50 protein-coding genes are annotated in these 57,671 nt (G+C 60.5%); 5 read left to right on the top strand and 45 right to left on the bottom strand.

All coding sequences use genetic code 11. The annotated features are described in order from the left end of the window. Positions 1 to 26 precede the first annotated feature (26 nt). From ACIOYV_RS22970 to ACIOYV_RS22755, 44 genes are all read right to left on the bottom strand, one after another. The gene (locus tag ACIOYV_RS22970) at positions 27 to 395 is read right to left on the bottom strand and encodes an Hpt domain-containing protein (protein ID WP_401327272.1); all 369 of its coding nucleotides are present in this window, start codon (positions 393 to 395) and stop codon (positions 27 to 29) included. A 30-nt stretch (positions 396 to 425) separates the two neighbouring features. Then, complete coding sequence (locus tag ACIOYV_RS22965) at positions 426 to 2,132, bottom strand: SpoIIE family protein phosphatase (protein WP_401327387.1); 1,707 nt, start codon at positions 2,130 to 2,132, stop codon at positions 426 to 428. Between the two features lie 5 nt (positions 2,133 to 2,137). Continuing rightward, positions 2,138 to 2,443: an STAS domain-containing protein gene (locus tag ACIOYV_RS22960; protein ID WP_054049335.1), complete on the bottom strand. Its 306-nt coding sequence runs from the start codon at positions 2,441 to 2,443 to the stop codon at positions 2,138 to 2,140. Positions 2,444 to 2,607: 164 nt separating this feature from the next. Continuing rightward, positions 2,608 to 3,057, bottom strand: a complete 450-nt coding sequence (fliJ, locus tag ACIOYV_RS22955; protein ID WP_054049333.1) for a flagellar export protein FliJ — start codon at positions 3,055 to 3,057, stop codon at positions 2,608 to 2,610. A gap of 6 nt (positions 3,058 to 3,063) precedes the next feature. Continuing rightward, entirely contained in the window at positions 3,064 to 4,422 is a 1,359-nt protein-coding gene (gene fliI / locus ACIOYV_RS22950; RefSeq protein WP_054049331.1) for a flagellar protein export ATPase FliI, read from the bottom strand. After that, positions 4,412 to 5,230 (bottom strand): flagellar assembly protein FliH, encoded by an 819-nt coding sequence (fliH, locus tag ACIOYV_RS22945; protein ID WP_054615753.1) that lies wholly within the window; start codon positions 5,228 to 5,230, stop codon positions 4,412 to 4,414. Before fliH ends, fliI begins: the two co-directional genes overlap by 11 nt. Before the next feature lie 7 nt (positions 5,231 to 5,237). Further along, the gene (gene fliG / locus ACIOYV_RS22940) at positions 5,238 to 6,257 is read right to left on the bottom strand and encodes a flagellar motor switch protein FliG (RefSeq protein ID WP_054049327.1); all 1,020 of its coding nucleotides are present in this window, start codon (positions 6,255 to 6,257) and stop codon (positions 5,238 to 5,240) included. Further along, the gene (fliF, locus tag ACIOYV_RS22935; RefSeq protein ID WP_401327266.1) at positions 6,250 to 8,037 is read right to left on the bottom strand and encodes a flagellar basal-body MS-ring/collar protein FliF; all 1,788 of its coding nucleotides are present in this window, start codon (positions 8,035 to 8,037) and stop codon (positions 6,250 to 6,252) included. Before fliF ends, fliG begins: the two co-directional genes overlap by 8 nt. Positions 8,038 to 8,052: 15 nt before the next feature. Further along, positions 8,053 to 8,382 (bottom strand): flagellar hook-basal body complex protein FliE, encoded by a 330-nt coding sequence (gene fliE / locus ACIOYV_RS22930; protein WP_163909067.1) that lies wholly within the window; start codon positions 8,380 to 8,382, stop codon positions 8,053 to 8,055. A gap of 216 nt (positions 8,383 to 8,598) precedes the next feature. Continuing rightward, a complete protein-coding gene (locus tag ACIOYV_RS22925; protein ID WP_401327263.1) occupies positions 8,599 to 9,984 on the bottom strand; it encodes a sigma-54-dependent transcriptional regulator in 1,386 nt (461 codons plus the stop codon). A gap of 5 nt (positions 9,985 to 9,989) precedes the next feature. Further along, positions 9,990 to 11,183 (bottom strand): sensor histidine kinase, encoded by a 1,194-nt coding sequence (locus ACIOYV_RS22920; protein ID WP_401327385.1) that lies wholly within the window; start codon positions 11,181 to 11,183, stop codon positions 9,990 to 9,992. Positions 11,184 to 11,311: 128 nt separating this feature from the next. Beyond that, on the bottom strand, positions 11,312 to 12,787 hold the full coding sequence (locus ACIOYV_RS22915; protein ID WP_054049316.1) for a sigma-54 dependent transcriptional regulator: 1,476 nt from the start codon (positions 12,785 to 12,787) through the stop codon (positions 11,312 to 11,314). A gap of 173 nt (positions 12,788 to 12,960) precedes the next feature. After that, on the bottom strand, positions 12,961 to 13,257 hold the full coding sequence (locus ACIOYV_RS22910; RefSeq protein WP_401327260.1) for a flagellar protein FliT: 297 nt from the start codon (positions 13,255 to 13,257) through the stop codon (positions 12,961 to 12,963). 10 nt (positions 13,258 to 13,267) lie between these two features. Next, positions 13,268 to 13,663: a flagellar export chaperone FliS gene (gene fliS / locus ACIOYV_RS22905; RefSeq protein WP_054049312.1), complete on the bottom strand. Its 396-nt coding sequence runs from the start codon at positions 13,661 to 13,663 to the stop codon at positions 13,268 to 13,270. A 131-nt stretch (positions 13,664 to 13,794) separates the two neighbouring features. Further along, positions 13,795 to 15,216: a flagellar filament capping protein FliD gene (gene fliD, locus ACIOYV_RS22900; protein ID WP_163909065.1), complete on the bottom strand. Its 1,422-nt coding sequence runs from the start codon at positions 15,214 to 15,216 to the stop codon at positions 13,795 to 13,797. 82 nt (positions 15,217 to 15,298) lie between these two features. Next, positions 15,299 to 15,679, bottom strand: a complete 381-nt coding sequence (locus ACIOYV_RS22895; RefSeq protein WP_163909064.1) for a flagellar protein FlaG — start codon at positions 15,677 to 15,679, stop codon at positions 15,299 to 15,301. Positions 15,680 to 15,759: 80 nt separating this feature from the next. Next, a complete protein-coding gene (locus tag ACIOYV_RS22890; RefSeq protein WP_123409194.1) occupies positions 15,760 to 16,623 on the bottom strand; it encodes a flagellin domain-containing protein in 864 nt (287 codons plus the stop codon). Between the two features lie 244 nt (positions 16,624 to 16,867). Continuing rightward, complete coding sequence (locus ACIOYV_RS22885; protein ID WP_054615756.1) at positions 16,868 to 17,134, bottom strand: hypothetical protein; 267 nt, start codon at positions 17,132 to 17,134, stop codon at positions 16,868 to 16,870. Then, positions 17,131 to 18,423: a motility associated factor glycosyltransferase family protein gene (locus ACIOYV_RS22880; RefSeq protein WP_401327256.1), complete on the bottom strand. Its 1,293-nt coding sequence runs from the start codon at positions 18,421 to 18,423 to the stop codon at positions 17,131 to 17,133. The genes ACIOYV_RS22885 and ACIOYV_RS22880 overlap by 4 nt, the downstream gene beginning before the upstream one ends. 81 nt (positions 18,424 to 18,504) lie before the next feature. Beyond that, positions 18,505 to 19,431: a ketoacyl-ACP synthase III gene (locus ACIOYV_RS22875; RefSeq protein WP_265044118.1), complete on the bottom strand. Its 927-nt coding sequence runs from the start codon at positions 19,429 to 19,431 to the stop codon at positions 18,505 to 18,507. Positions 19,432 to 19,660: 229 nt separating this feature from the next. After that, the gene (pseI, locus tag ACIOYV_RS22870) at positions 19,661 to 20,713 is read right to left on the bottom strand and encodes a pseudaminic acid synthase (RefSeq protein WP_401327252.1); all 1,053 of its coding nucleotides are present in this window, start codon (positions 20,711 to 20,713) and stop codon (positions 19,661 to 19,663) included. After that, the gene (gene pseG / locus ACIOYV_RS22865) at positions 20,706 to 22,211 is read right to left on the bottom strand and encodes a UDP-2,4-diacetamido-2,4,6-trideoxy-beta-L-altropyranose hydrolase (protein ID WP_401327249.1); all 1,506 of its coding nucleotides are present in this window, start codon (positions 22,209 to 22,211) and stop codon (positions 20,706 to 20,708) included. The genes pseI and pseG overlap by 8 nt, the downstream gene beginning before the upstream one ends. Then, positions 22,208 to 22,909, bottom strand: coding sequence for a pseudaminic acid cytidylyltransferase (gene pseF / locus ACIOYV_RS22860; protein WP_401327247.1), 702 nt, complete (start codon positions 22,907 to 22,909; stop codon positions 22,208 to 22,210). The genes pseG and pseF overlap by 4 nt, the downstream gene beginning before the upstream one ends. Then, a complete protein-coding gene (locus tag ACIOYV_RS22855) occupies positions 22,906 to 23,526 on the bottom strand; it encodes a pseudaminic acid biosynthesis-associated methylase (RefSeq protein ID WP_265044112.1) in 621 nt (206 codons plus the stop codon). Before ACIOYV_RS22855 ends, pseF begins: the two co-directional genes overlap by 4 nt. Before the next feature lie 210 nt (positions 23,527 to 23,736). Then, a complete protein-coding gene (gene pseC / locus ACIOYV_RS22850; RefSeq protein WP_401327244.1) occupies positions 23,737 to 24,894 on the bottom strand; it encodes a UDP-4-amino-4,6-dideoxy-N-acetyl-beta-L-altrosamine transaminase in 1,158 nt (385 codons plus the stop codon). Then, positions 24,891 to 25,892 (bottom strand): UDP-N-acetylglucosamine 4,6-dehydratase (inverting), encoded by a 1,002-nt coding sequence (gene pseB / locus ACIOYV_RS22845; RefSeq protein WP_054049288.1) that lies wholly within the window; start codon positions 25,890 to 25,892, stop codon positions 24,891 to 24,893. Before pseB ends, pseC begins: the two co-directional genes overlap by 4 nt. Before the next feature lie 13 nt (positions 25,893 to 25,905). Continuing rightward, a complete protein-coding gene (locus ACIOYV_RS22840; protein WP_401327241.1) occupies positions 25,906 to 28,824 on the bottom strand; it encodes a TIGR00180 family glycosyltransferase in 2,919 nt (972 codons plus the stop codon). Between the two features lie 55 nt (positions 28,825 to 28,879). Continuing rightward, positions 28,880 to 29,617 carry a cephalosporin hydroxylase family protein gene (locus tag ACIOYV_RS22835; RefSeq protein WP_054049284.1) on the bottom strand — a complete coding sequence of 246 codons (738 nt, stop codon included), beginning with the start codon at positions 29,615 to 29,617 and terminating at the stop codon, positions 28,880 to 28,882. 17 nt (positions 29,618 to 29,634) lie between these two features. After that, on the bottom strand, positions 29,635 to 30,705 hold the full coding sequence (locus ACIOYV_RS22830) for a class I SAM-dependent methyltransferase (RefSeq protein WP_401327238.1): 1,071 nt from the start codon (positions 30,703 to 30,705) through the stop codon (positions 29,635 to 29,637). Next, entirely contained in the window at positions 30,695 to 31,552 is an 858-nt protein-coding gene (locus tag ACIOYV_RS22825) for an NAD-dependent epimerase/dehydratase family protein (protein WP_401327382.1), read from the bottom strand. The genes ACIOYV_RS22830 and ACIOYV_RS22825 overlap by 11 nt, the downstream gene beginning before the upstream one ends. After that, the gene (locus tag ACIOYV_RS22820) at positions 31,549 to 32,775 is read right to left on the bottom strand and encodes a methyltransferase domain-containing protein (protein WP_401327235.1); all 1,227 of its coding nucleotides are present in this window, start codon (positions 32,773 to 32,775) and stop codon (positions 31,549 to 31,551) included. The genes ACIOYV_RS22825 and ACIOYV_RS22820 overlap by 4 nt, the downstream gene beginning before the upstream one ends. Next, complete coding sequence (locus ACIOYV_RS22815) at positions 32,772 to 33,332, bottom strand: dTDP-4-dehydrorhamnose 3,5-epimerase family protein (RefSeq protein WP_401327232.1); 561 nt, start codon at positions 33,330 to 33,332, stop codon at positions 32,772 to 32,774. The genes ACIOYV_RS22820 and ACIOYV_RS22815 overlap by 4 nt, the downstream gene beginning before the upstream one ends. Next, entirely contained in the window at positions 33,329 to 34,411 is a 1,083-nt protein-coding gene (gene rfbG / locus ACIOYV_RS22810) for a CDP-glucose 4,6-dehydratase (protein WP_290027489.1), read from the bottom strand. Before rfbG ends, ACIOYV_RS22815 begins: the two co-directional genes overlap by 4 nt. Then, positions 34,393 to 35,166 carry a glucose-1-phosphate cytidylyltransferase gene (gene rfbF, locus ACIOYV_RS22805; protein WP_054049272.1) on the bottom strand — a complete coding sequence of 258 codons (774 nt, stop codon included), beginning with the start codon at positions 35,164 to 35,166 and terminating at the stop codon, positions 34,393 to 34,395. Before rfbF ends, rfbG begins: the two co-directional genes overlap by 19 nt. Before the next feature lie 316 nt (positions 35,167 to 35,482). Then, complete coding sequence (locus ACIOYV_RS22800) at positions 35,483 to 38,092, bottom strand: calcium-binding protein (protein ID WP_401327229.1); 2,610 nt, start codon at positions 38,090 to 38,092, stop codon at positions 35,483 to 35,485. Positions 38,093 to 38,227: 135 nt separating this feature from the next. Continuing rightward, positions 38,228 to 41,824, bottom strand: coding sequence for a glycosyltransferase (locus ACIOYV_RS22795; protein WP_401327227.1), 3,597 nt, complete (start codon positions 41,822 to 41,824; stop codon positions 38,228 to 38,230). Between the two features lie 116 nt (positions 41,825 to 41,940). Further along, positions 41,941 to 43,518, bottom strand: coding sequence for a flagellar hook-associated protein 3 (locus ACIOYV_RS22790; RefSeq protein WP_401327224.1), 1,578 nt, complete (start codon positions 43,516 to 43,518; stop codon positions 41,941 to 41,943). Between the two features lie 13 nt (positions 43,519 to 43,531). After that, positions 43,532 to 45,574, bottom strand: a complete 2,043-nt coding sequence (gene flgK / locus ACIOYV_RS22785; protein WP_401327221.1) for a flagellar hook-associated protein FlgK — start codon at positions 45,572 to 45,574, stop codon at positions 43,532 to 43,534. A gap of 23 nt (positions 45,575 to 45,597) precedes the next feature. Beyond that, positions 45,598 to 46,905 (bottom strand): flagellar assembly peptidoglycan hydrolase FlgJ, encoded by a 1,308-nt coding sequence (gene flgJ / locus ACIOYV_RS22780; RefSeq protein WP_401327218.1) that lies wholly within the window; start codon positions 46,903 to 46,905, stop codon positions 45,598 to 45,600. A gap of 11 nt (positions 46,906 to 46,916) precedes the next feature. Beyond that, the gene (locus tag ACIOYV_RS22775; protein ID WP_163909044.1) at positions 46,917 to 48,005 is read right to left on the bottom strand and encodes a flagellar basal body P-ring protein FlgI; all 1,089 of its coding nucleotides are present in this window, start codon (positions 48,003 to 48,005) and stop codon (positions 46,917 to 46,919) included. Between the two features lie 27 nt (positions 48,006 to 48,032). Beyond that, positions 48,033 to 48,728, bottom strand: a complete 696-nt coding sequence (flgH, locus tag ACIOYV_RS22770) for a flagellar basal body L-ring protein FlgH (protein ID WP_163909043.1) — start codon at positions 48,726 to 48,728, stop codon at positions 48,033 to 48,035. A 51-nt stretch (positions 48,729 to 48,779) separates the two neighbouring features. Continuing rightward, positions 48,780 to 49,565 (bottom strand): flagellar basal-body rod protein FlgG, encoded by a 786-nt coding sequence (flgG, locus tag ACIOYV_RS22765; protein ID WP_054049256.1) that lies wholly within the window; start codon positions 49,563 to 49,565, stop codon positions 48,780 to 48,782. Between the two features lie 46 nt (positions 49,566 to 49,611). Further along, on the bottom strand, positions 49,612 to 50,352 hold the full coding sequence (locus ACIOYV_RS22760) for a flagellar basal body rod protein FlgF (protein WP_054615772.1): 741 nt from the start codon (positions 50,350 to 50,352) through the stop codon (positions 49,612 to 49,614). A gap of 358 nt (positions 50,353 to 50,710) precedes the next feature. Then, positions 50,711 to 52,273, bottom strand: coding sequence for a sigma-54-dependent transcriptional regulator (locus tag ACIOYV_RS22755; protein ID WP_401327213.1), 1,563 nt, complete (start codon positions 52,271 to 52,273; stop codon positions 50,711 to 50,713). Between the two features lie 405 nt (positions 52,274 to 52,678). On the opposite strand from ACIOYV_RS22755, the gene phhA reads away from it, so the two are divergent. The 5 genes from phhA (at position 52,679) to ACIOYV_RS22730 (ending at position 57,113) form a co-directional block, all read left to right on the top strand. Beyond that, entirely contained in the window at positions 52,679 to 53,470 is a 792-nt protein-coding gene (gene phhA, locus ACIOYV_RS22750; protein ID WP_054049250.1) for a phenylalanine 4-monooxygenase, read from the top strand. A 111-nt stretch (positions 53,471 to 53,581) separates the two neighbouring features. Then, on the top strand, positions 53,582 to 53,938 hold the full coding sequence (locus tag ACIOYV_RS22745; protein WP_054049248.1) for a 4a-hydroxytetrahydrobiopterin dehydratase: 357 nt from the start codon (positions 53,582 to 53,584) through the stop codon (positions 53,936 to 53,938). Beyond that, positions 53,938 to 55,131 carry an amino acid aminotransferase gene (locus tag ACIOYV_RS22740; protein ID WP_054049246.1) on the top strand — a complete coding sequence of 398 codons (1,194 nt, stop codon included), beginning with the start codon at positions 53,938 to 53,940 and terminating at the stop codon, positions 55,129 to 55,131. Before ACIOYV_RS22745 ends, ACIOYV_RS22740 begins: the two co-directional genes overlap by 1 nt. 441 nt (positions 55,132 to 55,572) lie before the next feature. Then, positions 55,573 to 55,809, top strand: coding sequence for a hypothetical protein (locus ACIOYV_RS22735; RefSeq protein WP_401327208.1), 237 nt, complete (start codon positions 55,573 to 55,575; stop codon positions 55,807 to 55,809). A 104-nt stretch (positions 55,810 to 55,913) separates the two neighbouring features. After that, positions 55,914 to 57,113, top strand: a complete 1,200-nt coding sequence (locus tag ACIOYV_RS22730; protein WP_265044082.1) for an MFS transporter — start codon at positions 55,914 to 55,916, stop codon at positions 57,111 to 57,113. Here the strand turns inward: ACIOYV_RS22730 and arfB are convergent. Then, positions 57,110 to 57,523: an alternative ribosome rescue aminoacyl-tRNA hydrolase ArfB gene (gene arfB, locus ACIOYV_RS22725; protein ID WP_090181465.1), complete on the bottom strand. Its 414-nt coding sequence runs from the start codon at positions 57,521 to 57,523 to the stop codon at positions 57,110 to 57,112. The genes ACIOYV_RS22730 and arfB overlap by 4 nt on opposite strands. Between the last annotated feature and the right edge of the window lie 148 nt (positions 57,524 to 57,671).

The following is a 57,671-nucleotide window of genomic DNA, read 5'->3' as shown; positions in this document are numbered from 1 at the left end:
GTCGAGCCAGGCCAGCCAAATAAAGTCTAAAAACGCCGGACGGTCGCATTGTCGGCCAGTGAGCGTTGACGCTCGGCTTCGTAGAGCGGGCGAACAATGGCGAATTCGCCGTCGATTTCCCCAACCAGTTGTTCGATGCCGGCGAGGCTTTTTTGCCTGGCGCGTTGCTCCAGCTCATTGCACAGCTCAGCCAGGCGAATGGCGCCCATGTTGCTGCTGCTGCCTTTGAAGCTATGGGCAGCGTTCATCAGTTGCGCCGCATCTTCAGCTTGTCGCAGGACGCGCAAGCGCTCTTCGGAGTCGGCGATGAAGGTATCCAGCAAGGTCGGATACTCGTCCTCCATCACTTCCTGCAACGCGCTCAGTACGTCGCGATCCAGATGTGTTTCAGCCACTTGTTCACTCCTTGATCAAGAATTCGCGGATTATGACAGAGCCTCCCAGTAAAACTCCACGTGTGCACTACGACCATCGTCGGACCAGCTTGCCTTGCGGCTCAACTGGCGGATCAGACTGACACCACGCCCCGACAGACGGACACCATCCACAGGCCGCTCCATCACCCGCGCCACATCGAAACCCTTGCCACTGTCATCGATCCGGATGCTCAGGCGACCACCCTCACCTTCGGGCGTCACCTGCAAATGCAAGCGCACATAACCGTCCTGTAACTGGTCCAGACGAGTATTGCGCTCCTGGTAATAACGCGCAAAACCCGAGGCATCGCGTTTGAGCGTGGAGTCCAGCCCGAGTACTCCGTGCTCCAGGGCATTGGAATACAGCTCGGCCAGAACACTATACAACGCGCCGCTTTGCGCCCGCAGGCCATGGACCTCAAGCAATAATTGCAACAGGTACGGCAGCGGATTGAAGCGTTTAAGGGTGGCGGCGCGGAACTCGAAACTCACCGACCAATCCAGCGGGCAGGACTGGCCACTGTCGGAATACACCAGCGCTGGCGGGTTCAGTTGGGCCGCCTCCAGCAGACTGACTTCGACCATGCTCACATCGTCCCGAGCTTCACCCCGGAAGTCGTGCAGGGCCCGTTCAATCTCTTCGAACAACGCTTCGGGTCGGCGGTTGGCGGTAAATACCTGTTCCAGGCGCTCCACGCCAAACAGTTGCTCGTTGGCATCGCAGGTATCGATCACCCCGTCGGACAACAGGAAGACCCGATCACCGACCGCCATCGGAAACACTTCCGTGCGATCGTTAAAGGTTTGCGGGCTCAATACGCCCAATGGCAAGTGCCGCGCGGCCAGTGGCGTTCGCTCACCAGTGGTGTTGCTGTGCAGATAACCGTCCGGCATACCGCCATTCCAGACTTCCACTGAACGACGCTGGAAGCTCAGGCACAGCAGGGTCGCGCAACAGAACATGTCCACCGGCAGGATGCGCTTGAGCTTGGCGTTCATCTCCCGGAGCATTTCGGACAAGCCGTAGCCCTTGGCGGTCATGCCGTAGAACACTTCCGCCAGCGGCATGGCGCCGACCGCGGCCGGCAAGCCATGGCCGGTGAAATCGCCGAGCAGCACGTGCATGTCGCCAGCCGGGTTAAACGATGCCAGCAGCAAATCGCCGTTGAACAGCGCATAGGGCGATTGCAGGTAACGGATATTCGGCGCGTTGAGGCAGCCGGAGTGGGCGACTTTATCGAAAACCGCCTTGGCCACCCGTTGCTCGTTGAGCAAGTACTCGTGGTGCCTGGCGATCTGGTCACGCTGCTCAAGCACTGTGGCTTGCAAGCGCCGCAAGCGGTCCATCGCCTTGATCTTGGCGGCGAGGATCACCTGGTTGTAGGGCTTCGCCAGAAAGTCGTCGCCGCCAGCCTCCAGGCAACGAGCCAGGGCTTCGCTTTCGGTCAGCGAGGTCAGGAAGATGATCGGCACCAGGGTTTCCCCGGCCAGCGCCTTGATCTGCCGCGCTGCCTCGAAACCGTCCATCACCGGCATCATGGCGTCCATCAACACCAACTGCGGTCGTTGCTCACGAAAAGCTTCCACCGCTTCGGCGCCGTTGGCCGCCGTCAGTACTTCATGGCCCTGGCGCCGGACGATACTCGACAGCAGCATTCGATCGGCCGCACTGTCTTCAGCGATCAGGATCGTCAGCGGTTCGAACAACGACTGCACGGCGTTCACGCCACGTCGAAGATTTGTTCGAAGTTGGAGATCGCGAGGATCTTGCGCACGTCTGCGTTCGCGTGGGTCAACGAGATCTCGGCGTTCTCGCCTCCGGCGTGATCACGCAACAGCAACAACATGCCGAGGGCCGAACTGTCGAGGTAAGTGGCGTCCTTCAGGTTGACTTCGAAGGACTCAGGTTTTGGCTGGAGATTTTCGTAGGATTCACGAAATTCCTGATGCTTGGCAAAATCGAATCGTCCTTTGATCGAAATCGTCAGCTTTTGCCCATCTTGGGAGACTTCTGTAACGACTGACATTTAACGGCTTCCTTGTCATTGAACAACGTGTGTACAAGGTTTAGCACTTGGCGGGGACGGCGGCAAGGCGGGAAGTGTCTGTAAATCTGGACATTCTCGGTGAATGTGAGGGCCTCTTCGCGAGCAAACCCGCTCCCACAGGGGATCTGTGTGGCTGATCCGACTTAATACGGATCCTGCCGCGGCAAGCGCTGGGACAATTCGTCCAGCAGCTTCTGCTCGCGCCGGTCTTCGAGCTTGCGCGCCTCGTCCATGTAGCGCTGCACAAGTTTGCGCAAGCCTTCAACCCGGGCAAACGCCTGCTGCCAGGAGTCCCGCGCCTTGGTCAGGTTGTTTTGGTGCCACACCAGGCTCTGGCGCTGCTGATCGATGGCCGTGCCCAGTTGCGCCAGAAAGCCCTGATAACCCAGCAGCCACTGGCCGGAAACGCCACTGCTGCCACGGATGATCCACTGTTCCTGGTAATCGAGGCGAAAGGCTTCAAGGTCGGCGAGTTTGCTTTCGGCCAGACGCACCTGGCCCTGGAAGTGCCCCAGACGCTGGACCGCAGCTTTCTCGGCCTTCTCGGCCATTTCAACCACGGGTGCCAGGCGCCCTGCACGACTCTGGGCCATGACCGGTTAACCGCCGGCCGCAGGGGCGAAGATCGTACCGAGGTAGGCTTCGCTCTCGCCCAGGCTGATGCTGTCGTTCAAGCCCTGGCGCAGGTAGCGGACCAATTGCGGCTGCAACGAGATCGCCAGGTCGGTTTCCCGATCGCCGCCAGCCACGTAGGCACCGACGCTGATCAAGTCGCGACTCTGCTGATAACGCGACCACAGCTGCTTGAAATACTGGGCGCGCATCATGTGTTCCGGGGTGACCACCGACGGCATGACCCGGCTGATCGACGCTTCGATGTCGATGGCCGGGTAATGCCCTTCCTCGGCTAGGCGCCGGGACAGCACGATGTGGCCGTCGAGCACGCCTCGCGCGGCGTCGGCGATCGGGTCCTGCTGGTCATCGCCCTCGGACAAAACCGTATAGAACGCGGTGATCGAACCGCCGCCCTTCTCCGCGTTACCGGCTCGCTCCACCAGTTTCGGCAACTTGGCGAATACCGACGGCGGATAACCCTTGGTCGCTGGCGGCTCGCCGATGGCCAGGGCGATTTCCCGCTGGGCCTGGGCGAAACGCGTCAGCGAATCCATGAGCAACAGGACATTCTTGCCCTTGTCGCGGAAATATTCGGCGATACGCGTGCAGTACATCGCGGCGCGCAGACGCATCAGCGGCGCATCGTCCGCCGGCGAGGCGACGACGACCGAACGCTTGAGCCCTTCTTCACCGAGGATGTGCTCGATGAACTCTTTAACTTCGCGACCCCGCTCACCGATCAGTCCGACCACAATAATGTCGGCCTCAGTAAAGCGGGTCATCATGCCCAGCAGCACCGATTTACCGACACCGGTACCAGCGAACAGGCCGAGACGCTGGCCGCGACCGACCGTCAATAAACCATTGATGCAACGAATCCCCACGTCCAGCGGTTCGCTGATCGGGTGGCGCTTGAGCGGGTTGATCGTCGGGCCGTCCATCGGCACCCAGTCTTCGGCTTTCATCCCGCCCTTGCCGTCGAGTGCGCGACCGGCACCGTCGAGCACACGACCGAGCATGCTCATGCCCATCGGCAAACGACCGGTATCGGCCAGCGGCACCACGCGCGCGCCGGGCGCAATGCCGGCGACGCTGCCAACCGGCATCAGAAAGACTTTGGCGCCGGAGAAGCCCATGACTTCGGCTTCGACCTGCACCGGGTGATAACTGTCGTCGTTGATGACCATGCAGCGGCTGCCCATGGCGGCGCGCAAGCCTTCAGCTTCGAGGGTCAGGCCGACCATGCGCAGCAGGCGACCTTCAAGGATCGGCGCGCCTTCCAGTTCCGTGGCCTCGGCGTAGCCGCTCAGGCGCTTGGCGAAACTGGTGCGTTCAAGGCGCATCGGGGGTGTCCGGTTCTGGCGGCAATTCGGCTTCTGGCTCAACCGCAGGTTTTGCCTCAACCGGCAGGTCCAGGCTCAAGTCCGGTGCTGCCGGATGCAAGGCTTGTTCATGCAGTTGATCGAACAGTTTGTCCATGATCCGCGCAACGCGGGTTTCGACGGTGGCATCGATGCGGCTGTGCTCGGTTTCAACCCGGCAACCACCGGGCAACAGCGCCTCGTCCTCGACGATGCGCCAGGTTTCTTCATGGCGCTCGCGCAGGGCTTTGACCTGTTCGAAATCCTGGGGATTGATGTACAGCCGCACATTGCCCACGCCCAGCGGCAACAGCTTGAGGGCTTCACGCATGACGCTTTCGATCTGCGTGGAATCGATGGCCAGTTCGCGCTGAATCACCTGCTTGGTGATGTGCTGCACGAGATCAACCAGCGACTTTTCGATCTGCGAATCCTGCTCGGCGATGGGCTCGAACAGATGGCCCATCAGCTGTTCCAGGCTCGCAATCTTGGCGGTCAGGGCCACTTCGGCTTCCTGACGGACCTTGAGCGTGGTGCTGTGGAACCCTTCTTTTTCGCCCGTGGCGAAGCCTTCGTTGTAAGCCTCCTGACGGATGCTTTCGAGTTCTTCGAGGGTCAGTGGCTGGACTTCTTCCAGCGGCACTTCTTCCATTTCCGGCGGTTCGGGCTCGGGTTCCGGCTCGGGCTCCGGCACATGCGGGTCGAAGCTGGGCAGCGACCAGACGTCGAACCCACTGACCCCGGTGCCACGGATCAGGTCAGTGTTGGACTCATCATGTTTGGACGACATAGTGACCTTAGATCATCTCTTCGCCACCCTTCCCACCGAGAACGATTTCTCCGGCTTCGGCCATACGGCGGGCAATGGTGAGGATTTCTTTCTGTGCGGTTTCCACGTCGCTGACACGTACCGGGCCTTTGGCCTCGAGGTCGTCGCGCAACAGTTCGGCCGCTCGTTTGGACATGTTCTTGAAGATCTTTTCCTTGACGCCTTCGTCCGAACCCTTGAGGGCCAAAACCAGCACGTCGGAAGACACTTCGCGCAGCAATGCCTGGATGCCACGGTCGTCGACATCGGACAGGTTGTTGAACACGAACATGAGGTCTTCGATCTGACCGGACAGGTCTTCGTCGACTTCGCGGATCGAGTCCATGAGCTGGCCTTCGATCGAGCTGTCGAGGAAGTTCATGATGTCGGCCGCACGCTTGATGCCACCCAGGGTGGTGCGCGAGGCATTCGAGTTGCCGGAGAACTGCTTCTCGAGAATCTGGTTGAGTTCTTTCAGGGCCGCTGGCTGCACGGTGTTCAACGACGAGACGCGCAGGATGATGTCCAGGCGCACCTTGTGGTCGAAGTTGCCGAGCACTTCACCGGCCTGATCCGGGTCGAGGTACGCCACGACGATCGCCTGGATCTGTGGGTGCTCGTAACGGATAACGTCGGCGACGGCGCGCGGTTCCATCCACTTCAGGCTGTCGAGGCCACTGGTGTTGCCACCCAGCAGGATGCGGTCGATCAGGCCGTTGGCCTTGTCTTCGCCCAGAGCCTGGGTGAGCATTTTGCGCACGTAGTCGTCGGAGCCGACGCCCAGGCTGGTCTGATCGCCGACGATTTCGACGAACTCGCTCATCACCTGCTCGACCTGCTCGCGGTGCACGTTACCCATTTGCGCCATGGCCACACCCACACGTTGGACCTCTTTAGGCCCCATGTGGCGCAGCACTTGGGCGGCGTCAGTCGAACCGAGGGACAGCAGCAGAATCGCGGCTTTATCGACCCGGGACAGTTTGGCGACAGCGGCTCGGTTATCACTCATCTGCGTTAATCCACTCTTTCACGACCTGGGCCACACGACCCGGATCTTCTGCCACCAAACTTTTGATTGCATTCAACTGTGCGTCATAGCCTTCGCTCGGGCTCGGCAGCAGGATGCTTTGCGGGCCGCCGAGGCTGACGCGGTCGTTGGCCAGTTCGCCGTCCAGGCCGCCCATGCCACCCAACTCGACGTCGCTGCCCAGACCGGCCAGTTGTTTGCCTTTGCCGCCACCGGTGATGTTGTTGAGCACCGGACGCAGCACACCGAACACCAGCACCAGGATGAACAACACACCCAGCACTTGTTTGACGATGTCCCAGAACCAAGGCTGGGAGTAGAACGGAATATCGGCAATCACTTCGCCGCGCTCGGCGGAGAACGGCATGTTGATCACGCTGACGCTGTCACCACGGCTGGCGTCGAAACCGACCGCGTCCTGGACCAGGCGAGTGAAGCGCGCCAATTCGTCGGCGCTCCACGGCGCACGAGTGGTTTCACCGTTGGCCGCGTTGATCTTGACCTGATCATCCACCACCACCGACACCGACAGGCGATTCAAACGGCCCTGCTGCTGTTTGGTGTGGCTGATGGAGCGGTCAAGCTCGAAGTTCTTGGTGGATTGTTGACGCTTGTCCGCCGGGTAAGGTGCAAGCATAGGCTGACCGGTGGCCGGGTCCATGATTTGCTGACCATTGGCATCGAGCAATGGCTGGCCTGGCTGCACCATGCCGGCCGACGCGGTAGCGCCACCGGTGGTTTGCGGCGCCGAAGCAGGCGACGGCGGCTGGTTGCTCAGGGCACCCGGCACGCCTTGCGGACCATTGCTGGCGGTGCGTTGTTCAGAGGTCGATTGCTCGCTGCGCAACGCCGGTTGATCCGGGTTGAACTGCTCGGAGGTCGATTCGACGGCGCTGAAATCCACGTCAGCCGAGACTTCGGCTTTATAGCGGTCGTTGCCCAGCACCGGTTGCAGGATGTTGTGCACACGCTGGGTCAGCATGCTTTCCATGCGGCGACTGTAGTCGAATTGCTTGCCGGCCATGGTCAGTTCGGAGTTCTCCGCCTGATCCGACAGCAGGTTGCCCTTCTGGTCGACGACGGTGATCTGCGACTTGCTCAGTTCGGGAACACTGGTGGCGACCAGGTTGATGATCGCCAGAACCTGGCCTGGCTCCAGGGAGCGGCCGGAATACAGTTCAACCAGAATCGACGCACTTGGCTTGCGCTCATCACGCACGAACACCGAACTTTTCGGAATCGCCAAGTGCACGCGGGCACCCTTGACGTTGTTCAAGCTGGAGATGGTCCGCGCCAGTTCACCTTCGAGGCCGCGACGATAACGGGTCGCTTCCATGAACTGGCTGGTCCCCAGGCCCTGGTCCTTGTCGAGGATTTCAAAACCGACGTTGCCATCGCTGGGAGTGACACCAGCGGCCGCGAGCTTGAGTCGCGCACGGGACACATCATCGGCCTTGACCAGCAAGGCGCCGGAGTTCGGTTCAACGGTGTAAGGAATGTCAGCGGCGGCCAGGGTTTCCATGACCTGCTTGGCGTCCATACCGGCAAGACTGCCGTACAGAGGCCGGTAATCCGGCTGCTGCGACCACAACACTACGGCAAAGCCAATCGCCACGCTTGCAGCCAGGCCGACCAACAGGCCCACCTGACGCAACATGGTCATCTCGGAGAGGTTTTCCAGGAAGGACAAACCGAATAGCGGCGGTTTGCCGTCTACTGGAGTGGCCTTGGCCGGAACATTATCGGCGACTGCTTCTGCCATGACTCAATCTCGTCCTTAAACCGGCATCTGCATGATGTCTTGGTAAGCCTGAACCAGCTTGTTACGCACTTGGGTCAATGCCTGGAAAGACACGCTGGCCTTCTGCGAAGAAATCATCACATCCGTCAGATCAACGCCGCTTTTGCCAATTTCAAAGGCACTGGACAGCTGACTGGACGCCTGTTGGGTGTCGTTCACTTTATTGACGGCCTGACCGAGCATGTCGGCAAAGCTGCTGCCACCCAGTTCGGGAACAGCCGCAGTCGATTTCGGTGCCGACATCGCGTCCATTTGCATGGAACGCATGTCCAACATCAATCGATTAAATTCAATACCTTGGCTCATGGTCTACTCTCTCTGGCGACCCGCAATTTTTTGACACTCACTCGGCGGGTACTGAGGTGTTAGCAACAAGGGTGCCAGCTCGACAGTCTTGCTTCACAAAAGCCGCCCGCCGCAAAACCATTGTGGGAGCGGGCTTGCTCGCGAAGGCGGTGTGTCAGGTACACAAATGTCGACTGACACTCCCTCTTCGCGAGCAAGCCCGCTCCCACAGTTGGATCAAGTGGCGAACAAATACGCTTCCACATCCATCCCCGCATCGCGCATTTGCGCCAGCTTGTAGCGCAAGGTGCGCGGGCTGATGCCCAGGCGTTCGGCAGCCTCTTTGCGCCGGCCGCGCTCGGAACGCAAGGTGTCGATGATCATCTGGAACTCATGGCGGCGCAGGTCGTCGCCCAGGGCGCTGGCCGATTCTGCCTCGACTTCCGCGACCCGCATCGGCGCGGCCGCCAATGTCGGCAACGGCGCACAAGCGACCGGCCCCGACAAGCAGAAATCCTGCGGCTGAATCAATCCGCCCTGCTGCAGGATCAGCGCACGCTGGATGGCGTTATCCAGTTCCCGGACATTGCCCGGCCACGGATAACCGATCAGGCACGCCTGGGCCTCCGGCGACAGTCTCGCCGCCGCATGCTTCATTTTATTGACATGTTTGGCCAGCAGGCGCTCGGCCAGCGGCAGGATGTCGGCGGTGCGCTCGCGCAGCGGACGCCAGGCCAGCGGAAAAACCGACAGCCGATAGTAAAGGTCTTCACGAAAACGCCCCGCCGCCACTTCACCGGCCAGATCACGGTTGGTGGTGGCGACAACACGAATGTCCAGACTGATTGGCTTGCGCGCGCCTACCCGCTCGACTTCCCGCTCCTGCAACACGCGCAGCAACTTGGCCTGAAGACCCATGGGCATTTCGGAGATTTCATCGAGCAGGATGGTCCCGCCGTCAGCCTGTTCAAACTTGCCGGCTTGGGCGGCGATGGCGCCTGTGAACGAGCCTTTCTCGTGGCCGAACAACGTGGCCTCGAGCATGTTGTCCGGGATCGCCGCGCAGTTGATTGCAATGAACGGTTGGCTGGCGCGATGGGAATGCTGGTGAATATAGCGCGCCAGCACTTCCTTGCCGGTGCCGGACTCGCCGGAGATCAACACGGTCGAATCGCTGCGCGCCACACGAGCGGCCAGTTCCAGCAATTGCGCACTGGCCGGCTCGAAAGCAATCGGGCCTTCGCCGTCGCTGGCGCCGAGATTGCCCAGTGCATGCCGCGCCACCAGATCGAGCAAAGCCTTGGGCTCGAACGGTTTGACCAGATAATCCGCCGCGCCTTGGCGCATCGCATCGACGGCCCGCTCCACGGCACCGTGCGCCGTCATCAACAACACCGGCAATTGCGGCTGTCGAGCCCGCAACAATCCGAGCAGTTGGTGACCGTCCATGCCCGGCATGTTGACGTCACTCACGACCAGATTGAACGCCTCGACACCGACCGCTGCCAACGCTTCTTCAGCCGAACCGACCGCCTTGTAATCATGCCCCGCGAGCAGCAGTGTATCCGCCAGTGCCTCCCGGAGCGCGCGGTCATCCTCGACCAGCAGAACCTTGATTGCCATTTCCTTCACTCCGCATCCGATGCGCTGGTAAACAACGGCAGGGACACCAGCGCACAGGTGCCGCGACCGAGCCGCGAGCGCAACTGCAATTCTCCCTGATGAGCGCGAGCCACTGCCTTGACCACGGTCAGGCCCAGGCCGGTTCCGGTGGTCTTGGTGGTAAAAAATGGCTCACCGAGGCGCGCCAGCACGGCCTCATCAATCCCGCTGCCGCTGTCGCTGACACACAAGCGCAGGTTGTTGCCACGGGTATACAGATGAACCTTGAGGCGCACCGCACCGCCACTGGCCTGAATGGCATTCTCGATCAAATTCAGAATCGCCCCGACCAGGGTGTCGCGATTGCACAGCAACTCCCCGGCATGACTGTCGCACTGCCAGCGGATCGGCAATTCGTGGACATGGGTCAGCGCCGCCGCTTGCAGCGACTGCATCAGTTCCTTGGGGGTGACGCGATTGGTCAGCGGCAGTTCGCCGCGAGCAAATACCAGCATGTCGCGCACTTGGTGCTCCAGCTCGTGCAAACGCTCTTTCAAGCGACCGGCGAAGCGTTGCTGAGTGGCGACCGGCAATTCCTGCTCAGTCAAATGACTGGCGTACAGCAGAGCAGCGGAAAGCGGTGTGCGAATCTGATGGGCCAGCGAGGCAACCATGCGGCCCAGGGATGACAGGCGTTCATGCCGTGCCAGTTGACCTTGCAACTGGCGGGTTTCGGTCAAGTCGTTGAGCAACACTAACTGACCGGGCTCGGCGTCCAGCGAACGCGTGGCAATCGACAGGCGTCGACCGTCCTTGAGGGAGATTTCATGACCGTCGTCTTCACGGGGCGCAAAGCAGCGGGCGATCACCTGGCGCCACAGCTCGCCTTCGAGAGGCAGGCCGAGCAACTCGCACGCCGCCGGATTGGCTTCGCGCACCATGCCTTGGGCGTCGATGACGATGACGCCACCCGGTAACAGATCAAGGAGATTTTGCAGACGGTTGGCCAGGCGTTCTTTTTCCGCCAGTTCCTGCATGCGCTGGGCACTGACGACCGCCAGTTCACCCTTGAGCTCGGTGACCCGGGCTTCGAGCATGCTGTAGGAGTCGGTCAATTGGCTCGACATCTGGTTGAACAGGGCGAATGCCTGCTCAAGGCCCAGCCGGCTTGCCTGTTCTACGGACGACGGTTGCCCCGAAGCGTCAGGGACAGAAGACATCTGGGCGGCTTGGGGCATCGTGCTCTCTCGCTTGGCTGACCGTCAGTGAAACGGAACGTTGCGAGAGCTGTAGCAATACCCGTGCCTAAAAAAAACCGCCTACAAATGAAGGACTTGAAAAACAGGCGTCAATCATCCGCCTGTTCATCACCATCACGACGACTCATGCCGTACTTGCGCATCTTCTCCACCAGGGTGGTGCGACGAATACGCAGGCGTTCGGCGGCGCGGGCCACGATGCCGTTGGCATCATCCAGCGCCTGCTGAATCAGGCCTTGTTCCAGACCACCGAGGTAGTCCTTCAAGTCCAGGCCTTCGGGCGGCAGCAGTGCATTGGCGCTGAAGTCCGGGGTGTGACCGTTGATGGCCACCCGCTCTTCCAGATCGCTGCGCAGGCTGTCGACCAGTTGCTCGTCTTCGTCATCGACGTAGCGGAATTTCTTCGGCAACTCGACCACGCCGATCACCCCGTACGGGTGCATGATCGCCATGCGCTCCACCAGGTTGGCCAGCTCGCGGACGTTGCCCGGCCAGCCGTGGCGGCACAGGGACATGATCGCGGCAGAGTTGAAACGGATCGAACCGCGCTTCTCGTGCTCCATGCGCGAGATCAACTCGTTCATCAGCAGCGGGATGTCTTCGACGCGCTCGCGCAGCGGTGCCATCTCGATCGGGAATACGTTCAGGCGGTAGTAGAGGTCTTCGCGGAAGGCGCCGATCTCAATCATGCTCTCGAGATTCTTGTGGGTCGCCGCGATGATGCGCACATCGGCGCTCTGGGTCTTGTTGCTGCCCACACGCTCGAAGGTGCGTTCCTGCAGGACCCGCAACAGCTTGACCTGCATCGGCAACGGCATGTCGCCGATTTCGTCGAGGAACAAGGTGCCGCCATTGGCCAGTTCGAAACGCCCGGCACGGCTGGTGATCGCCCCGGTAAAGGCGCCCTTCTCGTGGCCGAACAGTTCGCTTTCCAGCAACTCCGCCGGGATCGCCCCGCAGTTGACCGGAACGAACGGCGCGTCACGACGCTTGGAGTGGTAATGCAGGTTGCGCGCAACCACTTCCTTGCCGGTGCCGGACTCGCCGAGGATCAGCACGCTGGCATCGGTGTCGGCCACTTGCTGCATCATCTGGCGCACGTGCTGGATCGCGCGGCTGGTGCCGACGAGGCTGCGGAACAGATTGGGCTCACGGTGACGACCGCGCTCGCGGGCCTGGTCGTACATCTCGCGATAGACCTGGGCACGGTGCAGGGAATCGAGCAGCTTGCTGTAGCTGGGCGGCATTTCGAGGGTCGAAAGCACCCGGCGACGCTGGTCTTCAGGCAGGTCAACGGAAGAATTATCGCCCATTAACAAAACCGGAAGGAACTCATCCCAGGTTGAGAGTGTCTTTAACAGGCCCAAAAGCGCACCAGGAGCACTTACCGTCCCGATCAGTACGCAAATGACTTCACGACTTGACGACAAAGAGCCGACCGCCTGCTGCCAGTCATGGCTGCCGCAGGGTAAATTTTCTTCACCGAGAAAATTTAAAATCACCGCTAAATCGCGGCGACGGACGCTATCGTCATCAATCAGCAGAATTTTGGTTTCACGCCACATGCAATAGCAACTTCCCTAGTCAACTCAATGCCCGAAATGAGGGGGCAAGCTAGACGCTTGCAGACACGTTATGCCTGTAGACGCCTGAAATCTGGAACCAGCCACTAGTTAAGTCAAAAAACCGTGCACAGTCAAATTTATGGCGCACTATGTTTGGATTAACCTGGGATTAATTAACCAAACAGATGGTAAACCTTTGCGGCGTTTTGCGCTTGGTGGATCTGAGACATCTCGTCGACTATCGCTTGTCTCTCCTCCATCGCCACCTCAAGAAGCTCCTTGTACACCCCAAGCAACTCCTCAAGATTGGCGCGCAACGCCACCTCGTCCAGCGAAGCTTCACTCAAGACATCTTCCATGCAGGAACGGCAATCCAGGTCCAATTGACCGATGGCCTCCCAGTTGCGCTCGGCCAAAGCACCGACCAACGCTTCACGGGTTTGTTCGATTCGCTGCAATACAAGACTCATGGTGATCTCCTTAAAACTGCGGACCAGGCGCGGCGATGGCATCCCATCCTTCTTTTACCGTGCGCAGCAGACCGGCGACTTCATCGAGAATCCGCGGGTCACTCTTGATGTTCGCCTCGGCGAGACGCTTCATCATGTAAGCGTAGAGACGGTCGAGCTCACCGACGGTATCGGCAGCTTTTTCAAGATCCAGGCCTTCACGCAAGCCACCGATGATCCCGATAGCCTTGCTGATCGACGTTCCCTTGCCGGGAATGTCCTTGCGCTCCATGGCGCCTTTGGCCTGAGCAATGCGATCCAGGCCGCCTTCCATCAGCATTTGCACCAGACGGTGCGGACTGGCTTCGGACGTCTGGGCTTGTGCCCCAACCTTCTGATATTGCCGAAGGGCTAACATCGGATTCATGTTCTACCTCATTGCCACTCAATGACTCGTATGACCAGTGTATCGTCTGCGAGCCTGGAAACTTTAGATCAGAAGACAAAAACCCGGCGCACGCCGAAAAGCGTAGCCGGGTTTTTGTCGTCAGCCCATGACTACTTGGCGGACTGCTGAGCGTTCAACGACGCGAAGAAGCCAGTGATGTTGCTGGCAGTGGCCTTCATCTGGCCGACCAAAAGGTCCATCGCGTTGTATTTGGCGGTCAGCGAAGCCGTCAGGTTGGTCACACGCAGGTCCAGCGCCGTCTGCTGGCTGCTAAGGTCCTTCTGGACCTTGCTCAGGCTGGTATTGCGCTGATCGAGGATGCCGCCGGTCTGGGAGTACGGTGTGATGGCCGCCGACATGCGTGCCAGCAAGCCATTTTTGGTGTCGGTACCGGAGAACAGGGTTTGTACCGAACTGCTCATCCCCGGGGTCGCCATCGCCTTGGCGTACTTGGTCGCATCGATGGTCAACGTACCGGTCTTCTGATCGGTCTGGATACCCAACTGCGACAACACCGACAATTGACCGCCCGCCCCTGGCGCCACCAGTTCATTGCGCACGGCAGTGATCAGGTTACGTGGCAGGGAGTCACCGGTCATGGCTGCGCCGATGGTCGGGTTGCCCTCATCATCCAGGCTTGGCTTGGTGAGAGTGGTCAGGGTGTTGATCACGGTGTTATAGGCGTCGACGAACGTCTGCAACGAAGTCTTCAGACCGTCGGTGTTGGTGCCCACGGTCACCTTGACTGGTGTCGCGCTTTCCGCCACCAGGGTCATGCTGATGCCGCCGACCGCCCCGCTGATGGTGTTGCTTTTGCTGGTAACGGTCAGGCCATCAATGACGACCGTTGCATCCTCGGCCAAACCACCGATGTTGCCCGATGCGCCAGCGGCCGGGGTCGTTCCAAGACTGGTAGAACCGTCGATCTCCAGGCCGGCAATACCGCTGACCTTGAGGTCCGAGCCCGCACCCGTCACCGTCGAACCGATGACCAGGCGCGAACCGTTGGAGTCGGTGACGATGTTGGCGCTGATGCCTTTGCCTTGCAGCGTGGAGTTGATCGCGTCGCGGGTCGACTGCAAGGTCGCGCCGCTGGCAATGGTCACCGGGTAATCAATACCATTTTGACTGATTTTCAAAGTACCAGTCGGAATGGCACTGCTGGCACCGCCGGCAAACGCCGCACTGGCCACTTTAGAACTGGTTGCCAGGTTAGTGACTGTAACGTTGTAGGTGCCGTTTACCGCGGTGTTATCCGAGGTCACGGTCAGCGTCGCCGGTGTGCTCGACGTCGCGGTAAAACCGGAAAACGAAGGCGTATCTTTTTTGCCCAGGTTGGTCATCGCGGTCTGGAATGCTGCCAGCGCCGACTTCAACGAACCGGTAGCGGAAATCTTGGCCGTATTGATCGTCGTCTGATTGGTGATCAGAGTCTGTTTGGCCGATTTGTCGGAGTTGACCAGCGCGGTCACGATCGCACCGATGTCGAGACCGGACCCTAGACCCGAACCCGGTAGAATTGGACTTGCCATGTGCATCTCCCTATCTGAGTGTCGCCGGTCTTTTGACCACTACGCGCGGACAATGATCGTACAAACACGTTTCATGCCAGTGTCAGGCTTTGGCATCGAACAAAACGTTACTGGCGTTGTGCAGGCTTTCAGCCAGTTTCATGGCCTCGGCCGACGGAATCTGTCGAATCACTTCACCGGATTCGCTGGCAATCACCTTGACGATGACCTTGCCGGACGTTTCGTCGATGGAAAACTCCAGGTTACGCTTGACCGACTGAACAAACTTTTCGATCTCCTGAACGGCCATTTTCAACTTATCCGAGTTGTCCGAAGTGTCCGAGTTGTCTGAATTCGAGCTTTTTGCAGTTGCAGCGACAGCCTGGGGAATTTCGGCGCGAGGCGCATCCGCCGGCTTATCGGTAGTGCTGACCGCCGGTTTAGCGGCCGGGTAAGACAAGTTCAGCTTCACGCTCATGTCCATGACCATCACCTCTTAACCTTTTAAACGGAAAAAGCGAGAGAGCACGCAAGCGCACTCCCCCGCCAAAACTCAATCCGATATTACTGAAGCAGTTTCAGTACAGCGGATGGCAGCTGGTTAGCCTGGGCCAGAACAGCGGTGGAAGCTTGTTGCAGAGTTTGCTGTTTGGTCAGGTTAGCGGTTTCTGCGGCGAAGTCGGTATCTTGTACGCGACCTTGAGCAGCAGTAACGTTTTCAGTGATGTTTTGCAGGTTGGAGATGGTGCTGGTCAGACGGTTTTGCGAAGCACCCAGGTTTGCACGGGTTGCACCGATGGCAGCGATTGCAGCGTCGATCGCGGTGATCGCGTTGTCGATGTTGGTTGCAGCGGAGCCAGCACCCGAAACAGCGGTGGTACCGGTCAGAGCTACAGTACCGCTACCTACGGACAGGCTGACGGCGTCGAACTTGGAGCTCAGGGTCAGGTCGATGTGGTTGGCAGTACCAGTGTTCGAACCCACTTGCAGGGTCATGGTGCCAGCCGAACCGTCCAGCAGTTGCTTGCCGTTCAGGTTGGTCGAAGCCGCGATACGAGTCAGTTCGTCAGACATCTGAGCGAATTCGGCGTTGGTTGCGGTCTGGTCAGCAGTGCCGTTGGTGCCGTTACGTGCTTGTACAGCCAGTTCACGCATACGTTGCAGAATGTTGGTGGATTCTTGCAGAGCGCCTTCAGCGGTCTGAGCCATCGAGATACCGTCGTTGGCGTTTTTTACCGCAACGTTCTGGCCACGGATCTGGGAGGACATACGGTTGGAGATCTGCAGGCCGGCAGCATCGTCTTTAGCGCTGTTGATTTTCAGGCCGGAAGAAAGACGAGACATCGAAGTCGACAGAGCGTCGGAAGCGCGGTTCAGGTTTTTCTGAACGTTCAACGACGTGGTGTTGGTGTTTACTGTTAAAGCCATGACGAATTCCTCGTTGGTTGGGTACTGCGGCTTCCGGCCCTGGCAACCGCCGGGTATGGCCTAGAGAACCTTCGTAATAGTTATCGTCGGAAATGCAGGTTGCTTGAGGGCTTTTTTGAAAAATATTGCCATCACACTGCCACCCCCTAGAAAACAAAGGCTTAGCAGCCTCTCACCAGCCGAAAAATGACGCCATAAAACCGTCCGACACCCAAACATCCCAACCAGAGCCGTTGGTCGACTTTCAAAGCTGGACGCTTTCCAGCAAATCAACCAGTTCGTATTCCATGAAGTCGGCCAGTCCCAACCAATCCTGGCGCTCCTGGCACGCGAGCATTTGTGTGAGTACCTGCGTCCATTTCAGCTGAATGTCCCGAGGCGCCGTCGACAACAAGCGCTGCGCCTCATCGAACACATCAACCATGGCCAGTGCCGCTTCGACATCCCGGCCCAGTCGAAACAGCCCGGCGCACTGCCGGCACTCGTCAACGCATTGCTCCAGTGCACTCATTGCACGAACTCCTGATTGAAGCGCGTGCCGGCAATCATCGCGCCCGCCCGACTGCTGTTATAGAAACGCACCTCGGGGTGTCCGGCGATGTATCGCTCCAGCTCACACAGGTAACTACGGAAATTCAGCTGCGTGCGGACCCGCTCGCCATGCCCGTCGCGCACCCAGTGACGGGCCAGATTAACCCCGGGCCCCAGATCACCATCGCTCCAGCCGGCATGGGTCTTGTTCATCGGGAAGGCAAAGTCGGCACCAAACAACGTAATGCGTTCGGCGCCCATCTTCACGGCCAGGTCCACGGCCGGATGAATCACGCTGCCGCCCACGTACAGTTCCGCCCTGGCGTACTGGCGACGCAACGAGGCATAGACCGGGCTGGCCGAGTAGCCGCCATACCGCTTGCCCTTCCAGGCCTTCAACACCTCGGGGTCGCTCATGGGCAGGTACACCAGCGGAATGCCGTCGGAGTCCTCAAAAGGCAAATGCCGGAAACTGATGCGCTGATCGATGCTCACCACCAGATCAGGCTTGATCCCGTGCTCGCGCAACGGTCGATAGGCGGTGTCGACACAAACGAACAGCGGTCGCTGCGCCTGTTCGCGAATCGCCGCCAATTGCTGGAAATGGCTTTCCAGACTCGGCCCGGTGGCGATCACGTAGATTTCCTGACCGGCGCAGGTTCCGAACAGTTGCGCGACGTCATCGTCGGCGAGCAACACTTCAAGGCTGTCCTGCAAACGCTGGAGAATGACCGGGGATTGCGGATCGAAATCACGGTTGTTGAAGCTCAGGTGCACTTCACTGACCAAACGATCGCGAATTTTCGCGTTGAAGTCGTCCGCCAGCACCATCTCGGAGGGCAGCGCAAAAAACGGCGTGTAGATATCCGTTTGATCACCGGCGTACAGCAACTCCACGCGGGGGTCGTCGAGCCATTGCCGCTGATCGAGCAGTTGCAGGACCAAGGCGAACAGGGCGCCGTTGAGGATGTGCACATACAGCCGCTCAAGGTTGTCGCGTTCAAGCAGCACGGCGGGCAAATCCCCCAGACCGGTGCCATAGACATGTAACCGCGCCTTGTCCGTCGGCAGGCTGGCCGCCTGCACCCGGGCTTCATGCACACGGTCATGCCGACTGGTGAGCTGGATGCCGCCGATGCTCAGCGTCGAACCCAGCCCTTCGGACAACTCGGCCTGGATGGCCGTGCTGTCTTCCAGCATCAACCGCGTATAGAGCGCCGGCCAGCGCCGCTCTATCACCCGGGCATTGTCGTCAAAGCTGTCGCTCATGCGGCCTCGCTGTACTTACAGGCAAAAAAATAGCGCTCAAGGTTAACCCTTGAACGCTATTTTTGTATCAGGGATTGCGGTTCAAGGACGATAGATGATCGCCGAACCCCACGACAGCCCTACACCAAAACCGCTCAACGCCACGCGCTTCCAGTCCGAGTCCAGGACGTGTTTTTCCAGCAACAACGGAATGCTCGACGACACGGTATTCCCGGTCTCGACCATGTCCTTGATGAACTTCTCCGGCTCGCCTTCGAAACGCCGGGCCACCGCATCGACAATTGCCGCGCTGCCCTGGTGAATGCAGAAGGCATCGATGTCGTCAGCCTTGAGGCCGGACTCATCGAGCAACTCATGCAAATGCGCCGGGACCTTGAGCAGCGCGAAGTTGAAGACCTGACGGCCGTTCATATAGAACACGCCATCGGTGACCTTCAAATGCGGTGCGCCGGAACCGTCGGTGCCGAACTTGGCCTTGCCCAGTTGCCATGGCGCACCCTCGCCCATCCAGGTCGCGGTGGCGGCATCGCCGAACAGCATGGTGGTGTTGCGGTCTTCCGGGTCGACAATCTTGGAATACGGATCGGCGGTGATCAGCAGGCCGTTTTTCAGGCCGGCAGCTTCCATGAAGCCCTTGATCGCGTAGATACCGTAGACGTAGCCCGAGCAGCCCAGGGAAATATCGAAGGCTGCCACGTTGGTCGACAAGCCCAGCTTGTCCTGCACGATAGCGGCGGTGTGTGGCAGGCCTTCTTCGTCACCGTTCTGGGTGACGACGATCAGCACGTCGACGGCTTCACGTTTCAAATCAGGGTTGTTGGCGAACAGCGCATTGGCTGCTTCGACACACAGGTCCGAGGTTTCTTGCTCAGCGTCTTTGCGCGGCAGGAAGGCCGAACCGATCTTGCCCAGGATGAACTCTTCATCCTTCTCGAATTTTGCACCTTGTGCGTAATTGTCCACGCCGGCTACAGGAACGTAGCTCGCAATGCTTTTTATGCCAATCATTACGGCTTCCCAATAATAAACAGCCCAATACCACCGCTCGCAAGGATTCGAGGGGCGCCGACATACAAAGATTTTCAGCCGCCCGCAACGGGCGACAGCGGGGAGCGTCAAGGGCTATCACTGGACCCGATAAAGGGCCAGGCGCCATCTCCCCGGTCAATACAATACAGTGAAGATGCGCGTTATGACTCACAGGTCACGCTATTTTGCCGAATCAACCCGACAAGGGTTATTCGACCAAGGACCAGTCCAGCGCGGTTCCGCGCTTGATCGCCTGGCAAGCGCGGCGGCCCAGAAGGCTTTCAGCGTGTTTGGGCGCCAGCCCCAGGCCCGGGCGGATGGCCCGCAGATTGGCGGCGGTGAAGGCTTCACCGGCGACCATGTCCTGGGTGACGTACAGCGAGCGGCGATACACCAGCGATTTGCGCTCGGCCTCGGTCACGCCGTAATGCACCTGACCCATGGCCTGCCAGGCGCGCTCGGTTTCGATCACCAGGCTGGCCAGTTCGGCAGGCTCCAGGGAGAAACTGGCGTCCACCCCGCCGGCGGCGCGGTCAAGGGTGAAGTGTTTTTCCACCACCGTCGCTCCGAGCGCCACCGCCGCGACAGAAACGCCGACGCCCATGGAGTGATCCGACAACCCGACTTCGCAACCAAACAACTCCCGCAGATGCGGAATCGTTCGCACATTGCTGTTGGCCGGCGTCGCCGGGTAGGTGCTGGTGCATTTGAGCAGCACCAAGTCTTTGCAACCGGCCTCACGGGCGGCACGCACGGTTTCGTCGAGCTCGGCGATGCTGGCCATGCCGGTGGAGATGATCAGCGGTTTGCCGGTGGCGGCGACCCGGCGGATCAGCGGCAAGTCGGTGTTTTCGAAACTGGCGATCTTGTAGGCCGGCACGTCGAGGCTTTCGAGGAAGTCCACGGCCGTATCGTCGAATGGCGTCGAGAAGGCGAGCATGCCCAACTCCTTGGCACGAGCGAAAATCGGCGCGTGCCACTCCCACGGCGTATGAGCTTTCTCGTACAACGCGTACAACGAAGTGCCGGTCCACAGGCTGTTCGGGTCCTTGATGAAGAACTCGCCTTCATCGAGGTCCAGGGTCATGGTCTCGGCGGTATAGGTTTGCAGTTTCAAGGCATGGGCGCCGGCCTTGGCCGCAGCCTCGACGATTTGCAGGGCTACCTCCAGCGACTGGTTATGGTTGCCACTCATCTCGGCAATGATGAACGGCGGCGCGTCGGCACCGATCAAGCGCTCGCCAATCTTGAAGCTAGTCATTGCGGTGATCCTTTAAAACGCGGGTGAACGCGCAAGCATGCTGGGTGAAACCGGCTTCGCGAAACAGACTCAGCGACGGCTGGTTGGCAGGTAATACTTGAGCAGTGATGGTGTGCAGTTGCGGCCAACGGGCCTTCACGAACGCTTCGCCGCGAGCCAGCAGCGCTCTGCCCCAGCCCAGCCCGAAGCGCCCTTCGAACAGATAAATCGAGACTTCGGCGCTGGCACCGTGAAGGTCATAACGCAGCGCACCCACCGGGCCGTCACCCGCTTCGGCGATCAACAGCAACCGTTGCGGATTGTCCAGGCTTGCGGCCAGCCAGGCTTGATGCGCAGGCCAGTCGATGACGCGGCTGTCCAGCGACCAGCGCCGCACGGTGTCGGCATTGCGACCCTCGAACAACAATTGCGCATCGTCCAACGTCGCCTCTCGTACCGGCAACACCGCACCGACCAGCGCGGCCACCACCCGTTGCGCTCCACGGCCATCGACCAACCGACGGGAACGCTCGGCCAGACTCTGACGCAAACCCTGATTGCCCGCGACAAACCCGATGGCCTGGCGCAGTTGCTCGACACTGACCTGCTCACGCGCCCCGAGGAATACATGGGCGCCCGAAGTGGCCATGACCTCGCCATTGGCCTGCTGGTTATTCGACACGGCAATGCAGATCGTCGGCAGCCCCATGGCCGCCCGCTCCCAACTGGTGCCGCCACCGGCGCCGACAAACAGGTCGGCCTCGGTCATCAAGCGATAAAAGTCGCTGACGAAACTGTGCAGGCGCCAGTTCGGACGATCAGCCGCCAGCGCTTGCATTGCATCCCAGGCCGGGTTGTCGGCCCCGGCGACGAAGTCGACTTCCAGCTCATGAAAATCCGTCAGCGCCAACATCGCGTGATGGGTTTGCCGCGCCGCATCGAAGCCGCCGAAGTTCACCAATACGCGCTTGGCCCGGGGTTTGATTTCTATCGCCGGGCAGCAGAATTCTTCGCGCAGCATGGCGAAGCGAGGCCCGAACAAGGTTCGGCAATCGGCGCCAATCAACCCGACATAAGCTTCGGGAGCGCCCGACATATTCTGATTGAGCAGCAGATCGACGTCATAAGTGCGTGTCGCCAGATCATCCACCGCCGCGATCCGAGGCGCCCAGCGCCGCGCGGCGGTTTGCCAGTGATGATCGAGGCCGTAGTGGTCGACGATGATCCAGTCGAAGGGCGCGTGGTTTTCCAGTGCCCGATCCAGCGCGGCAATGTCCGCCTGCCACGGCAGCATCGATTCGATGGCCTGCTGCGGGTCTTCATCGGGATAGTGATCGGGCAAACGCAACGTTTCAAAACCTTCGGCCGCCAGACTGTCCAGCCGATGGCCCGGCAACTCACGACAGGCAAAAGCGACGTGCGCGCCTTGTTTGCGCAAGGTCCTGGCCAATGGCAGCAAACGGGCGATATGACCGCTGCCAATGGTTGGCGAGGCGTCGGAACGAATCAGCACCCTCATTGCAATTCACCGCCCGCCTTCAAAGCGGCATACAGGTATTCGGCGCGCTTCCAGTCTTCAGGCGTGTCGATGTCCTGCACCAGATAGCGCGGCAGGATCACCGGCAGGCTTTGCGGTGAATACAGCACATCGCCGCGCAGCCAGGCATCGGTGCGCCCCCAGTAAAACTGCCCGGCATCCTGATAGGCCGGCGGCAAGTCCTGGGAGCGCGTCTCACGAAACTCTGGGTACAACGCGGTCAAGGCGCCCTGATCATCAAGGGTCAGGGCGCGCTGCACCGGAAAACCGAAGTCGCAGACCGAGAACGCGAAGGATTTGTCCGGGTGGCGCTCCAGCAACTCCACGCCCTGTTGCAGAAATCGAGTTTGCAGCAGTGGCGCCGTGGCGTAGATGCAACAGGCAAAATCAAACTCCTGGTCCTGCAACGCTTGCAGCGCATGAACAATCACCGCCGCCGTGCCGGTGAAATCATCTGCCAGTGCCGCCGGCCGCATGAACGGCACCTGCGCACCGCAAGCCCGGGCCAGGTCAGCGATTTCTTCGTCATCGGTGCTGACCACCACTTTTGCGAACAACCCCGAATCGAGGGCGGTTTTAATCGAACGGGCAATCATCGGCACGCCGTCGAACGGCTTGAGGTTCTTGCGCGGTACGCGTTTGCTGCCACCGCGGGCCGGGATGATTGCGACGTTGTTCAAGGGCGTTTTTCCAGAAGGAACCAGGTGATGTCATCCACCGGGAATTGCGGATCGCGGTGGTAACCGAAACCGTAATCCACCAGTTGCAAGTCATCATAACGATCGAGCATCTCACCGGCAAAATCACGCTTGAACAACTTCCCGCTGTTGCCGCGATACGAGACTTCGACCGGCGCCGGGTTGTAGTACTCGGCGATCAGGATGTAACGCTGGCTCAATTCATACAGCTGCGCATAGGCCGCCGAGAGCAACTCCGGCGCCAAGTGGATCAGCACGCCTTTGCTCAAAGTCAGGTCAAAGCGGCGCTCGCGGGGGAAATCGAACAGCGAGCCGTGCCAGATCTGCGCGATCCCCAATGCCTGGGCCTGGGCATGGGCGCTGGCATTGATCTCCACGCCGAACAGCTCGCACTGTGGCAACAACTGATGCAACGCCTGCAAATTGTTGCCAGCGTTAGTGCCCAGCTCCACCAGGCTTTCAATCCGCCCGGCCCGGGTCAACGCCTTGGCAAACAATGCGAGGTTGGCGGCTACCAGCGGTTGGCCGACGTTGCGGTCGACGTATTGATTGCCGAAGTCGCCCTGCCAGAATTTTTCCTGCTCACTGAGTTCACGCATTGCACACTCTCATTTAAAACGCTGAACCCTGTGGGAGCGGGCTTGTGTGGCGAGGGGGCTTGCCCCCGTTGGGTCGCGAAGCGGCCCCAAAACCTGCAAACGCGATGTATGAGATTCATCGCGTGTAATGGTTTTACGACTGCTTCGCAGCCGAACGGGGGCAAGCCCCCTCGCCACAAAAGCCCGCTCCCACATTGGGCGCTGCGGCGGTTATTCGGTCAGTCGTCGCAGTTGCTCAACCACATAATCCTGCTGCTCATCACTGAGCAACGGAAACAGCGGCAGGCTGATGGCTTCGGCGTAGTAGCGCTCGGCTTGTGGGAAGTCCCCTTCGGCAAAACCCAGGTCGCGGTAGTACGGCTGCAAATGCACCGGGATGTAGTGCAGGTTCACCCCCACTCCGGCCGCTCGCAACCCTTCGAACACCTGGCGATGGCTGAGGCTGATGCGATCCAGCTGCAAGCGCACCACGTACAGATGCCACGCCGACTCGGCCTCGGACTGAGGGCTGGGCAAGGTCAGCGGCAAGTACGCGAGCAAGCGGTCGTAACGCGCCGCCAGTTCACGTCGGCGCGCGATGAAGTCATCCAGTTTGTTCAACTGTGACAGCCCGAGCGCTGCTTGCAGGTCGGTGATGCGGTAGTTGAAGCCCAGTTCAACTTGCTGGTAATACCAGGGGCCGTGGCTGGGTTCGGTCATCTGCGCGGGATCGCGGGTCATGCCGTGGCTGCGCAGGCGTTGCAGGCGCTCGGCCAGATCCTGGCGATTGGTCAGGACCATGCCACCTTCGGCGCTGGTGATGATTTTCACCGGGTGAAAGCTGAACACCGTCATCGCGGCGAAATCACCGCAACCCACCGGGCGCCCGGCATAGGACGCGCCGACTGCGTGAGAGGCGTCCTCAATGATCGTGAAGCCATAACGCTCGGCCAGTTCGGCGAGCATGCGCATGTCGCAGCTCTGCCCGGAGAATGCTACCGCCACCAACACTTTGGGCAGCGTGCCGCTGTCCTCCGCCGCTTCAAGTTTGGCTTTCAGGGCGTAGGCATCGAGGTTCCAGGTCAGCGGGTCGATGTCGACAAAGTCCACCTCGGCGCCGCAGTAACGTGCGCAATTGGCCGAGGCCAGAAAGGTGTTCGGTGTGGTCCACAACCGATCACCCGGCCCGAGACCAGCGGCCAGGCAAGCAATGTGCAGCGCCGCCGTGGCGTTACACACCGCCACCGCGAAATCGGCCTGGCAACGTTCGGCCATGGCCTGTTCGAAACGCTCGATGGTTGGGCCCTGGGTCAGCCAGTCGGACTGCAACACGGCGACCACCGCATCGATGTCGGCCTGATCGAGACTTTGCCGACCGTAGGGAATCATGCCGACAGGTCCGCGTGCAGATCGGCAATCTGGCCGACCGACAGGTAATGCGGATTGGTGTCGGAGCGGTACTCGAAATCTTCGCTGACCGGTTTGCCCTGCTCGCCCAATTTGTCCACGGCAAAATCCACGTCGACGCTGGTGAAGCGGATCGACGGCTGGATGGTGTAGTGATCAGCGAACTCAAGCGTCATGCGCGCATCGTCCAGCGGCACCATCAGCTCATGCAGCTTTTCCCCCGGACGAATCCCCACGTGTTTGTGCGGCAAGTGTTCGGCCATTCCTCGCGCCAGATCGACGATGCGAATCGACGGGATCTTCGGCACGAACACTTCACCGCCGTGCATCCGGGCAAAGCTGTCGAGCACAAATTGCACGCCGTGATCGAGGGTGATCCAGAACCGCGTCATGCGTTCGTCGGTGATCGGCAGTTCGGTGGCGCCTTCGTTGATCAGCTTGCTGAAGAACGGCACCACCGAGCCCCGCGAACCGGCCACGTTGCCGTAGCGCACCACGGCAAAACGGGTCTGCTGTTCGCCGGCGATGTTGTTGGCGGCCACGAACAGTTTGTCCGACAGCAGCTTGGTCGCGCCATACAGGTTGATCGGGCTGGCGGCCTTGTCGGTGGACAGCGCGACCACCTGCTTGACGCCATTATCGATGGCGGCAGCGATGATGTTTTCCGCGCCGTTGACGTTGGTGCGGATGCATTCGGTCGGGTTGTACTCGGCGGCCGGCACCTGCTTGAGGGCGGCGGCATGCACCACGTAATCGATGCCGCGCATGGCCTGGCGCAAACGCTCGGCATCGCGCACGTCACCGAGAAAGTAACGCATGCACGGTGCGTTGAACGTCTGCTGCATCTCGTACTGCTTGAGTTCGTCCCGGGAGAACACCACCACGCGCTTGGGCTGGTATTGCTCCAGCAAGCGGCGGATGAAGTTGCGCCCGAACGACCCTGTGCCGCCCGAGATGAAAATCGATTTACCGTTGAACATGCCGTGAATCCTTTTAGGCGATCAACTGTGCCCAGTTGATCGAAGTGCTTTCACCCAAGGCGAAACCTTTGCCGGTCAGTGCCAGGTTGGCGTTGTAGGCCTGATCCTGAGCAAACGCGGCGGCCCATTTGTCACGCAAGGCGTCGAGTACCTGTGGCGCCTGTGGCACCACACCCGGATGAACGACCTGCACCAGCGGCGTCCACACCGTGAGGTAACCGGCCTGACCGGCCTTGAGGCACAGATCGACGTCGCTCAAGCCTTCGGCGAACGTCACGTCATCCAGGCCACCCAAGGCGTCGAACAGTTCTTTGCGCACCATCAGGCACACCTTCGACACTGCCGAGTAGTTCTGCTCCAACACCAATCGCTGCAGATAGCTGTCGCTGGCGTCATAGCGCTGGCCGGTAAAGGCCGAACCGACGCCGCCATTCAGCCCCAGGATCAAACCGGCTTGCGTGACCTTGCCTTCACGATCGACCAGTTTGGCACCGACGATACCCACTTCCGGACGCTGGGCATGGTTGAGCAGCGACTCGATCCAGTTCGGGTTGACCAATTCACTGTCGGTGGCCAGCAGCACCAGATATTCACCTTGGGCCTGCTGGCTGGCGGCGTTGTATAACGCCACATTGTTCAGCGGTCGATCGGCGCGCAGCACGTGCACTTTGGCGTGCTGATGGGCCCCAAGCCAATCGTTGACCTCGGAAGACTGATTCGGGTTGACCGCGATCAGTACTTCATAGCGGGTGTAGCGGGTACGCAGCAACACACCTTGCAGGCACTGTTGCAACACCGCCAGATCGTCCCCGGCCGGGATAATGATCGACACCAGCGGACGTTCGGTATGGCGGTAATCAATCTGGTAGGTGCCAGGCGTCGCCGAGGTGACCTTGGCTTTGTAGCCACGGTTGCCCAGATGACGCAGCAACGCCAGGCGCTCGTGGGCATTGTCTTCCAGCACCGGGGCCCGGGCGATCAGCAAGGGTTCGTCGAGGTGGGCCAGGCCACTCAGGCCACCCGTCTCGATGATGCGCAGCAGCAGATCGAATTCCAGCGCCTTGCTGAAGTCAGGTTGGTAGCCACCGGCCTCGATCAACACGTCGCGACGGATCAGCCAGTGCCGCGCCATCAAGGCGGGCAGGCTTTGCAGCAGGTCAAGGTTGAAGCCGGGACGGAACACATCCACCAAGGCGCCGTTGTCGGTGCGCTGGATTTCATCGGTGGCCACGGCGCGAACGTCGGCGGCGGACAGCAGTTCCAGGCTGGCGCGCAGCAGGCCGCCGGCAGTGAACTCATCGCCCGCCTCCGCCAGCAGCAGCCAGTCACACGGCGACTGAGCGGCGCTCAGGTTCAGCTTGTCGACGAAATTGCTCTGTGTGACCCGGACAAAGTGCAGGGTGTTTTGTGCCGTGGTCGCCGCCGGGGCTTCGCCGGTGGTGAACACCACGACCTTGAATGCTTTGCTGTGACCTTCGAGCAGGCTATCGAGGGTGACCTGCAATTTGTCGACGTTGTTATCCAGGTCCAACAGGAAAATGCCGAACTGTGGGCCGCCGTCATTCGCCGCCAGGTGCCGGGCAATCGACTCGGCTTGCAAGGCGTCAGGCTGACGGGGTTCCAGCCACTTGAGCAGACGACCCGACAGCATAGTGTCGAACGTCGGGCGATGATCCTCATCCGATACCGCGTCAATGCGTTCGCTCCAGTCACGCATCGACTGCGCTTCTTCGTCTTCGCCCAGCAGTTCCAGTTGCGCCACCAGACGCTTGACCACCGTACGGTTGAACGCGTTGGCGTCGTAGGCCTGCCACAAACGGTCAACCACGCTTTCCGGGGTATCGTTGTTACGCGGGCTCAGCAAGTGTTCCTGGCGGGTCCATACGCCTTCCAGTTCTTCGAGCTGGAGACGGCCGGCCGGCATGGCATGCAGGAGAAATTCGAAGCGGGTCAACTGATCGAAAAAGGCCTGATTGTAAAAAGGCATCTCGACGTATTGCTGCGGCCCGAAGCGACGCTTGGGCTCCTTCAGGGCATTGTTCCAGAGGGACCCGAAAATCAACTCCGCCGTCAGCGCCCGGCCGGTTTGCAGGCTGTCGATCATGGCATCGAAACTTTCTTGCACAAACGCTTTGCCCTGCGCCGGATCAAGGTCGGTGATGCCGGTTGGCAACGCGGCCAGGAACTCGATAAAGGACTCGCGCTCGGCCACCGATTTGGCATCGGTGTAGGTCAGCGAGTGATACACCTCGGTGTTGTGCTCGGAGTTGCCATAGTTGATCTCGCGCACCACATAAGCGGTCGGCAGGATCCGCGCCTTGGCGCATGCAAGCATGTAGTAGACGTGACCGATTTCCTGCCATTGGAAACTGGTGCCCGGCGGCAACAGCGCATACCAGGATTTCATCAGCGAAGTGCGGGTCACCGCGTAGAACGGCGGCAGGTACTGGCGCATGTACTCGACCACGCGATCCTGCGGCCGCTCCGACGAATAGTCCTCGCAGACCTTTTTGTCGCGACGGTAATAGCTCACGTTGCCGGCGAGGGTCAGGTACATCAGGCAATAGCCGTGGCACATCCCGTAGTCGCGGTTGGCTTCGAGGAAGTCCACCGACTCGGCCAGCGCCTCGTGCACGATGAAGTCATCGTCGGCCGCCAGCACCATGTACGGCGTAGTCACTTGCTCCACGCCATAGGCGATCTTGGCCTGGAAGCCACTGTAGGCAAACTGCGGCACATGACGGTATTCGACGTCGGGGATTTCGCCCTGGAAATACTCGGTGGCGGAATCGAGCACCAGGACTTTGCAAGGCAAGTCGCCGTAATACTTCATCGCCCTGCGCAAAAAAGCCGGACGGTTGTGGGAAATCAACACCACCGTCAGCAGCTCATTCAACGGCAACATGTGCTCAGAAACGGACTTGCCTTGCATAACCTCTCCCACGACCGGCGAAACGCCTGGTTAACGCTTTAATGATGTGCCGAAATTAACGAACGCGACGCAGGTAACCGTCCGGTGCCACGGTGAGCAGCAGTTTGTTTTGCATCTGCTGGTCGATCTCGAAATCCTTGTTCTCTTCGAGGTATTTCCACACGGCGGTTTTCGGGTTATCGCCCGGGCCCCATGGACGGTCCGGGAAGAAGTCGGCCGGCATGTCTTCAACCACGGTGTCCATCACCACGCAGTAGCTGTCGACGGAAACCAGTGGCGCGTAGAGACGCAACTCTTCCAGCACGTGGTCGTGGGTGTGGTTGGAGTCCAGCACCAGGATGACTTTCTTGCCTTCAGCGGCAGCACGCACCTGAGCGGCGATTGCCGGGTCGATGCTCGAGCCTTCGATCATTTTGATGCGCTTGCTCATCGGGTGGCTTTCGATGGCTTCGCGGTTGTGCGGACGGATGTCCAGGTCGATGCCCAGCACTTCGCCGTGGCCTTGCAGTTCCAGCAGCGATGCGTAGTAGATGATCGAGCCGCCGTGGGCGATGCCGCATTCAATCACCAGGTCCGGCTTGACGTTCCAGATGATCTCTTGCATCGCCAGCATGTCTTGCGGCAACTGGATGATCGGACGGCCCATCCACGAGAAGTGGTAGCTGTACTTGTGCTTGGCCGATTCGTTGAAGAAATCCCGGGCCAGGCCGGTGAGTTTCTGGTCGTCGCCCTGACGCGCGATTTCTGCCTGGCACTCGGCTTCGAAAGCTTTATTGATGGTGTTGTCGGTCATTTTAAAAGTCTCAATAGTCACTGGAACGAAGCGCTGTCTACGGCGTGATAGACGTAGCGTCCACCGGTCATCCGCTTGATTTCTTCGAGGTAGTTAGAGTTCATCACAAACAGGTTGGCGCCTTCGGGCAACGCATCCATGGCCTCTTGGGGCGAGGACACCCGCACGCCACTCAGGGGCAGATAACGTCCCTGCTTGGCCGGGTTGATGTCCACCACGCGATCCACTGCTACCCCGGCGCGTTGCAGGAACAGCGAATAGATCACGCCTTTGGACGACGCGCCCCAGATAGCCGAGCCCTGCTGCGGACTGGCCTGGATGATCTGCACCGCACGCTCAAGGCTGCTGGTGAAGTTGTCGGGCAAGTCCAGACGCGGGACCGGTTGTTCAGGGGTCAGGCGCAAGGTCGACAGGTCGGCGACGATGTACAGGTATTGGCCACCAAACAGGTGACCGGCCTCGTGCACAGTGCCGAACATCCGGCGCAGGTCATCGAGGCGGAAATAATTGACGTGCTCGTAGAACAGATCGAACCAGGCGCGGTGCTCCAGAATCCAGTCGAAGCACGGCACTTCGATGTAGATCTGCCCGCCCTGATTGGCCTCGGCCATTTGCGCGAGGAAATTCACCGGATCCTGGATATGTTCCAGCACATGGCGCAACACGATGGCGTCTGCCGCCAGGCCCAAACCACGGGTAAACGGGGCCTTGATCACGTCGGCATTGTTGCCTTCATAGGCCGGGTCGATGCCGGTGATGGCGTAGCCCAGGCCCTTGAGGAGTTCGAGAAAATAACCTTTGCCGCAGCCAACTTCGATCAACTCCTGGCCTTTGAAGTGGCGGGCAATAATCCCTTCCACATCGCTCAGGTGCTGCTGGAACTGGCCGGAATGCGCCTGTTCGTTCTGGTAGTCGGCGTCGTAGCTGAGTTTGTCGGCGTCGAAGGCGTCGTTGAAGATCAACCCGCTCTGTTCATCCTGCACCAGCACCATGTCGGCGCAGGCCGAGGCCCGGGCCGATTGCGGGTCGGCGAAGGTGCGATTCTGCAACACCGGCAGGTCAGCGACCCGATACAACTCATGCTTCATGATTGCCTCCCAACAGTTGTTGCAGACGCTCAGCCACGCCCCAGAACGCCATCGGCTCATGGGTCGGGTATGGGTAGTGGCCGAGGTTCAAACCGATGGAGGCGCCGCGTTCACGCAGCCGCTGTTCCACCAGTGTCCTGACCGATATCGGCTGGCCGCTGGAACAATTGACCAGCCCATTGAAATCCCGCTGTTGCAGGATCGCCGCCAGGTAACCGGCGGCGGTGTCGATGGGCAGGTAATCGCGCAGCTGTTCGCCGGCCGACATATTGAAAGTGGCATCACCGGCATCGATTGCCCGGTCCAGCGCCGCCAGCAAACTGTTGGGGTTCTGGCCTTCGCCGTGCAGGTAAAACAATCGCGCCCATTGCAGGGTGAACGGCTGGACCCGCTGCAAATTTTCCAGGAACAGGCGCAAGGTATTTTTCGCCAACCCGTAGGGATTGGCCGGCTGCGGCGCGGATTGCTCGGTGAGCGGCCCGCTCTGCATGCCGTATTCGAAACAAGTGCCGGTGACCAACACCTGCGACACGCCCGCCTCGACCGCGCCTTTGATAAACCGGTAGTCGGCCATCAGGTTGTGCTCGAAATGGAACAGCGCCTGATAGTTCGGCAAACCGGGCCAGGCCAGATGCGCCAAGGCATCGACGCCTTCGGTCAACGCAGCGAGATTCAGGTCGGCGGCGTGAATATCCGCCGCGATGAATTCCACGTCATTGATCCACGGCAAGCTTGCAGCGGTCTCGGCATTGCGCGCCACGGCGCGCACCTCGCAACCCCGGGCGAGCAACGCCGCGACCAGATGCCGGCCGACGAACCCGGTAGCGCCGGTGACCAGCACCTTCACAGGACGGTCAACTCGGGCACGGCGATCACGAAGCGGCCGCCCCATTCGCGCACCTGGGCCAGTTGCTGGCTGACTTCGTGCAACAGGTTCCACGGCAGTACCAGCACGTAATCCGGTTTTTCGAGGTCGATTTGGGCCGGCGACACAATCGGAATGCGGCTACCCGGCAGGTACTTGCCCTGCTTGTGCGGGTTGGCATCGGCGACCCACGCGAGCAGGTCCGGCTTGACCCCGGCGTAGTTGAGCAAAGTGTTGCCCTTGGCTGCGGCGCCATAACCGACCACGCGCTTGCCCTCGGCCTTGGCCTGCAACAGGAAGCGCAGCAGTTCGTGCTTGATGCGTTCGGCCGCCGGCGCCAGGGTTGCGTAGTACTCGGGGGTTTTCACGCCTGCCGCGAGTTCAGCTTGCAACTGGTGCTGCACCGCCGGTTGCACCTCACGACGTTCACCATCGGCGCGCTGCACGAATACCCGCAGCGAACCGCCATGGGTCGACAACTGACTGACGTCGAACACTTCCAGGCCATTGCGCGCACACAGGGTTTGCACGGCGGTCAGGGACAGGTAGGAATAGTGCTCGTGATACAGCGTGTCGAACTGCTGGCCAGCCATCAGCGTCAGCAGTTGCGGAAACTCGAAGGTCGCCACGCCGGTCGGTTTGAGCAAAGTCGCAAAACCGCCGAGGAAATCATTGATGTCCGGGACATGGGCCAGCACGTTGTTGGCGGCCATCAGGTCGGCGGACCAATCGTCAGCGACCAGTTGCGACGCAGTGTCACGACCGAAAAACAGTTCGCGAATCTCCAGGCCTTTTTCACGCGCCGCTTGCGCGGTGCTGCGAGTCGGCTCGACGCCCAGGCACGGAATGCCGCGCTTGGCGACGTACTGCAACAGGTAACCGTCATTCGCGGCGATTTCCACCACGCGGCTGTCGGCAGTCAGGCCAAAGCGTTCAACCATTTCGGCCACATAGCGCTCGGCATGGGCCAGCCAGGTGCTGGAGAACGAACTGAAATACGCATACTCGGCGTCGAACAGGCTGTCGGCGCTGGTGTAATCCTCGGTCTGCACCAGCCAGCAGTGCTGGCACACCGCAACTTTCAACGGCACCCACTGCTCGGCCTGCTCGAGTTGATCGGCACGCACGTAGGCGTTGGACGGCGGTGAAGTGCCGAGGTCGATCAGCGGCAAGGCCAGCGGCGTAGCGCAACCACGGCAATTCATACACGCACTCCGGCGAAGTGTTCATCGAGCACGGGATGGCTGGCGTCCCGGGCTGACAGATTATTGACAGGCAACGGCCAGGTAATCGCCAGCCGTGGATCGTTCACCGACAAACCGCCCTCGTGGGCCGGTGCGTAATCGGCGCTGTGCAGATAGAGCAATTCGGCGTCATCGGTGAGGGTCTGGAAACCGTGGGCGAACCCGGCCGGGATCAACAGGCTGCGACCATCACCGGCCCGCAGGTGCTCGGCGTGCCAGTGCAGGAAAGTCTCGGAGTCAGGGCGCAAATCCACCGCCACGTCCCAGACTTCACCGCGCAGGCAGGTGATCAATTTGGCTTCCGGCGCATCGGCATTCTGATAATGCAAACCGCGCACACTGCCCCGAGCGCGAGTGCAGGAATGGTTGATCTGACGAATATGAAACGCCTGGCCGAACGCGCTCAGGCTCCCTTCGCAGAACAGACGCGAGAAGTGCCCGCGATCGTCTTCAAAGCGCTTGTGCTGCACGCTGAACAAGCCGTCTAGCGGCAACGCGTTCAAGAGAAATTCGCTCACAGCGCGCCTCGGTAAACGTTCAACTGGGCCAGCGTCACGGCGCGCATGTCGTCGCCGTTTTGCCACGCCAGATGCCAGTCGAGGGTTTGCGTCAGGCACTGCTGCAACGACCAGCGCGGCTGCCAACCGAGCAATTGACGGGCGCGGCTGCTGTCCAGGCGCAGCAGGCCAGCCTCGTGCAAATCACTCGGTTCGATGCGTAAGCCTCGGGCTTGCGGCCAGCGACTGGCGAGCAGCTCGACCACTTCGCCGACGCTGCACATGTCCGCTTCGCTCGGGCCGAAGTTCCACGCACCGGCGTATTCCGGGCCTTGTTGGTAGAGGCCGGCCGCCAGTTGCAGATAACCGGCCAGCGGCTCCAGCGCGTGCTGCCAGGGGCGCACGGCTTGCGGGTAGCGCAAGGTCACGGGTTCGTCGGCGGACCAGGCTTTCAGCACGTCCGGGATCAGACGCTCCGGTGCAAAATCGCCACCGCCTAAAACGTTGCCAGCACGAGCCGTGGCCAGGGCCAGACCGTGTTCGTCATGTTTGTCGGCCGGGAAGAAGGACGCCGCATAAGACTGCGCCAACAATTCGCAGCAGGCCTTGCTGCTGCTGTAAGGATCGTGGCCACCGAGGGCTTCATCTTCGCGGTAAGGCCACAGCCATTCCTTGTTGGCGTAGACCTTGTCGGTGGTCACCAGCACGCAGGCGCGCACGCAACCGACCTGACGGATCGCTTCCAGCAGATTGAGCGTACCCATGACGTTGCTGGAATAGGTGCCCAACGGATCGCGATAACCTTCACGCACCAACGGTTGCGCCGCCAGGTGCAGGACGATTTCCGGCTCGGTGTCGGCGATGATCTCCAGCAAGGCGCCGAGGTCACGCAAGTCACCGCGCTGATCGTTGATGCCTTCGTGCACCCGCGCCAGTTCGAACAGGCTCGGCTCGGTGGACGGATCAAGGGCGAACCCGCTGACCTCGGCACCCAGGCTTTGCAGCCACAGCGTCAGCCAACTGCCCTTGAAACCGGTATGCCCGGTGACCAGAACCCGCTTGCCGCGCCAGAATTCCGGGCTCAGTCCCATTGCTTCCATGGGGCCTCCCCGCTCAGCCACAATGCTTCGAGGTGGTTCTTGTCACGCAGGGTGTCCATCGGATGCCAGAAGCCGTCGTGCTGGAAGGCCTGCAATTGTTCTTCGCTGGCCAGTGCCGCCAGGGGCTCGGCTTCCCAGGACGTCTGATCGTCGGCGATGTATGGCAAGACCTTCGGCGACAGGACAAAGAAGCCGCCATTGATCCAGCCACCGTCGCCGCGCGGCTTCTCGATGAAGCCTTTGACGCTGTCACCGTCGCGCTCCAGGGCGCCGTAACGGCCTGGCGGTTGCACAGCGGTCACGGTGGCGAGCTTGCCGTGGGCCAGGTGAAAGTCCACCAGCGCGCCGATGTTCAAGTCCGAGACGCCATCGCCATAGGTGAAGCAGAAGGCCTGTTCGCCTTCCAGGTAACGCGCGGCGCGGCGCAGACGGCCACCGGTCATGGTGTCTTCGCCGGTGTCGATCAGGGTCACGCGCCACGGTTCGCTGTAATTCTGGTGAACGTCCATGCGGTTGTTGCACATGTCGAAGGTGACGTCGGAGGTGTGCAGGAAGTAGTTGGCGAAGAAGTCCTTGATCGCGTAGCCCTTGTAGCCGAGGCAAATCACGAAATCGTGGATTCCGTGCGCGGAGTACTGCTTCATGATGTGCCAGAGAATTGGCTTGCCGCCGATCTCGATCATCGGCTTGGGCTTGAGGTGCGACTCTTCGCTGATTCGCGTGCCCAGGCCACCCGCCAAAATAACTGCCTTCATCCTCTTCCCCTCTTGTTCGTCACAGGGCCCGGCCAAGCTGTATCAAGCTTTTGCCAGCCTTCTGGATAAAACGCTCAACGCCGCTGTATGCACTGCCCGCCGAGGCGCGAGTGCTCGTTTTATGGCGATATGAAGGGGGACTTGCAGGAAACGCGCCAGCTCTGTGGGCCTGGAAGCCACCCAGAGGGAAGAGAACCTGTGGGAGCGGGCTTGCTCGCGAATGCGGGGTGTCAGGGACATAAGTGTTGCCTGACACACCGCATTCGCGAGCAAGCCCGCTCCCACAGGGGATGGTGGTGGGGTTTAGATCAGGTTGTTAGCCGAACATGGCGAAAGCATCAGCGCTGGTTGGCAAATTGAACGCCTGGCCGTCAGCGGTCTGGATGTGCTCGATGGTGGCGAAACCGGCGAACCAATCCTGCAGCTTCACGCCGTTATCCGGAACTGCTCCGGACGCAGGGTTGGTGTTGCTGAGGTAAAGATCATCGCCCACCCGCGTGACATTCAGGTCGGCGGCGGTGGCGACGTTGTTCAGGATCAAGGTGTCATTGGTGAAATAGCCCTGGCCGTCTTCCCTGATCGTCACCAGGTTGCTGGTGTTGACGATGTAGGTGTCGTCATTCTCCCCGCCATTGGCAAAGCCGCCGGCGTTCATGATCAGTTGGTCGAAGCCATTGCCGCCCAACAACACGTAATCGTGGCCAATGCCCGTCAACACATCTTCGCTTTCCCCACCATCGGCCGTGCCGCTGGTGACTGTGATGGTGTCATTGCCATATTCGCCATAGGCGAAGCTGCCCCGATCATTGACCGCGGTGACAATCACGTCGTCGCCGTCGCCGCCGTACAACATGTCGGCCTGGGGAACGCTGCCGGTATCGACTTCGGTGGAAGGACCGCTCGCGGGTCCAAAACCGCCATAGAGGTGATCGGCGACCCAACCACCGTGGATGACGTCATCGCCCAGACCGCCTTCAAAGTAATTACTTTCGATGTTTCTACCGGTCAGCGTGTCGTTGAAGTGACTGCCTCGCAGGATCTCAATATCCCAATACTGGTCACCGTCAGCGATACCCGAATACTGCAACGTCTGCTGATCGATGCTGACCCCCACATTGCTGTCGCCATAACTGACGGTATCCACACCTTCACCACCGATGAAAAGGTCTGCGCCAGCACCGCCAAACAGCAGGTCGTTACCCGCGCCGCCGCGGAGAGTGTTCATCGAATCATTACCGTGACCCGTGAAGTCACCGGTGCCGGTGTACGTCAGGTTCTCGATGAATGATTCCAGGGTCTTCACCGCCAGGCTGGTGCGCACCTCATCGTTGCCGACGGGGAAATCCTGCTCGATGATTGTCACTCCCTCGGCACTGATGTTGTAGATGTCGTCGCCCCAGCCACCTTCAAACGTCACGCCGCCGACGGAGCTGGTGAAGGTGTCGGCACCGAGCGAACCGATGACCTTTTCCACATTGACCAGGGTGTCGCCTTCAGCGTCGTTACCACTGCCAGGCTTACCAACACCTTCGCGGATGTCAATGTTCACCGCACCATTGGACAAGGAGTAATCCACGGTATCGAAACCGGCCCCGCCATCGATGCCGACCGGCAAGTCATTCGCCCGGAAAAAATCGTCGTAATTCGAGCCACGAATTAGCTCGATGCTAGTGTAGGTATCACCCACCGCCACGCCTGTGTTCAGTTGCCCGGATGCCAGGTCAACCGTTACACCCTCCGTGCTGTCGGCATAGCTCGCAGTGTCCAGGCCCGCACCGCCGATCAAGTGGTCCGCGCCCTCCCCGCCCACCAGCACATCGTTACCGGAACCGCCGGTAATAGTGTTGTTGCCGACATTACCGTAACCGGTGAACGAGCCCTTCCCGGTGTAGGTCAGCGACTCAATGTTGGCGTCCATGGTGTAGGAAGCCAGGCTGGTACGGATCTCGTCGTTGCCCACAGGAATGTTGCGCTCGGAGATCGTAATACCGCGAGAGTTGATAACGTAGACGTCATCCCAGATGGTGCCAACGACGTGTTCGATGTTTTTCAGCGTAACGCCTTCAGCATCGCCGCCAATGCCCGGCTTACCCGTACCATTGCGGATATCGAGGGTGATCCCAGCCTCCGACATCGAGTAATCCACCGTGTCAAAACCGTCGGCGCCGTCCACTGACTTGAACGCTGCTCCGCCCAAAAACACGTCATCGTGGTTGGAGCCGCGAATGGCTTCGATATCGGTGAAGGTATCGCCGGCGGCGATTCCGGAGCTGTTATTACCGTACTTCAGATTAATGTCCAGGGTCAGACCCTCGGCGCTGTCGGTGTAGCTCGCGGTGTCCCACCCTGCGCCGCCGATCAAGTGGTCAGCCCCGCCACCACCCAGCAGCACATCGTTGCCCGCCCCGCCGGTGATCACGTTATCGCTGGCGTTGCCGTAACCGGTGAATTTACCGGTGCCGGTATAGGTCAGGCGTTCGATGTTCTCGTCCAACCGGTAGTGGGCCTGATTGGTCAGCACCTGATCGTCATAACCGCCACCCCAACCACTCTCTTCAATGATTTTGCCGCCGCCGGCATTGACGATGTAGGTGTCGTTGCCGCGCCCGCCTTCAAGGGTCCGGCTGCCCAACGTGGTGGTGAAGGTGTCATCATAATCACTGCCAATGACCTTCTCGATATTCTTCAGCGTGTCGCCTTCGGCATCGCCGCCGGTCCCGGGCTGGCTGACGCCGCTGCGCAGGTCGATGCTGATCCCGGCGGAGGACCAGGAGTAATCCGCCGTGTCGAACCCGGCGCCACCGTCGAGCGTGTCCGCGCCAGCGCCGCCGATCAGGACGTCATCGCCGCGCAGTCCCTTGATCACGTCATCCTCATTCGTACCGATCAGCGTATCCGTGCCGTTTGTTCCATTCATAACTGCCATGTCTTCTTCCTTGCCTTGGTGAGAAAAAACGAAATCCTTGGGCAACTATCGACCACTGACGCTTCAAGCTTGAACCTGCGGACGAAAAAAAAGGCGACCCAAGGTCGCCTTCTTTTCGAGAGCCAGGTGAAACAATCAGTCCGCCAACCAACCGTTCTCCCAGTAACGCAGGTTGTCGCCGCGCAACACGTAGTCGCGCAGCACCACTTCGCGCAATTGATCGCCCAAGCGGTAGCTCGCGTCCGGGTCAGCCAAGTGCATACGGATGGCTTGCAGCCATTCATCGGTGCTGTTGGTCTTGATCCGGGTACACGGCAAATACCCGCGATAGGCCTCGGTGTCGGTGCAGATCACCGGATAGCCGCAAGCTCCGTACTCCAGCAGGCGCAGGTTGCTCTTGCAGTCGTTGAAGATGTGGAATTCGAGGGGCGCCAACGCCAGGTCGAGGTTCAGGCTGGCGAGTTTGGCCGGGTAGACATCCAGCCCGATCACCCCGTGGAACTCATGCATGTAGGGGCGCAGATCATCCGGGCACATGCCGAAGAATACCCAGTCGACTTCATTGGCTAACTCACGGACCACATCGGCAATCACCGCCAGGTCACCGTGGTGACTGGTACCGCCGCCCCAGCCGACCCGAGGTTTTTTCGAGGTGCGGCGCTGGCTGCGCATGTCGTTCCACAGATGCCTGGACAGCATGTTCGGCACCACGCGAATGTCCTGGTGCATATCCGACAGCGCATTACCCAGCGCTTCGGTGGAGACCACTACGCGGTCGCACATACCGATGGCACGCCGCACCAGGCGCTCCATCTCCTCCTTGTTCGGCATATTGCGGATATGCGCGTTGCGATGCGGAACGTTGATGACATAGTCATCCAGCTCGTAGATCCGTCGGGCATTGGAGTAGGTTTGCAGCGGTACGATTTCGTTGATCGTGCCTTCGGAGTAGCGCCCCTGCAGGATGATCACGTCAGGTGTCTGGCGCTCGATTTCAATCATCGAGGGCATGTTGTAGTGAATGCGCCCCTCAGCCCGGCCCGCAGCTTCCAACTCGATCATCGGCTGCGTTACGCGGTAATGGCCAATCGCGGAGGCGTTGATCGGAACGGCGAGGATCTTCGGCAGCTGCGCTTTGGAGAACGGACTCCAACCGGTACGCAAACCTGGCTCAAGGCTGAAGCTCGAACCGCCCAGCCCCTGCAATGACAGGTTGATGTTGTAGGCCGGGTCACGGGCGATGATCGGCAGCCAACGTTTGTAGAACACTTCCTGTTCCTGGCTGCGCAGCGCCGGTTCGCCTTCCTGCGGCAGCACGACCGGGCGTGCACCCAGCGCCAACCGGGCATACGGCGTCCACACCACCAGATAACCGTCCTGGCCGATCCGCAAACACAGGTCGGCTTCATTGAGGGACTGGGCCAGGTGCGTTTCATCCAGGCCACCGACTGCGTCGAACACGGCCTTGCGCACCATCAGGCAATCACCGCCAACGGCACTCAGGTTGTGCGCGACCTGCAACCGGAACATGTAGCCCGCCGCTTGAAGGGACTCGCCGTAAAACGGCACGCCGGCCGGCCCTTGCAAACCGAGAATCAAACCCGCGTGCAGCACCCGCCCGTCCGGGTTGAACAGCTTGGCACCCACCACGCCGACTTCCGGACGCTGGGCGTGATTGAGCAGTTCATCCAGCCAATCGCCCTGAGTGATCACCGTGTAAGGGTTAAGCATCAGGACGTAATCGCCGGCGGCCTGCTTCACCGCAAAGTTGCACACGGCCGCGGCATTGCCTTGCTGTGGGTACGCCAGCACGCGAATCCGCTCGCTGCCCAGCCCTGCCATGCCGGCCAGCCAGGCCCGCGCCTCGGCACTTTCGCTGCCATTATCGACCAACAGCAATTCGTAATCGGCGTAGGCGGTTTTTTCCAGCAGGCTTTCAACGCAACGCTGCAAAGCGACGGTCTGGTCCTTGCTGACGATGATGATCGACACCAGCGGCCGGACCGTGTGCTGATAGTCGACACGGTTGATCAATTCGCCGCTGGCGCTGCGGTTCTCATAGTCCACGCCCAGGCGTTGCAAATGCGCGTCCAGCAACAACGGGCTGTTATCCACCACGTCAGCATGAGCCAGCCACTTGCCCAGATCGAACGTCGACTCCAGCAACACCTCGGCGATATGTCCGATCACCTGGGTGCCTTCATCCTCGACCATGCGCCAGAGCACATCGTGCGGCGCCAGTTCCCCGTGCACCGAGTCGAAACCGCCCAGGGCCAGGAAACGTTCGCGCTTGAATGCCAGGGCTCGCCCGACGTAAGGGTAGCTGCGCATCAGGTCGAGGTTGAAGTCGGGTTTGAAGGCCGGCTCGGCCGACTCCCCCTGACGCAAACTGCCTTCGTCGCTGTACAGGCACGCCAGGGTCGGCGACAGGACAATTCGCTCCGCCATGGCCAGCAAGGCCGGCGCCACCAGGCGATCACCGGCACGCAACAGGTAAAACCAGTCGGCACCTTGCAACTGAGGCAACAGTTCATTGACCTGCGCCAGCCAGTCCTCTTGCAATGGCAAACGGAAAACCCGTTCATCCAGCGCAGCGTCGGTGCACGACGCGGACAACACCAGTGTCAGCTCGGGCGCGTAATCCTGCGCGGCAAGCGACTGCAGGGTCAGGTCCAGGGCTGATCGGCTGCCGAGTTCATCGATGATGACCGGCACGATTTTCGGGGTGTGGGTCCAACCGGCGATGGTGTCCGGCAATAGCAACCGTTGACCGTCATTGAGGACACGGCACGCCAGCCACTGCGCGTAGAGTTCGGCAAAACTGGTGCTGGCGATGCCGACAAGCCATTCCTGGGCACTTTGTTTGGTGCCCAGGGTTCGGCTCAAAGGCAGTTCTTCCCAGACCCGGGGCGATTCTTCGGTCCGGGTCAACGGCAGATAACGAACCCAACCCGGTGCCGGCGCAGACTCGCCACTGCGCGCCTTGAGCATCTGCAAAACCCATTCACGCTCAACCTCTACGGCGTCCTTCATCGCCTGCTGGGCGCTCAAGCGCTCCGGGTACAGGCGCTCGACACTGAGCACGTTGTTGGACATCACCAGATTACCGCGCCGCAACAGGCACACGTACAAGGCAAAATCCAGGGTCGCCACAAAGCAGTGGCCCGCCTGGGACAGCGCTGGCAACAACTCCAGCACGTCCGCCCGACGGAACAGTGCATTGCTGAAACCACCAAGGATGTTGACCGGGAAATTCTCAAAAATTGCCAGCAGGTCGTCGCCCTTGAACAGGCCGCTTACTGGCGAGAGCGACGTGTTTTCCAGGCGCGAAGGCAGCAGCATGTCATCGGCGTCCCAGAACAAACGCTGGGCCAGCACCAGACTCACTTCGTCACGCGCCATCAGTTCATGGGCCTGCTGCTCGATGCAGGCGGTGAACAGGTGATCGTCATCACACAAAAACTTGATGAACTCGCCCTGGGCTTCTTCCAGGCAGGCCTGCAAGTTGCCCACCATCCCGAGCGTGCGCGGATTGCGCACATAGCGCACGGCAACGCCGGATTGCCCGGAGATCGCGATGACCGCCTCCTCGATCTCACTGCCACGACTGTCGTCGCACACAATGATCTCGAGATTGCCATAACCCTGAGTCACGGCACTGTGCAACGCACGACTGAAAAAGCGCGGATTGAAGGCAGGAATGACGAGGCTGACTAGAGGGAGTGAATTCACGGCGGACTCGCAGGCGGCGTGAGCTCGCCCAGTAAAGCGAGCCCTTTGAACCGCGGAAAAAGACAGTAGATATCAGAGGGGCAGCAGTGACCGGGCGCCTGAGCGCCCGACCACCGTCAGATCTTGTTGAACAGACCCAGCGACGTGATCTTGCTGAACGCCAGTTGCGCGGCTTGCAGCATGGTCTGTTGCAGGGTCAGGCGAGTCATCACTTCAGCAGGATCGGAGTCACGAATCGAGCCTTGGGTAGCGGTGTTCGCCAGGCTCAGGCTCTGGTTGGTCGTGGACTGATCGTCCAGCGACTGACCGCGCGCACCAATGGACGTAACGGCCGAGCCCAACTGGTCAGTGGCGCTGTCCAGGTTGGCCAGGCCCGAATCCATGGCTGCCTGAAATTGCTGCTTGGCCACGGTGTTGCCGTCGATTGGCGAGTTCAGTGCGGTGATCATCTTGCCCAGGGTATCGAGCACGTTCTGGGTCTGGTGATCATTGGCCTGCACGGCGAACTGATCGCCGGCGCCCGGTGTGCCGCCGCCCAGCGTGAAGGTCACGCCTGCCGCGGTGGCGGTAGCCGGAGGACCCGCCACCACAGCACCCGACGATACCGGACGGCTGTCGGCCGTCACTGGCGCCGCGTACAAATCGAACGCGGTAGCGCTGGTGAACTTGAGGATCGCCCCACCCGACGGGAACGCCGCGTTGTAGGCCGTCGGGTTGGTCACCGAGGAACCGGTGACGACCGCAGTGGACGCGTTGCCGGCGCTGCGCACGGCACCGATGGTGTCCGGGTTGGCCGTCAACTGGAAGGTATGGCCGGCGATGACCGTGTCCGCCACATCACCCGACTTGAGGTTGATGTTCAGGTTCAGGTCGACACCACGGAAGTTGACCACCTGGTTGGCGCCGTTGCTATTGCTGAACGCGCCGTTCTGGCTGGCCTCGGTCGTGACGTCGTTGCCCAGCCCGTCGGTGATCTTCAACTGGGTGCTGCTCAGGAAGGTGACCGTGTACGGCTGGCCGCTGGCGAACTTGGAGTCGTAGGTGGCGCTGTTGGTCACCTGGCCGTTGGACAGGACCACGCGACCATCATCCACCGCCGGAGCGGTCATGGCCGCCTGGGTACGACTGGTGTTGATGGTCTGCTGGAACGCGTCCCAACCCGTGGTGTTGCTGGCCACGGTCAAGCCGTCGCCGATGCCCAGGTCGATATGGGTCTGGTCACCGTTGTAGCTGTAGGTGCCGTCGGAATTCTGCGTGTACGGCGGGGTGTCGGTTTTCGAACCGGAGAACAGATAATTGCCGGAGGAATTCTTGGAGTTCATCAGGCCCAGCACTTGTTGCTGGATCTGGCCCAATTCTGCCGCAAAGGCCTTGCGGTCATCGTCGGTGGTAATGCCGTTGTTGGCGCTGAGGCCGATTTCCTTGGCGCGCTGCAAGGCAGTGCCGATGGAATCCAGCGTGGTCTCTTGCAGGCTCAGCGAACTCTTGGTCGAACTGATGTTGGCGTTGTACTGATCCAGCATCGCGCTCTGCTGACCCAGTTGCAGCAAACGACCGGCACCGATCGGATCGTCGGAAGCCGTGTTGACGCGGGTCAGGCTGCTGGCTTCGTTGCTGGTCGCGATCGCCTTGTTGAAGTTGCGCTGATAGTTGGCAGCGGTTGTCTCGTAATACTGGGCGGTGGAAATGCGCATGAATTACGACTCCTTAAAGGCTGTTGATCAGCGTGCTGAAAGTTTCCTGCGCAGCCTTGATGATCTGCGAAGAGGCGGTGTAGTACTGCTGGTATTTGACCAGGTTGCCGGTTTCTTCATCCAGGTCGACCCCGGACAGCGAATCACGGGCGCCCTTGGCCTGGGTCAGGATCGCGGTGGTGGCGGCACTGTCGGACTTGCCCTGTGCGGCCTTGCTGCCGACGTTGGTCACCAGTGTGTTGTAGGCGTCGGTCAGGCTGATGCCCTTGCTCGCCGAACCGGTGTCCACGGTCTGCTTGGTTTGCAGGCCGACCAATGCCTGGGCATTGCGGTTGTCCGAGGACGCCGCGCCGGTCAGCGACATGGAGAAGCTCTCGCCAGTGCCTGGCGAACCACCCACGGTGGTCTGCACAGTGAAAGTCTTCTGCACCGCCGGCGTACCGCCGTCGGTGATCGGATTGCCGCTGGCATCGACCATCGGTACTTTCAGGCTCAGGGTGTTGTCCTGGCCCGGAACGATGGTGCCGCTGCCTATTGAGGTGCCCTTGGCGTCGGTCATGGTGTAAGTCTGGCTGCCACCGCTTGGGGCACCAAAGGTGATCTTGACCGGCGTCGAGTACTTGAGCGCGGTCTGCATCTCGGCCTGGTTCGCCGAGTTGTAGATATCAATGGTGCTGCTGAGCGCCGGCTGGGTGTAGGTGCCGGTCGCCTTGGAGCTGGCCACACCGGTCAACGGCGCGGCCGCTGCGATTTTTTTCGGGTCGGTCAGGACGGTCTGGATGCTTGCTGCGGCGCCGCGAGTCGGGGTCACCTTGAAGCTGTCGCCAGCGCTCAGCGCACCGCCGTTCAGCGACAGGCTGAAACCGTCGATCACCGGTGGCGGCGTGGTCGTGGTGCTGAAGGTGCCCATGTCGGTGCCGTCGGAACGCTTGACGCTGTAGTCCGTGGCGCTGGTGAAGGTCACCTGATAATCGCTGGTGGTCAGCTTGCCGGTGTCCTTGATGGTGACATTCAGGTTACCGGAACCGGCGCTGTTGCTCGCATTGCCGATGCTGCGCTGACTGATCAGCGCGGCGCTGTTGATGTTGTTGAAGATCGCCGCGCCGAACTCGCCGTTCTTGTCGATGCCTTGCGCTTGCTGACTGTTGATCTGGTCAGCCACGACCAGGGCCACACGCCCCAGCTCATTGAGCGACGGATCCAGCACTTCTTTGCGGTAACTGAGCAGACCACCGATTTCGCCGCCGCTGACCACCGACGTGATGTCAATGGTGCTGGAGCCACGGTTCATCTGCAGCGCCATGCGCGACGGATCATCCTTGCTCGGTACGGTTTCCAGTGTGTTGGTGGTGTTGCCCATCACCAATGGCTGGCCGCTGCCGACGTAGATGTCATAGCTGGTGCCGCGCTCGACGACTTGCGCACCGACCATCTCGGAGAGTTGGCGCACGGCTTCGTTACGGGTGTCGAGCAGGTCGTTCGGCTGGCCACCGCTGGTGGAGATTTCGCCGATCTTCTGGTTCAGGTTGGCAATCGAGGTCGCCAGTTTATTCACCTGGGCCGCCATGTCAGCCAGGCTGCCATTGATGGTGGTGTTCTGGTCATTCAACTGTTTGGCGATGCTGTTGAAACGCGCGCTCAACGCCTGGGCGCCGGTCAGTACCGACTGGCGCGAGGTATCGTCGGTCGCCGAGGTCGAGACGCCCTGCATCGAAGTGAAGAATTTCTGCAACACGCCGGTCAGGCCGGTGTTGGTGTCGGACAGCGAGGCGTCGAGTGGCGTGGCCTGGTCCAGGTACGAGGCGGCTTCGCTGTTCAGCGAAGTGGCCGTGCGCAATTGCGAATCGAGGTAAGAGTTGTACACCCGGCGCACATCCGCCAGGGTCGTACCGGTGCCGATGAAGACGTTCCCGTACTGCTGCGAGGCCTTGGTGCCCTGCACGGTTTGCTGACGTGAATAACCGGCGGTGTCGACGTTGGCAATGTTGTTGCCTGTGACAGCCAGGGAGGATTGGCTAGCCGCCAGACCCGACATCCCGATATTGAGCAAACTCATGGTTCAGACCTTATGCCTTGTGCCTATAAAGGCGTGGTGGTAGCGCCCGCCGCAGCGTAGTTTTGGTAACTCGTCATCTGCTTGGCTATCTGCGAAATCTTGCTGGCGTAGTTCGGGTCGGTTGCATAACCGGCCTTTTGCAACTCACGCACAAACTGTTCTGGGTTATCGGCCGACTTCACGACATCTTGATAGCGATTATTGGATTGCAGCAACGTCACAAGGTCATGGAAGCTGTCCTTGTAAGAGGCGTAGGAACGGAACTCGGCCGTCTCCTTGACCATCGCGCCATCCCTGAATTCGCTGGTGATCGCCCGCGCCGAATCGCCCTTCCAACTGCTGCCGGTCTTGATGCCGAACAGGTTGTGGCTGCTGCTGCCATCCTGAGCGCGCATGACCGATTTGCCCCAACCGGTTTCGAGCGCGGCCTGGGCCACCAGGTAACGCGGATCGACGCCAATACGGTCGGCAGCTTCCTTGGCCATCGGCAGCATGGTGTTGACGAATTCGTCGGAGGAACTGAACGCTTTCTTGGCCGGTGCGAGAGGAATCTGCGCCATCGCACGGCCGTAAACCTGCATCTGCCCGCTCGACGCCGATGACGTTGGCGACGGCAGCCAGTCGCCGTTGTACAACGGACCGGCACCGGTTGCCGTAGCGGTGGCGCGCTCAGGCAACAGGTTTTTCAGGGAGGTGGCAGCGGTCGTGGTGCTGGTCGCGGTGGACGGCACCAGACCGGCGAGCAAACGATCGGCCAGTTTCGGCGGCAAGGCCAAGCGCCGCTGGTTGAGCAGCGCCACGTCATTGCTGTGAGCGGCCGTCGCTGTCGGCGCCTTGACCCCACGCGAAGCCCACAACGGACGCTCACCGTTAAGGCGCGACAACGGACCGTTCGTGGCGATGGTACCGGCGGCTACCGGCGTCGTAACGGCTTCAACCTTGGCTTTCGCTGCTTCCTGCTTGGCGGCGGAATTCGCCGCCGCCTCACCCGGAGCCAGCGGTTTGTTCTTCGACATCTGACGCATCAACACGTCCGCCAGGCCAATACCGCCGCCTTCACGAGACATGGACACGGCCATCTGCTGGTCGGACATTTCCTGGTATTGCTTGGCAGCCGGCGTGTTGAGCGGATTGTCCTTGCCCAGCTCGTCGGTGGCCGAGCGCATGGACTTGAGCATTTCACCGAGGAACAGCGATTCGAATTCCTGCGCTACTTTGCGCATGTTCGCGTCGCTGTTCTTGTCGCCGATCTTGAGCTGGTTCAGACGATTGAGGTCGGAGTAAGAACCCGAGTCGCTGGTGCTGAGCGTGCCGCTCTTGCGCATGTCCATGGGTGCGGTCCTCAGATCACGATCAGGTCGGCTTGCAGCGCGCCGGCCTGTTTCAATGCTTCAAGGATGGCCATCAAGTCACCTGGCGCCGCGCCGACCTGGTTCACCGCACGAACGATTTCGTCGAGGGTGGTGCCCGGACCGAACTTGAACATTGGCTTGGCTTCTTGCTGGGCGTTGACCCGCGAGCGCGGCACGACCGCCGTCTGCCCATTGGACAGAGGGCCGGGCTGGCTGACGATCGGGTCTTCGGTGATGGTCACGGTCAGGCTGCCGTGGGTCACGGCGGCCGGGGACACTTTCACGTTCTGGCCGATCACGATGGTGCCGGTGCGCGAGTTGATGATGACTTTCGCCACCGCCTGACCCGGATCGACTTCAAGGTTTTCGAGGATCGACAGGTAATCGACACGCTGGCTCGGATCGAGTGGCGCGGTGACGCGGATCGAACCGCCGTCTATAGCTTGGGCAACACCAGGACCGAGCAGGTCGTTGATCTTGTCGACCACGCGCTTGGCGGTGGTGAAGTCGGAACGGTTGAGGTTCAAGGTCAGGCTGTTGCCCTGGTTGAAACCGCTCGGCACCGAACGCTCGACCGACGCACCGCCAGGGATACGACCGGCCGACGGAACGTTGACAGTGATCTTCGAACCGTCACGACCTTCAGCATCGAAACCGCCGACCACCAGGTTGCCCTGGGCGATGGCGTAGACGTTGCCGTCGATACCTTTAAGTGGCGTCAGAAGCAAGGTGCCGCCGCGCAGGCTCTTGGAGTTACCGATCGACGACACGGTGATGTCGACCTGCTGACCCGGCTTGGCAAACGCCGGCAAATCGGCACTGATCGAGACCGCCGCAACGTTCTTCAGCTGCACGTTGCCCGAACCCGGCGGCACCTTGATGCCGAACTGCGAGAGCATGTTGTTGAAGGTCTGCAGGGTGAACGGGGTCTGGGTCGTCTGGTCGCCGGTGCCGTTAAGCCCGACCACCAGGCCGTAACCGATCAATTGGTTGGTCCGCACGCCGGAAATGCTGGCGATGTCTTTCAACCGCTCGGCTTGAGCGGTGAAGGCTGCGGACATCAACAAGGCAGCGACCATGAGACTTCTGAAGTTCAACGTAGCCACCTAGAAAGGGAACAGCGGGCTGAGGAAGAAACGGTCGAACCAGCCTGGCTGACTCGCATCGGCAAACGCACCGGTGCCCGAATAGGTGATACGTGCATCGGCGACGCGGGTCGACGACACGGTGTTATCGGTGGCGATGTCATCGGCGCGCACCAGGCCAGCAATCCGCACCAGCTCATCGCCCGAGTTGAGGGTCATCCACTTCTCGCCGCGCACGGCAATGATGCCGTTGGGCAAGACGTCGGCGACGGTCACGGTGATCGAGCCGGTCAGGCTGTTGCTCTGGCCGGACTTGCTGGCGCCGTTGGTGGCACGGTCGCCGCTGTAGCCTGCGTCGAGACTCAGGCTGCCACTGCCGACTGGATCATTGGTACTCAGGCCGCCACCGAACAACGACGTCAGACCGATATTGGTCTTGCTGGTCTTGTCGATCTGCGAGTTGGCGCCTTTGCTGGCCTGAGTCCTTTCGTTCAGGGTGATGGTGATGATGTCACCGACCCGGAACGCCTTGCGGTCGCTGTACAGGTTCTGTTCGAAACCGGCCTGGTAGATCGAGCCATTGTTGGCGGCAGCCGGCAACGGCGTGCGCGGCAACACCGGGGCGTAATACGGGTCATTGGGCTTGGGCGTCGGCGCGACGCAGCCCGCGAGTGCGACTACCCCACTCAGTGCCAGAACAGATACAAAGCGATTCATGACCCTACCTCACGGTGTTGCTGGCGACCGATGGCCGCCCCATAGACTTGATTACAGATTCTGCGTTACGAACGAGAGCATCTGGTCGGCGGTGGAGATCACCTTGGAGTTCATCTCGTAGGCGCGCTGAGTGGTGATCATGTTGACCATCTCTTCAACGGTGCTGACGTTGGAACCTTCCAGGGTGTTCTGCAGCGTGGTACCGAAACCGTTCAGGCCCGGGGTGCCGACTTGCGGCGCGCCACTGGCAGCAGTTTCCAGGAACAGGTTGTTACCCACGGCTTGCAGGCCGGCCGGGTTGATGAAGTCGGCGGTTTGCAGGTTGCCGATCACTTGGGAGGCCGGGTTGCCAGGAACAGTGATGGACACCGTGCCGTCAGTACCGACCGTGAAGGTCTGGGCGTTGTTCGGGATGACAATCGCTGGTTCCAGGGCGAAACCGCTGGCGTTCACGATCTGGCCGTTGGAGTCGAGGTGGAAGGTGCCGTCACGGGTGTAGGACGTGGTGCCATCCGGTTGCAGAATCTGGAAGAAACCGCGACCGTCAACCGCCAAATCCAGCGGCTGCTCGGTGGTTTGCAGGCTGCCGGCCGAGAAGTTTTTCTGGGTGCCGACGATGCGCACACCGGTACCCAATTGCAGACCGGACGGCAGTTCGCTGTCCTGGGTCGACTGGGCGCCAGGCTGGCGTTTGATCTGGTACAGCAAGTCCTGGAACTCGGCGCGATCACGTTTGAAACCCGTGGTCGATACGTTCGCCAGGTTGTTGGAAATGGTGGTCAGGTTAGTGTCCTGGGCGGACAGACCTGTTTTGGCAACCCATAGAGCCGGAAGCATTTCGATTCTCCTCGTGCGCCTGTTTTACGGCGCGACGTTCTGGTAATTAGCTGATCTGCAAGACCCGAGCCATGGCCTGGTCATCGTCTTTGGCGGTGTTCATCATCTTGATGTGCAGCTCGAACTGCTTCGACAAGGCCAGCACCGAGGTCATTTCTTCCACGGCGTTGACGTTGCTCGACTCCAGGAACCCGGACACCAGCTTGACGCCTGCATCGGCTTGCGCCGGTTTGCCGTCCTTGGTGTGGATCGAACCATCCAGGCCTTTGGTCATGTTCTTCAGGTCTGGGTTGACCAGTTTGATGCGGTCGATTTCGGCCATCACGCGCGGGCCTTCACCCATCGAACGAATGCTGATGGTGCCGTCTTCGCCCACTTCGATTTTCTGCTCGGGCGGCACGGCAATCGGCCCGCCATTGCCCATCACCGGCATACCGTTGCCGGCACGCAGCACGCCGAGGGCGTCAATGTTCAGGCTGCCGGTGCGCACGTAGCTTTCGCTGCCATCGGGGCTCTGCACCGCGATCCAGCCGTTGCCGGTGACGGCCACGTCGAGGTCACGACCGGTTTCCACCATCGAACCTGGCGAGAAGTCGGTGGCCGGACGTTCACTCATGGCAAAGGCACGCGCCGGAAAGCTGTCACCAAACACCGGCATCGAACGGGCCTGTTCCAGGTCCTTTTGAAAACCGTTGGTGGAGATGTTCGCCAGGTTGTTCGCGTGAGCCTTCTGCGCCAGTGCATTCTGGCTGGCGCCGGTCATTGCCACATAAAGGTACTTATCCACACTCAATCCTCTGCATGCCGGACGTTTGCCGCCCACTGCTGTACTGATGAGCCTTAAGCAATTTGCAGACCAACTTTTTTCTGACGGCCCGGGGCCCGGCAAACAAAGGACTTGAGGGGTTTAGAGGGGATGAGGGGATTGTGTCGAAGTCGAAAAACCGGCGGTGTTATGCCGTTTGGTGGCAAGGCTCAGCCTCACGAACCCCGTAGCAGCTGTCGAGCAACGCGAGGCTGCGTTCGGCGACAAAGTCGTCGTGAAATCAGACCGAGCGGTGTGTCATGTCGATCGCGTGCCCAGGGTTTACGACGACTTCGTCGCCGAACGCTGCCTCGCGGTGCTCGACAGCTGCTACAAAGCGCTAAGCGCCGGGCTCTTTGCCGACTTCATACTCGCGCAACTTGTTGGCAATGGTCGTATGCGAAACCCCCAACCGCTTGCCCAACTGCCGACTGCTCGGATGCTCTGAATACAACCGCTCCAGCACCGCTTTCTCGAAGCGCCCGACAATCGCATCCAGCCCGCCTTCCAGCGAGAAATCGCCAAGCGGCTGACGCACGCCGTAGTCCGGCAAACGAATGTGCTCGGCCTTGACGGTCCCGCCCTCGCACAACGAAACCGCCTGGAACAACACGTTTTCCAACTGCCGGACATTGCCCGGCCAGTGGTAATGACTGAGCCGCTCCATGGCCGCCGGTGCCAGTTTCGGCAGCGGGCAACCGATCTGCCGACTGGCCTGATCGAGGAAGTGCTCCACCAGTGGCGTCAAACCGTCGAGGCATTCGCGCAGCGGCGGGATGTGCAACGACAGCACGTTCAAGCGGTGATACAAATCCTGGCGAAATTCGCCGCGGGCGCACAACTCAGACAGGTCCACCTGCGTCGCGCAGATCACCCGCACATCCAGGTAAACCTCCTCATCACTGCCTACACGACGGAAGCAACCGTCCTGCAAGAAGCGCAGCAATTTCACCTGCAAGCGCGGGCTCATTTCCCCAACGCCATCGAGAAACAGCGTACCGCCGGCCGTCAATTCCAGTAGCCCGAGCTTGCCTTCGGCCCGCGCCCCTTCGAAGGCACCGGGGCCATAACCGAACAACTCGGTCTCGGCCATGGATTCCGGCAGACCGGCACAGTTAAGCGCCATCAGCGGTGACTGGCCACGCGGACTCGCCAGGTGACAGGCCCGCGCCAGCAGTTCTTTGCCGGTGCCGGTTTCGCCTTCTATCAATAGCGGCGCATCCAGCGGCGCCATGCGCCGGGCCTCGCGCACCACCGCTGCCATGACTTTCGAACTCTGGAAGATGCTGTCGAAACCGCGCAGCTCTTGTTTGCGCACGTTGTAGATGCGCTCGCCGACCCGATCCGCCCGGTGCAACGTCAACACCGCGCCGGCCATGGCCTCGCTGTCGTCGTGCTCCGATTGCAGCGGGGCGATGTCGGCGAGAAACACGTCACCCTTGACCTTCACCCGCAGCCCGTTGATCCGCGACTTGTTGGCGCGCACCAGTTCCGGCAAATCGAAATCCTCGGCGTAACGGGACAAGGGAATCCCCGGCACCTCGTCGACCCGCACCCCGAGCAACTGCGCCGCCGCGCGGTTGGCCGCGACGATCGAGCCGCCCATGTCGATAGACAACACCGGGAACTCCAGTGCGCCGAGCAACGCGTTGAGCTCCATGTGCCGACGCTCGCTGGGCATCAGCCCTACACGCTTGACGCCGAATACCCCGCCAATCGCCTCGAACTTCGGACGCAGAGCCTGGAACTGGATATTGATCAGGTTCGGGCAGTGCAGGTAGATCGCGTTGCCATGCTCACCGCCGACCTCGCCGCGCGCGACGTTGATCCCGTATTCCACCAGCAGGTTGAGAATGTCGCGCAGGATGCCGATGCGGTTTTGGCAGTGGACTTTGATACGCATATAAAAGGCCTGAAAAAGCGGTGAGTTTGAGTTTGTGCCAAGCGCAACCCCTGTGGGAGCGAGCTTGCTCGCGAAGGCGCCAGCACATCCACCATCAATGTGTCAGACAGACCGCTTTCGCGAGCAAGCCCGCTCCCACAAGGGGATTGCGGTGTCCTCGGGGGTATTTTTCTGCGAGGACACTCAGATAGTCGTCAAGATTATGTGACACCCGGAGCGCTTTTCAAACCCGGAAAACTCAATACCTGCGCCACGACCACCAATCCGTAACGAAAACTTTACGAAAAATACGGATTTCTCCTACACGCGACCCGAACCACCTGCTGCATCACCGCACGCCTTGGGGTATCTCTAAGTCCATAGCTGTACATAACAAGAACGACTTCCCCCTAGCAGGAGAGCAGCATGAAGCAGACGCAATACGTGGCTCGCGAGCCCGATGCGCAAGGTTTTATCGACTACCCCGCCGAAGAACACGCGGTGTGGAACACGCTGATCACTCGCCAACTGAAAGTGATCGAAGGGCGTGCGTGCCAGGAATACCTGGACGGTATCGAAAAACTCGGTCTGCCCCACGACCGCATTCCGCAACTGGGTGAGATCAACAAAGTCCTCGGTGAAACCACCGGTTGGCAAGTGGCCCGGGTTCCGGCGCTGATCCCCTTCCAGACCTTTTTCGAATTGCTCGCCAACAAACAGTTTCCGGTGGCGACGTTTATCCGCACCCGCGAAGAGCTGGATTACCTGCAAGAGCCGGACATTTTCCACGAGATCTTTGGTCACTGCCCGCTGCTGACCAACCCGTGGTTTGCTGAATTTACCCACACCTACGGCAAACTCGGCCTACAGGCCACCAAGGAAGAACGCGTGTACTTGGCGCGCCTGTACTGGATGACCATCGAGTTCGGCATGGTCGATACCCCAGAGGGCCTGCGCATCTACGGCGGCGGCATCCTGTCCTCGCCTAAAGAAACTGTTTACTGCATGTCGGACGAGCCGGAGCATCAAGCCTTCGATCCGCTGGAATGCATGCGCACGCCGTATCGCATCGACATCCTGCAGCCGCTGTACTTCGTGCTGCCCAACCTCAAGCGCCTGTTCGACGTAGCCCATGAAGACATCATGGCCATGGTCAAGCAAGGCATGCAGCTAGGCTTGCACGCACCGAAGTTTCCGCCCAAACCCAAGGCCGCGTGAACCGCGACTTTTACTGACAAGTGAGCCTGTCAGTCGACGCGGCTTTGGTTTAGCGTGTTGGCATTGACGGCCGATATAGCCCATATAAAAACTCGATACAGGAAACAGACCATGTCCGCTTTGAACCAAGCCCACTGCGAAGCCTGCCAAGCCGGCGCCCCTCAGGTCAGCGACGAAGAGTTGCCGGTACTGATCAAGCAGATCCCTGACTGGAACATCGAAGTTCGCGACAGTGTGATGCAGCTGGAAAAGGTTTTCCTGTTCAAGAATTTCAAGCACGCCCTGGCATTCACCAACGCGGTCGGTGAAATCTCCGAGGCCGAAGGTCACCACCCGGGCCTGCTGACCGAGTGGGGCAAAGTCACCGTGACCTGGTGGAGCCACTCCATCAAGGGCCTGCACCGCAACGACTTCATCATGGCCGCGCGCACTGATGACGTGGCCAAGGACGCCGAGGGCCGCAAATAATGCATTTCGACGCCATCGGCCGAGTACCCGGCGACCCGATTCTCGGCCTGATGGAGGCCTATGCGCAGGACCCCAACCCGCGCAAATTCGACCTTGGCGTGGGTGTCTATAAAGACTCCCAGGGCCTGACGCCGATTCCGCAATCGGTGAAACTCGCCGAGGCGCGCCTGGTGGATCGCCAGACCACCAAGACCTACATCGGTGGTCACGGCGAGCCAGCGTTTGGCAAAGTCATGAACGAGCTGGTGCTCGGTGCCGATTCGGCGCTGATCGCCGAGCAACGTGCCGGCGTCACCCAGACGCCGGGCGGCACTGGCGCGCTGCGTTTGAGCGCGGATTTCATCGCACAAATGCTGCCGGGCCGTGGCGTGTGGTTGAGCAACCCGACCTGGCCGATTCACGAAACGATTTTCGCCACGGCCGGGGTCAAGGTCAGTCACTACCCGTATGTGGGCAGCGACAACCGTCTCGACGTTGACGCGATGCTCGCGGTGCTCAACGAAGCGCCCAAGGGCGATGTGGTGTTGCTGCACGCCTGCTGCCACAACCCGACCGGTTTCGATTTGTCCCATGACGATTGGCGCCGGGTGCTCGATGTAGTGCGCCGCCGCGACCTGCTGCCGCTGATCGACTTCGCTTACCAAGGCTTCGGCGATGGACTGGAACAGGATGCCTGGTCCACTCGGTTGTTCGTCGACGCGTTGCCGGAAGTGCTGATTACCAGCTCCTGCTCGAAGAACTTCGGCCTGTACCGCGACCGTACCGGTGCGCTGATTGTTTGCGCGAAAACCGCCGAGAAGTTGGTGGATATCCGCAGTCAACTGGCCAACATCGCTCGCAACCTGTGGTCGACGCCGCCAGATCACGGCGCGGCCGTGGTCGCGACCATCCTCGGCGACCCGGAGCTGAAAAGCCTCTGGGCCGACGAAGTGGAAGCCATGCGTTTGCGTATCGCGCAACTGCGCAGCGGTCTGCTCGACGCCCTTGAACCGCACGGCTTGCGCGAGCGCTTTGCGCACATCGGCGTGCAACGCGGGATGTTCTCCTACACCGGGCTGACGGCGGAGCAGGTTAAACAGCTGCGCGATCATCACAGCGTGTACATGGTCAACTCCGGCCGGGCCAACGTGGCAGGGATTGACGCGACGCGCCTGGCGCTGCTGGCCGAGGCGATTGCTGAAGTCTGCAAATAACCCTCTGGCATAGCTAATTCCCTGTGGGAGCGAGCTTGCTCGCGATAGCGATTTTTCAGTCACATTGAGTTTGAATGTGGCACCGCTATCGCGAGCAAGCTCGCTCCCACAGTTGTCATGCGTAATTGCTACTGACCTGTCTAGACAATCCCATCCGTCGAAACAAATGGATATAAAAGTCTATTTGTCATTTGTCCTGCTGTATCCTGCCCAAGCTTTTTAAAAGCGCGGATCTACCAGATCTATCAACAGACTTTGCGAGGAGCGCGAACATGCACGAGATCCCTAATCTCCCCTTCCCAAGCCTGCACGAAACTGAGCAGACACCCCCGCAACAAGCCAGTGCCCAACAGCCTGAGCCGAAAGAAGCCACTGACAGTCGAAAGGCTGACAGCGAAGACTGAAACACCTGCAATGCCAGACCGTGTGGAAAGCGCTAACATGCGCTTTCCACACCGCCTGAACCCCGAGCACCCCGCCATGACCGATGATTTTAGTTCGACTTTTAATGAAGAGCAGCAGGCCAGCGTTCTGATCGGCACCGCCGAGAAAATGATCGACATCTGGAATCGCCTTTCCCCGGAAAAACAAGCCGCCCTGCTGGCCCGTTTCGGCAGCGAAGAAAACGCCCTCGCCGCTCTGGTCACGACCCAACTGGTCGCCCCCGCCAAATCCTGATTCGTCCCCGTCCGGCAAATAGTTTTACTTTTCCACGACCGCCCGCCCCTCGCGCCGCTATCATAAGCAGCCTATCTATCCTGCTGCCCCGTGGACTTTTACCCATGTCAGAAAACCAGCGCCCCCTGGCGGTCACGCTGCAAGTCGTTTCCATCGTCCTGTTCACCTTCATCGGCTACCTCAACATCGGCATTCCCCTCGCCGTATTGCCGGGCTACGTCCACAGCGACCTGGGTTTCGGCGCGGTGATCGCCGGGCTGGTGATCAGCGTGCAATACCTGGCCACCCTGCTCAGCCGGCCTTACGCCGGGCGCATCATCGACAACAAGGGCAGCAAACTGGCGGTGATGTACGGCCTCGCCGGTTGCGGTTTGAGTGGCGTGTTCATGCTGATTTCGGCCTGGACCCAAAGCCTGCCGATGCTCAGCCTGATCAGCTTGCTGATCGGCCGACTGGTGCTCGGCAGCGCGGAAAGCCTGGTGGGTTCGGGTTCGATCGGCTGGGGTATCGGCCGGGTCGGCGCGGCGAACACCGCCAAAGTTATTTCCTGGAACGGCATCGCCAGTTACGGCGCCATCGCCATCGGTGCGCCGCTGGGAGTGCTGCTGGTCGATCAAATGGGTTTGTGGAGCATGGGCGTGAGCATCGTGCTGCTGGCCGTGCTGGGTCTGGCGCTGGCCTGGCCGAAAACCGCCGCACCGATTGTGGTCGGTGAACGCCTGCCGTTCATGCACGTGCTGGGTCGGGTGTTGCCGCACGGCTGCGGCCTGGCGCTGGGCTCGATTGGTTTCGGCACCATCGCCACCTTCATCACTCTGTATTACGCCACGCAGCATTGGTCGAACGCGGTGCTCTGCCTGAGCCTGTTCGGCGCCAGCTTCATTGGTGCGCGGCTGCTGTTCGGCAACCTGATCAACCGTCTTGGCGGCTTTCGCGTGGCGATTGCCTGCCTGTCGGTGGAAACCTTGGGGTTGTTGCTGCTGTGGCTGGCGCCGGATGCGCATTGGGCACTGGCCGGTGCGGCATTGAGCGGTTTTGGCTTCTCGCTGGTGTTCCCGGCGCTGGGCGTGGAAGCGGTCAACCTCGTGCCGGCCTCCAGCCGTGGCGCGGCGGTCGGGGCCTATTCATTGTTTATCGATTTGTCGCTGGGGATTACCGGGCCACTGGCCGGGGCGATTGCGGCGGGATTCGGCTTTGCATCGATCTTCCTGTTCGCCGCCCTCGCCGCACTCAGCGGTCTGGCCTTGAGCGTCTACTTGTACCGGCAGGCGCCAAAGCACCGTGAAGCGCGCGACGCCGCTTAGAAATCCACCTTGCCCCGCCCGGCCTTGATGCTGCCGCGCTTGGTCTTGGACTCCAGCCGACGCTTCTTCGAACCGAGGGTCGGCTTGGTCGGGCGGCGCTTCTTTTCGACCTTGGTGGCGCTGAGGATCAACTCCACCAGCCGCTCCAGCGCATCCGCGCGATTGGCTTCCTGCGTGCGGTATTGCTGGGCCTTGATGATCAACACGCCGTCGCTGGTGATGCGACTGTCGCGCAGCGCCAGCAGCCGTTCCTTGTAGAACTCAGGCAACGACGAAGCCGCAATGTCAAAGCGCAGGTGCATCGCACTGGAGACCTTGTTGACGTTCTGCCCACCCGCACCCTGGGCACGAATAGCGGTCAACTCGATTTCGGCATCCGGCAGATGCACGTTGTTGGAAATCACCAGCATGGAAAAAAGCGTCCGTATTCAGAGTCGCCAGAATACCCTGTAGGAGCGAGGCTTGCCCGCGAAGGCGTCGGGACAGCCAACATCAATGTTGAATGTGCCGGCCTCTTCGCGGGCAAGCCTCGCTCCTACAGGGGTTGGGTGGTGTTCG

The organism is Pseudomonas sp. NPDC087342 (genome assembly GCF_044744265.1).
In the GTDB taxonomy this organism is placed as follows: domain Bacteria; phylum Pseudomonadota; class Gammaproteobacteria; order Pseudomonadales; family Pseudomonadaceae; genus Aquipseudomonas; species Aquipseudomonas nunensis.
This window is presented reverse-complemented; position numbering and strand designations above follow the sequence as displayed.

Coding starts and splice junctions, on each gene's coding strand:
- ACIOYV_RS22960 (WP_054049335.1), bottom strand. CDS start 2,443: ATGTCAGTCGTTACAGAAGTCTCCCAAGATGGGCAAAAGCTGACGATT.
- fliJ (WP_054049333.1), bottom strand. CDS start 3,057: ATGGCCCAGAGTCGTGCAGGGCGCCTGGCACCCGTGGTTGAAATGGCC.
- fliI (WP_054049331.1), bottom strand. CDS start 4,422: ATGCGCCTTGAACGCACCAGTTTCGCCAAGCGCCTGAGCGGCTACGCC.
- fliH (WP_054615753.1), bottom strand. CDS start 5,230: ATGTCGTCCAAACATGATGAGTCCAACACTGACCTGATCCGTGGCACC.
- fliG (WP_054049327.1), bottom strand. CDS start 6,257: ATGAGTGATAACCGAGCCGCTGTCGCCAAACTGTCCCGGGTCGATAAA.
- fliF (WP_401327266.1), bottom strand. CDS start 8,037: ATGGCAGAAGCAGTCGCCGATAATGTTCCGGCCAAGGCCACTCCAGTA.
- fliE (WP_163909067.1), bottom strand. CDS start 8,382: ATGAGCCAAGGTATTGAATTTAATCGATTGATGTTGGACATGCGTTCC.
- ACIOYV_RS22925 (WP_401327263.1), bottom strand. CDS start 9,984: ATGGCAATCAAGGTTCTGCTGGTCGAGGATGACCGCGCGCTCCGGGAG.
- ACIOYV_RS22920 (WP_401327385.1), bottom strand. CDS start 11,183: ATGTCTTCTGTCCCTGACGCTTCGGGGCAACCGTCGTCCGTAGAACAG.
- ACIOYV_RS22915 (WP_054049316.1), bottom strand. CDS start 12,787: ATGTGGCGTGAAACCAAAATTCTGCTGATTGATGACGATAGCGTCCGT.
- ACIOYV_RS22910 (WP_401327260.1), bottom strand. CDS start 13,257: ATGAGTCTTGTATTGCAGCGAATCGAACAAACCCGTGAAGCGTTGGTC.
- fliS (WP_054049312.1), bottom strand. CDS start 13,663: ATGAATCCGATGTTAGCCCTTCGGCAATATCAGAAGGTTGGGGCACAA.
- fliD (WP_163909065.1), bottom strand. CDS start 15,216: ATGGCAAGTCCAATTCTACCGGGTTCGGGTCTAGGGTCCGGTCTCGAC.
- ACIOYV_RS22895 (WP_163909064.1), bottom strand. CDS start 15,679: ATGGACATGAGCGTGAAGCTGAACTTGTCTTACCCGGCCGCTAAACCG.
- ACIOYV_RS22890 (WP_123409194.1), bottom strand. CDS start 16,623: ATGGCTTTAACAGTAAACACCAACACCACGTCGTTGAACGTTCAGAAA.
- ACIOYV_RS22885 (WP_054615756.1), bottom strand. CDS start 17,134: ATGAGTGCACTGGAGCAATGCGTTGACGAGTGCCGGCAGTGCGCCGGG.
- ACIOYV_RS22880 (WP_401327256.1), bottom strand. CDS start 18,423: ATGAGCGACAGCTTTGACGACAATGCCCGGGTGATAGAGCGGCGCTGG.
- ACIOYV_RS22875 (WP_265044118.1), bottom strand. CDS start 19,431: ATGATTGGCATAAAAAGCATTGCGAGCTACGTTCCTGTAGCCGGCGTG.
- pseI (WP_401327252.1), bottom strand. CDS start 20,713: ATGACTAGCTTCAAGATTGGCGAGCGCTTGATCGGTGCCGACGCGCCG.
- pseG (WP_401327249.1), bottom strand. CDS start 22,211: ATGAGGGTGCTGATTCGTTCCGACGCCTCGCCAACCATTGGCAGCGGT.
- ACIOYV_RS22855 (WP_265044112.1), bottom strand. CDS start 23,526: ATGCGTGAACTCAGTGAGCAGGAAAAATTCTGGCAGGGCGACTTCGGC.
- pseC (WP_401327244.1), bottom strand. CDS start 24,894: ATGATTCCCTACGGTCGGCAAAGTCTCGATCAGGCCGACATCGATGCG.
- pseB (WP_054049288.1), bottom strand. CDS start 25,892: ATGTTCAACGGTAAATCGATTTTCATCTCGGGCGGCACAGGGTCGTTC.
- ACIOYV_RS22840 (WP_401327241.1), bottom strand. CDS start 28,824: ATGCAAGGCAAGTCCGTTTCTGAGCACATGTTGCCGTTGAATGAGCTG.
- ACIOYV_RS22835 (WP_054049284.1), bottom strand. CDS start 29,617: ATGACCGACAACACCATCAATAAAGCTTTCGAAGCCGAGTGCCAGGCA.
- ACIOYV_RS22830 (WP_401327238.1), bottom strand. CDS start 30,705: ATGAAGCATGAGTTGTATCGGGTCGCTGACCTGCCGGTGTTGCAGAAT.
- ACIOYV_RS22820 (WP_401327235.1), bottom strand. CDS start 32,775: ATGAATTGCCGTGGTTGCGCTACGCCGCTGGCCTTGCCGCTGATCGAC.
- rfbG (WP_290027489.1), bottom strand. CDS start 34,411: ATGGAAGCAATGGGACTGAGCCCGGAATTCTGGCGCGGCAAGCGGGTT.
- rfbF (WP_054049272.1), bottom strand. CDS start 35,166: ATGAAGGCAGTTATTTTGGCGGGTGGCCTGGGCACGCGAATCAGCGAA.
- ACIOYV_RS22800 (WP_401327229.1), bottom strand. CDS start 38,092: ATGGCAGTTATGAATGGAACAAACGGCACGGATACGCTGATCGGTACG.
- ACIOYV_RS22790 (WP_401327224.1), bottom strand. CDS start 43,518: ATGCGCATTTCCACCGCCCAGTATTACGAGACAACCGCTGCCAACTAT.
- flgK (WP_401327221.1), bottom strand. CDS start 45,574: ATGAGTTTGCTCAATATCGGGATGTCGGGTCTGGCGGCTAGCCAATCC.
- flgJ (WP_401327218.1), bottom strand. CDS start 46,905: ATGGACATGCGCAAGAGCGGCACGCTCAGCACCAGCGACTCGGGTTCT.
- ACIOYV_RS22775 (WP_163909044.1), bottom strand. CDS start 48,005: ATGGTCGCTGCCTTGTTGATGTCCGCAGCCTTCACCGCTCAAGCCGAG.
- flgH (WP_163909043.1), bottom strand. CDS start 48,728: ATGAATCGCTTTGTATCTGTTCTGGCACTGAGTGGGGTAGTCGCACTC.
- flgG (WP_054049256.1), bottom strand. CDS start 49,565: ATGCTTCCGGCTCTATGGGTTGCCAAAACAGGTCTGTCCGCCCAGGAC.
- ACIOYV_RS22755 (WP_401327213.1), bottom strand. CDS start 52,273: ATGCGTATCAAAGTCCACTGCCAAAACCGCATCGGCATCCTGCGCGAC.
- phhA (WP_054049250.1), top strand. CDS start 52,679: ATGAAGCAGACGCAATACGTGGCTCGCGAGCCCGATGCGCAAGGTTTT.
- ACIOYV_RS22745 (WP_054049248.1), top strand. CDS start 53,582: ATGTCCGCTTTGAACCAAGCCCACTGCGAAGCCTGCCAAGCCGGCGCC.
- ACIOYV_RS22740 (WP_054049246.1), top strand. CDS start 53,938: ATGCATTTCGACGCCATCGGCCGAGTACCCGGCGACCCGATTCTCGGC.
- ACIOYV_RS22735 (WP_401327208.1), top strand. CDS start 55,573: ATGCGCTTTCCACACCGCCTGAACCCCGAGCACCCCGCCATGACCGAT.
- ACIOYV_RS22730 (WP_265044082.1), top strand. CDS start 55,914: ATGTCAGAAAACCAGCGCCCCCTGGCGGTCACGCTGCAAGTCGTTTCC.
- arfB (WP_090181465.1), bottom strand. CDS start 57,523: ATGCTGGTGATTTCCAACAACGTGCATCTGCCGGATGCCGAAATCGAG.